48 protein-coding genes (1 of these 48 running past the window's edge) are annotated in these 57,671 nt (G+C 66.5%); 30 read left to right on the top strand and 18 right to left on the bottom strand.

What is annotated here, in order from left to right; all coding sequences use genetic code 11:
- Positions 1-715, bottom strand: the 5' portion of a protein-coding gene (locus ACFWU5_RS03700) for a helix-turn-helix transcriptional regulator (protein ID WP_379266049.1). It extends 155 nt beyond the left edge of the window; 715 of the gene's 870 nt are visible here — the first part of the coding sequence; it begins with the start codon at positions 713-715; the stop codon falls past the left edge of the window.
- Between the two features lie 100 nt (positions 716-815).
- Between ACFWU5_RS03700 and ACFWU5_RS03695 the strand changes: the two genes are divergently transcribed.
- Both ACFWU5_RS03695 and ACFWU5_RS03690 read left to right on the top strand, forming a co-directional pair.
- On the top strand, positions 816-1,352 hold the full coding sequence (locus ACFWU5_RS03695; RefSeq protein ID WP_379266048.1) for a YceI family protein: 537 nt from the start codon (positions 816-818) through the stop codon (positions 1,350-1,352).
- A 101-nt stretch (positions 1,353-1,453) separates the two neighbouring features.
- The gene (locus tag ACFWU5_RS03690; protein ID WP_357366222.1) at positions 1,454-1,681 is read left to right on the top strand and encodes a DUF3107 domain-containing protein; all 228 of its coding nucleotides are present in this window, start codon (positions 1,454-1,456) and stop codon (positions 1,679-1,681) included.
- Positions 1,682-1,751: 70 nt separating this feature from the next.
- Here the strand turns inward: ACFWU5_RS03690 and ACFWU5_RS03685 are convergent, their stop codons facing one another.
- Positions 1,752-2,432, bottom strand: a complete 681-nt coding sequence (locus ACFWU5_RS03685) for a TetR/AcrR family transcriptional regulator (protein WP_379240234.1) — start codon at positions 2,430-2,432, stop codon at positions 1,752-1,754.
- Between the two features lie 193 nt (positions 2,433-2,625).
- Between ACFWU5_RS03685 and ACFWU5_RS03680 the strand changes: the two genes are divergently transcribed.
- The 7 genes from ACFWU5_RS03680 to ACFWU5_RS03650 all read left to right on the top strand — a co-directional run bounded on the left by ACFWU5_RS03680 (position 2,626) and on the right by ACFWU5_RS03650 (position 10,556).
- Positions 2,626-3,711 (top strand): DUF3152 domain-containing protein, encoded by a 1,086-nt coding sequence (locus ACFWU5_RS03680; protein WP_379240235.1) that lies wholly within the window; start codon positions 2,626-2,628, stop codon positions 3,709-3,711.
- Positions 3,712-3,815: 104 nt separating this feature from the next.
- Positions 3,816-4,997, top strand: coding sequence for an adenylyltransferase/sulfurtransferase MoeZ (gene moeZ / locus ACFWU5_RS03675; protein ID WP_379240236.1), 1,182 nt, complete (start codon positions 3,816-3,818; stop codon positions 4,995-4,997).
- Positions 4,998-5,103: 106 nt separating this feature from the next.
- A complete protein-coding gene (locus ACFWU5_RS03670) occupies positions 5,104-5,955 on the top strand; it encodes a TIGR02569 family protein (RefSeq protein WP_379240237.1) in 852 nt (283 codons plus the stop codon).
- Positions 5,956-6,118: 163 nt separating this feature from the next.
- The gene (locus ACFWU5_RS03665; RefSeq protein ID WP_379266047.1) at positions 6,119-7,996 is read left to right on the top strand and encodes an SCO2524 family protein; all 1,878 of its coding nucleotides are present in this window, start codon (positions 6,119-6,121) and stop codon (positions 7,994-7,996) included.
- Between the two features lie 5 nt (positions 7,997-8,001).
- Positions 8,002-8,955: an SCO2523 family variant P-loop protein gene (locus ACFWU5_RS03660; protein WP_379240240.1), complete on the top strand. Its 954-nt coding sequence runs from the start codon at positions 8,002-8,004 to the stop codon at positions 8,953-8,955.
- A gap of 149 nt (positions 8,956-9,104) precedes the next feature.
- Positions 9,105-9,632 (top strand): GNAT family N-acetyltransferase, encoded by a 528-nt coding sequence (locus tag ACFWU5_RS03655; RefSeq protein WP_379240241.1) that lies wholly within the window; start codon positions 9,105-9,107, stop codon positions 9,630-9,632.
- A 72-nt stretch (positions 9,633-9,704) separates the two neighbouring features.
- Complete coding sequence (locus tag ACFWU5_RS03650; protein WP_379240242.1) at positions 9,705-10,556, top strand: hypothetical protein; 852 nt, start codon at positions 9,705-9,707, stop codon at positions 10,554-10,556.
- Here the strand turns inward: ACFWU5_RS03650 and ACFWU5_RS03645 are convergent, their stop codons facing one another.
- From ACFWU5_RS03645 to ACFWU5_RS03630, 4 genes are read right to left on the bottom strand one after another with little or no spacing between them, the layout of a single operon-like run.
- A complete protein-coding gene (locus ACFWU5_RS03645) occupies positions 10,557-11,576 on the bottom strand; it encodes an SCO2521 family protein (RefSeq protein WP_379266046.1) in 1,020 nt (339 codons plus the stop codon).
- 2 nt (positions 11,577-11,578) lie between these two features.
- Entirely contained in the window at positions 11,579-12,586 is a 1,008-nt protein-coding gene (locus ACFWU5_RS03640) for an SCO2522 family protein (RefSeq protein ID WP_379266044.1), read from the bottom strand.
- Positions 12,587-13,522, bottom strand: coding sequence for an SCO2523 family variant P-loop protein (locus ACFWU5_RS03635; protein ID WP_379240245.1), 936 nt, complete (start codon positions 13,520-13,522; stop codon positions 12,587-12,589). It lies immediately after the preceding gene.
- Complete coding sequence (locus ACFWU5_RS03630; protein WP_379240246.1) at positions 13,519-15,354, bottom strand: SCO2524 family protein; 1,836 nt, start codon at positions 15,352-15,354, stop codon at positions 13,519-13,521. The genes ACFWU5_RS03635 and ACFWU5_RS03630 overlap by 4 nt, the downstream gene beginning before the upstream one ends.
- Positions 15,355-15,550: 196 nt before the next feature.
- Here ACFWU5_RS03630 and ACFWU5_RS03625 point away from each other — a divergent pair, with 196 nt between their 5' ends.
- Together ACFWU5_RS03625 and ACFWU5_RS03620 are read left to right on the top strand one after the other, a co-directional pair.
- Positions 15,551-16,564: an SCO2522 family protein gene (locus ACFWU5_RS03625; RefSeq protein WP_379240247.1), complete on the top strand. Its 1,014-nt coding sequence runs from the start codon at positions 15,551-15,553 to the stop codon at positions 16,562-16,564.
- A 22-nt stretch (positions 16,565-16,586) separates the two neighbouring features.
- Entirely contained in the window at positions 16,587-17,558 is a 972-nt protein-coding gene (locus ACFWU5_RS03620) for an SCO2521 family protein (protein ID WP_379240248.1), read from the top strand.
- Here the strand turns inward: ACFWU5_RS03620 and ACFWU5_RS03615 are convergent, their stop codons facing one another.
- The 4 genes from ACFWU5_RS03615 to ACFWU5_RS03600 all read right to left on the bottom strand — a co-directional run bounded on the left by ACFWU5_RS03615 (position 17,559) and on the right by ACFWU5_RS03600 (position 21,411).
- Positions 17,559-18,383 carry a hypothetical protein gene (locus ACFWU5_RS03615; protein ID WP_379240249.1) on the bottom strand — a complete coding sequence of 275 codons (825 nt, stop codon included), beginning with the start codon at positions 18,381-18,383 and terminating at the stop codon, positions 17,559-17,561.
- Positions 18,384-18,407: 24 nt separating this feature from the next.
- Positions 18,408-18,935: a GNAT family N-acetyltransferase gene (locus tag ACFWU5_RS03610; RefSeq protein WP_379240250.1), complete on the bottom strand. Its 528-nt coding sequence runs from the start codon at positions 18,933-18,935 to the stop codon at positions 18,408-18,410.
- A 155-nt stretch (positions 18,936-19,090) separates the two neighbouring features.
- On the bottom strand, positions 19,091-20,572 hold the full coding sequence (locus tag ACFWU5_RS03605) for an MFS transporter (protein WP_379266043.1): 1,482 nt from the start codon (positions 20,570-20,572) through the stop codon (positions 19,091-19,093).
- Between the two features lie 167 nt (positions 20,573-20,739).
- A complete protein-coding gene (locus ACFWU5_RS03600; protein ID WP_379240252.1) occupies positions 20,740-21,411 on the bottom strand; it encodes a FadR/GntR family transcriptional regulator in 672 nt (223 codons plus the stop codon).
- A 340-nt stretch (positions 21,412-21,751) separates the two neighbouring features.
- Here ACFWU5_RS03600 and ACFWU5_RS03595 point away from each other — a divergent pair, with 340 nt between their 5' ends.
- The 10 genes from ACFWU5_RS03595 (at position 21,752) to ACFWU5_RS03550 (ending at position 36,592) form a co-directional block, all read left to right on the top strand.
- Complete coding sequence (locus tag ACFWU5_RS03595; protein ID WP_379266211.1) at positions 21,752-22,897, top strand: MFS transporter; 1,146 nt, start codon at positions 21,752-21,754, stop codon at positions 22,895-22,897.
- Positions 22,898-23,176: 279 nt separating this feature from the next.
- Positions 23,177-24,622: a nitrate/nitrite transporter gene (locus tag ACFWU5_RS03590; protein WP_379266210.1), complete on the top strand. Its 1,446-nt coding sequence runs from the start codon at positions 23,177-23,179 to the stop codon at positions 24,620-24,622.
- 30 nt (positions 24,623-24,652) lie between these two features.
- Entirely contained in the window at positions 24,653-27,202 is a 2,550-nt protein-coding gene (nirB, locus tag ACFWU5_RS03585) for a nitrite reductase large subunit NirB (protein ID WP_379266042.1), read from the top strand.
- Positions 27,203-27,265: 63 nt separating this feature from the next.
- Positions 27,266-27,646, top strand: a complete 381-nt coding sequence (gene nirD / locus ACFWU5_RS03580; protein WP_379240254.1) for a nitrite reductase small subunit NirD — start codon at positions 27,266-27,268, stop codon at positions 27,644-27,646.
- Positions 27,643-28,875 carry a uroporphyrinogen-III synthase gene (locus ACFWU5_RS03575; protein ID WP_379240255.1) on the top strand — a complete coding sequence of 411 codons (1,233 nt, stop codon included), beginning with the start codon at positions 27,643-27,645 and terminating at the stop codon, positions 28,873-28,875. Before nirD ends, ACFWU5_RS03575 begins: the two co-directional genes overlap by 4 nt.
- A complete protein-coding gene (locus ACFWU5_RS03570; RefSeq protein WP_379266041.1) occupies positions 28,869-29,612 on the top strand; it encodes a sirohydrochlorin chelatase in 744 nt (247 codons plus the stop codon). The genes ACFWU5_RS03575 and ACFWU5_RS03570 overlap by 7 nt, the downstream gene beginning before the upstream one ends.
- 79 nt (positions 29,613-29,691) lie before the next feature.
- Positions 29,692-30,456 carry a hypothetical protein gene (locus ACFWU5_RS03565; protein WP_379266040.1) on the top strand — a complete coding sequence of 255 codons (765 nt, stop codon included), beginning with the start codon at positions 29,692-29,694 and terminating at the stop codon, positions 30,454-30,456.
- Between the two features lie 141 nt (positions 30,457-30,597).
- Positions 30,598-34,902, top strand: a complete 4,305-nt coding sequence (locus tag ACFWU5_RS03560) for an amino acid adenylation domain-containing protein (RefSeq protein WP_379266039.1) — start codon at positions 30,598-30,600, stop codon at positions 34,900-34,902.
- Entirely contained in the window at positions 34,899-35,570 is a 672-nt protein-coding gene (locus tag ACFWU5_RS03555) for a DUF6875 domain-containing protein (protein ID WP_379266038.1), read from the top strand. The genes ACFWU5_RS03560 and ACFWU5_RS03555 overlap by 4 nt, the downstream gene beginning before the upstream one ends.
- A 56-nt stretch (positions 35,571-35,626) precedes the next feature.
- Positions 35,627-36,592, top strand: a complete 966-nt coding sequence (locus ACFWU5_RS03550; protein ID WP_379266037.1) for an alpha/beta hydrolase — start codon at positions 35,627-35,629, stop codon at positions 36,590-36,592.
- Positions 36,593-36,658: 66 nt separating this feature from the next.
- On the opposite strand, the gene ACFWU5_RS03545 is transcribed toward ACFWU5_RS03550, so the two are convergent.
- Positions 36,659-37,093 carry an Ig-like domain-containing protein gene (locus ACFWU5_RS03545; RefSeq protein ID WP_379240261.1) on the bottom strand — a complete coding sequence of 145 codons (435 nt, stop codon included), beginning with the start codon at positions 37,091-37,093 and terminating at the stop codon, positions 36,659-36,661.
- 176 nt (positions 37,094-37,269) lie between these two features.
- Here ACFWU5_RS03545 and ACFWU5_RS03540 point away from each other — a divergent pair, with 176 nt between their 5' ends.
- Positions 37,270-37,488, top strand: coding sequence for a hypothetical protein (locus ACFWU5_RS03540; RefSeq protein WP_379240262.1), 219 nt, complete (start codon positions 37,270-37,272; stop codon positions 37,486-37,488).
- Positions 37,489-37,629: 141 nt separating this feature from the next.
- On the top strand, positions 37,630-40,191 hold the full coding sequence (locus tag ACFWU5_RS03535) for a LuxR C-terminal-related transcriptional regulator (protein WP_379266036.1): 2,562 nt from the start codon (positions 37,630-37,632) through the stop codon (positions 40,189-40,191).
- 2 nt (positions 40,192-40,193) lie between these two features.
- Here the strand turns inward: ACFWU5_RS03535 and ACFWU5_RS03530 are convergent, their stop codons facing one another.
- Complete coding sequence (locus ACFWU5_RS03530) at positions 40,194-40,805, bottom strand: TetR/AcrR family transcriptional regulator (protein WP_379266035.1); 612 nt, start codon at positions 40,803-40,805, stop codon at positions 40,194-40,196.
- Between the two features lie 114 nt (positions 40,806-40,919).
- Between ACFWU5_RS03530 and ACFWU5_RS03525 the strand changes: the two genes are divergently transcribed.
- The 5 genes from ACFWU5_RS03525 to ACFWU5_RS03505 all read left to right on the top strand — a co-directional run bounded on the left by ACFWU5_RS03525 (position 40,920) and on the right by ACFWU5_RS03505 (position 47,277).
- Positions 40,920-42,293: a flavin-containing monooxygenase gene (locus ACFWU5_RS03525; RefSeq protein ID WP_379266034.1), complete on the top strand. Its 1,374-nt coding sequence runs from the start codon at positions 40,920-40,922 to the stop codon at positions 42,291-42,293.
- The gene (locus ACFWU5_RS03520) at positions 42,290-43,435 is read left to right on the top strand and encodes a serine hydrolase domain-containing protein (protein WP_379240266.1); all 1,146 of its coding nucleotides are present in this window, start codon (positions 42,290-42,292) and stop codon (positions 43,433-43,435) included. The genes ACFWU5_RS03525 and ACFWU5_RS03520 overlap by 4 nt, the downstream gene beginning before the upstream one ends.
- Positions 43,436-43,446: 11 nt before the next feature.
- The gene (locus ACFWU5_RS03515; RefSeq protein WP_379266033.1) at positions 43,447-45,093 is read left to right on the top strand and encodes a class I adenylate-forming enzyme family protein; all 1,647 of its coding nucleotides are present in this window, start codon (positions 43,447-43,449) and stop codon (positions 45,091-45,093) included.
- Between the two features lie 14 nt (positions 45,094-45,107).
- Entirely contained in the window at positions 45,108-46,847 is a 1,740-nt protein-coding gene (locus tag ACFWU5_RS03510; RefSeq protein ID WP_379266032.1) for an amidohydrolase family protein, read from the top strand.
- 88 nt (positions 46,848-46,935) lie between these two features.
- Complete coding sequence (locus ACFWU5_RS03505) at positions 46,936-47,277, top strand: hypothetical protein (RefSeq protein ID WP_379266031.1); 342 nt, start codon at positions 46,936-46,938, stop codon at positions 47,275-47,277.
- A 6-nt stretch (positions 47,278-47,283) separates the two neighbouring features.
- On the opposite strand, the gene ACFWU5_RS03500 is transcribed toward ACFWU5_RS03505, so the two are convergent.
- The 5 genes from ACFWU5_RS03500 to ACFWU5_RS03480 all read right to left on the bottom strand — a co-directional run bounded on the left by ACFWU5_RS03500 (position 47,284) and on the right by ACFWU5_RS03480 (position 54,880).
- Positions 47,284-47,943 (bottom strand): maleylpyruvate isomerase family mycothiol-dependent enzyme, encoded by a 660-nt coding sequence (locus tag ACFWU5_RS03500; protein WP_379266030.1) that lies wholly within the window; start codon positions 47,941-47,943, stop codon positions 47,284-47,286.
- Positions 47,944-48,052: 109 nt separating this feature from the next.
- Entirely contained in the window at positions 48,053-48,808 is a 756-nt protein-coding gene (gene narI, locus ACFWU5_RS03495) for a respiratory nitrate reductase subunit gamma (RefSeq protein WP_379266029.1), read from the bottom strand.
- Positions 48,805-49,485, bottom strand: a complete 681-nt coding sequence (narJ, locus tag ACFWU5_RS03490; RefSeq protein ID WP_379266028.1) for a nitrate reductase molybdenum cofactor assembly chaperone — start codon at positions 49,483-49,485, stop codon at positions 48,805-48,807. The genes narI and narJ overlap by 4 nt, the downstream gene beginning before the upstream one ends.
- Positions 49,482-51,161 carry a nitrate reductase subunit beta gene (gene narH / locus ACFWU5_RS03485; protein ID WP_379266027.1) on the bottom strand — a complete coding sequence of 560 codons (1,680 nt, stop codon included), beginning with the start codon at positions 51,159-51,161 and terminating at the stop codon, positions 49,482-49,484. The genes narJ and narH overlap by 4 nt, the downstream gene beginning before the upstream one ends.
- An 11-nt stretch (positions 51,162-51,172) precedes the next feature.
- Positions 51,173-54,880, bottom strand: a complete 3,708-nt coding sequence (locus tag ACFWU5_RS03480) for a nitrate reductase subunit alpha (RefSeq protein WP_379266026.1) — start codon at positions 54,878-54,880, stop codon at positions 51,173-51,175.
- A 646-nt stretch (positions 54,881-55,526) separates the two neighbouring features.
- Here ACFWU5_RS03480 and ACFWU5_RS03475 point away from each other — a divergent pair.
- Positions 55,527-56,252, top strand: a complete 726-nt coding sequence (locus ACFWU5_RS03475) for a helix-turn-helix transcriptional regulator (RefSeq protein WP_379266025.1) — start codon at positions 55,527-55,529, stop codon at positions 56,250-56,252.
- Here the strand turns inward: ACFWU5_RS03475 and ACFWU5_RS03470 are convergent.
- The gene (locus tag ACFWU5_RS03470) at positions 56,249-57,061 is read right to left on the bottom strand and encodes an alpha/beta fold hydrolase (protein WP_379266024.1); all 813 of its coding nucleotides are present in this window, start codon (positions 57,059-57,061) and stop codon (positions 56,249-56,251) included. The genes ACFWU5_RS03475 and ACFWU5_RS03470 overlap by 4 nt on opposite strands.
- A gap of 191 nt (positions 57,062-57,252) precedes the next feature.
- Between ACFWU5_RS03470 and ACFWU5_RS03465 the strand changes: the two genes are divergently transcribed.
- Entirely contained in the window at positions 57,253-57,654 is a 402-nt protein-coding gene (locus tag ACFWU5_RS03465) for a hypothetical protein (protein ID WP_379240277.1), read from the top strand.
- Positions 57,655-57,671: the final 17 nt, after the last annotated feature.

The raw sequence follows: 57,671 nt of genomic DNA, 5'->3' as shown, positions 1-57,671 counted from the left end.
GGGTGGGGAGGTCTTCGGCTAGGCGGTGGGGGTGCCAGCGGCGGGCGAAGTCGGGTTCTTCGGTGAGGGTGGCGATGATTTCGGCGATGCGTTCGTCGTCGGGGCGGCGCAGGCGCGTTCTGGACAGTTGGTCGGCGATGTTGTCGGCGAACTGGGGCCAGTCGGTGATCGTGGTGCGGGCCAGGGGGTGGTAGAAGGTCCACAGGGCCAGGTTGACCAGGTCGGGGTTGTCGAGCAGGCCCAGCGGGGTGACCAGGTCGGCCCAGGCGGTGTTCCAGGCGAGCACGTTGGCGCGGGGGCCCAGTGCGAAGGCGGGGGTGGGGGAGAGGGCGTCGAGGACGCTGCGAAGGGCTGCGGGCACCTGATCCAGAACCGGGTCGAAAGCTGTACTGGGGCACCGTGATTCGCTGCTGGTGGTCAAGGCGAGCCAGCCGAAGTGGGCGCGTTCGGTGTCGTTGAAACGCAAGGCGGTGGCGAGTGCGTCGACGATGGCCATCGACGGATTCGTGTCACGGCCCTGCTCGATGCGGGCCAGGTAATCGGCGCTGACCCCGGCCAACACCGCGACCTCTTCCCGGCGCAGACCGGGCGTGCGACGGCGACCCCCACCGGGCAGACCCACATCCTCGGGACGCAATTCGGCCCGGCGGGCGATGAGAAGTTCCGCGAACGCCGAACGAGCACCCGGATGATCCGCCATACCTGCGCCTACCATTTCTCGATGGTGCCTGGTCGTGGCCTTGTCAGCCACGCCCTGTCGGGACCAGGATAACCACGGTCTGGTTAACGGACCACGGTCCGGTCAGGGTGGAGTCATGACTTCCTCGACACAGACACAAGCGCTGAAGGCCGGCTCCTGGGCCCTCGACACCTCCCACGCCTCGGTCGGCTTCTCCATCCGCCACCTCGGAATCGCGAAGGTGCGCGGCGGCTTCACCCGCTTCACCACCGAGTTCGTCGTCGACGAAACCGGCGCCGCCACCCTGGCCGCCACCATCGACCTCGACTCGTTCGACACCGGCAACGCCGACCGCGACCACCACATCCGCCAGGCCGACTTCCTCGACGTCGCCAACCGCCCGACCCTGAGTTTCCGTGCGACACAACCGGTTCAGATCGCGGAGTCCTTCACGGTCACCGGTGAAGCTACCCTCGGCGCCATCACCCAGCCGCTGACCCTGGACGTGGAATGGGGCGGCATCGCCGACTTCCCCGACGGCACCCGCCACGCCGGCTTCTCCGCCACCGGCTCCATCAAGCGCACCGACTTCGGCGTCGGCGTCCCCATGCCGGGAATGCTGTCGGACACCGTGAAGATCGAACTCGAGATCGAACTCGTCGAACCGGCGTAACCCCCGTTCGCTCACAGCGCAGGCGGCTCCGACACCCGTGTCGGGCCCCTGCACTAACCTGGGGGCTGACAACACAGGACTCTTACGTTCGGAGGTTGGCCGTGGAGGTCAAGATCGGTATTTCGGATAGCCCGCGAGAGCTCGTCATCAACAGTGCGCAAAGCCCTGAAGAGATCGAGGCGCTGGTGTCCGATGCGCTGAGCGGCTCCGCAGGCGTGGTGTCACTCACCGACGAGAAGGGCCGGAAGTTCCTGATCCAGGCCGCGAAGGTCGCCTACGTGGAGATCGGTTCCCCGGCGACGGGCCGCGTCGGCTTCGCCACGGTCTAAAGACCACGGTGTAAAGACACAGAATTGCCCCGCTACCTTTCGAAAGGTGGCGGGGCAATTTTTGTTCGAACTACAAGTCTTGCGAAGCGCGCTGCGCGGCGGTGAGCGGCACGTGCTTCAGACCGCCCCACGCCAGCGACGCGGTGGTGTCCACGGCCTCGTCCTTGGGAACCGGGCGATCGGCCTCGAGCCAGTAGCGGGCTGAGAACTGGCTGGCGCCGACCAGACCCACGGCCAGTATCCGCGCCCGGTACGGGTCAAGGCCCGAGTCGTGGGCGACCAGGTCGAACACCGCGTCGACGCACGCCTCGGTGGCCTGTTCGACGCGACGCTGCACCTGCGGTTCGCTGGTGAGGTCGGATTCGAAGACGAGGCGGAAGCCCTGCATCTCGTTGTCGACGAAATCGAAGAACGCGGCGACCGCGGCCCGCACACGCTGCTTGTTGTCGGTGGTGGAGCGCAGTGCCTGCCGCACGCTGGACACCAGGATGTCCACGTAGTTCTGCAGCACCGCCAGGTACAGCTCGAGCTTGCTGGCGAAGTGTTGGTACAGCACCGGCTTGCTGACCCCGGCCACCTGGGAGATCTCGTCCATGCCCGCCGCGTGGTAACCACGCTGGACGAAAACCTCACTCGCGGCGAGCAGCAGCTGCTGGCGGCGCTCGTCACGGGGCAGACGGGTGCCGCGCTTGGCCGGGACCGTCTCCGGCACCGATCGGCGCGAGGGCATGCGGTCCACGAGGTCAGTCATCTCGGCTCTCTTAGTAGTTTTCGCCACGGCGCAGGTGCGGTCCGGGTATCCCAGAAACGATACCCGCAGGGTGTTGTCCCTGGGTTTCGCCCTGGAAATGTAGTACCAGTCCGCGAAGTTCGCCGGGCCGTAACCGGGCGAACTGCTGCGGCCGCCCGCATGGCGGATTTGCGCACTGTGAGAATCTGGTGGGGTGACCGACCCGGATGACCATGCCGACGGCGGGCGCGATGTCGCCGGCTCCGCGCAACCCGCCGAGTCCGGTGCTGTCATCTCGGCCTCGCCGGGCCAGGAATTACAGGTGTACGACCCGCTCGGGTTGTATCAGCCCGCGGACCGCTCCCGGCAGCCGCTGCGGGCCCGCTGGGATCCCACCGACCACGACAACGGCCGACCGCGCAGCCCGCAACGTGACGCGAAGAAACAGAGTGCGCTGGGCCGGTTCGTGTCCGCCTACGGCTGGCGGGCCTACGCGCTGCCGGTGTTGCTTGCCATCACCGCCCTGGTGGTCGTGGACGCGGTGCGCGCGGGCCCGATACCCGCGCTGACCGACCCCGGTTTCGGTGCGCTGAGCCCGAAGGTGGCCCAGTCCGGCATCATCGGCGCACCGCCGGGCGACGGGAAGTTCCCCGCGGACCTGCCGCTGGGCGCGCTGCCCGAGGGCGGCGAGTACGTCGAACGCGCGGCGGGCACCTGGCATATCGTGCCGGGCACCAGCGCCCAGGTCGGCGCGGGCACCGAGCGCGTGTTCCGGTACACCGTCGAGGTCGAGGACGGCATCGACACCACACCGTTCGGCGGCGACGCGGCCGTGGCGAAAATGGTGGAGACCACCCTGGCCAACCCGAAGAGCTGGTCCAACGACCCCAAGTTCGGCTTCCAACGCATCGACGCCGGCCCCGCCGACTTCCGACTGTCGCTGACCTCACGCGAAAGCACCCGCGCCGCTTGCGGTTTCGAGATCCCGATCGACTCCTCGTGCTACAACGCCGACCTGGACCGCGTGGTGCTGTCGGAGGTCCGTTGGGTGCGAGGCGCACTGGCCTTCGACGGCGACATCGGCTCCTACCGGCAGTACCAGATCAACCACGAGGTCGGCCACGCCATCGGCTACCACGGGCATCAACCCTGCGAAACCGACGGCGGGCTGGCCCCGATCATGATGCAGCAGACCTTCGGCACCAAGAACAACGACATCGCCCTGCTCGACCCGCACGGTGTGGTCCCCGCCGACGGCAAGACCTGCCGGTTCAACCCCTGGCCGTACCCGCGCGGTTAGTGGCCTGCCGCATGCGGGACCATATTCGGGAAGAACAGCGCGGCAGGTCTTGTTGAAGTCAGCAGAACGGCCACCAGCGCCACCTCGAACACAGGAGTTCTCACGTGTCTTTCACCGGGACGTTGCCGCCGCTCGTCGAGCCGGCCGCGGAGCTGACCAAGGACGAAATCGCCCGCTACAGCCGACACCTGATCATTCCTGATCTCGGTGTCGACGGGCAAAAACGTTTGAAGAACGCCAAGGTCCTGGTGATCGGCGCGGGCGGCCTCGGCTCACCCGCCCTGCTCTACCTCGCCGCGGCAGGTGTCGGAACCCTCGGCATCGTCGAGTTCGACGAGGTCGACGCCTCCAACCTGCAGCGCCAGATCATCCACGGCGAATCCGACATCGGCCGCCCCAAGGCCGACAGCGCCCGCGATTCCATCCTGGAGATCAACTCCGGAATCGACGTGCGGCTGCACAAGATTCGCCTGGAACCCGACAACGCCGTCGAACTGTTCGCCGAATACGACCTGATCGTCGACGGCACCGACAACTTCGCCACCCGCTACCTGGTCAACGACGCCGCCGTGCTGGCGGGCAAGCCGTACGTGTGGGGCTCGATCTACCGTTTCGAAGGCCAGGTCTCGGTCTTCTGGGAAGACGCCCCCGACGGCCGCGGCATCAACTACCGCGACCTGTACCCCGAAGCCCCGCCCGCGGGCATGGTCCCGTCCTGCGCCGAGGGCGGCGTGCTCGGTGTGCTGTGCGCGTCGATCGGTTCGGTGATGGTGACCGAGGCGATCAAGCTGATCACCGGCATCGGCGAGACGCTGCTGGGCCGTCTGATGGTCTACGACGCACTGGACATGAACTACCGCACCATCAAGCTGCGCCGCGACCCGCAACGCGAACCGATCACCGAACTGATCGACTACGACGCGTTCTGCGGTGTGGTGTCCGAGGAAGGCACCGCCGCCGCGGCCGGTTCGACCATCACCGCCGCCGAGCTCAAGGATCTCCTCGACGCCGACAAGATCGAACTGATCGACGTGCGCGAACCGGTGGAGTGGGACATCGTGCACATCGCCGGGGCGACCCTGATCCCCAAGGACCGCATCCTGTCCGGTGAGGCGCTGTCGGAACTGCCGCAGAACAAGCCGATCGTGCTGCACTGCAAGACCGGAATCCGTTCCGCCGAAGCGCTTGCCGCGTTGAAGCGGGCCGGTTTCGCCGACGCCACGCACCTGCAGGGCGGCGTGGTCGCCTGGGCCAAGCAGGTCGATCCGTCGCTGCCCGTCTACTGATAGCTGCCGGTTCGCGACCTCGCCGGTTGTTGCGGTGAGGTCGCGAAGTGGAGTATCACAGCGTGCCTTGGGACTTCCGTGCCGATCTCGGGGTTACGGTACGGCCGTGACCTCAGTCGAACCTCCCGAGCATGTGCGAGCCACATTCGGGCTTCGCGAAGTGACGCCGGTTTCCCTCGGAGACTGGGACGGTGGCTGGCGCATGGGTGACGTGGTGCTCAGCCCCGTGGCCGATCACGCGCGGGCCGCCTGGTCGGCGAAAGTGCGCGAACACCTCGCCGTCGACGGCCTGCGCGTAGCCCGTCCCGTCCGTGCCACCGACGGCCGCTATGTTGTCTCCGGTTGGCGCGCGGACACTTACGTCGACGGCGCCCCCGAACCCCGCCACGACGAAGTGGTTTCGGTCTCGCTGCGCCTGCACAAGGCCACCGCCGAACTGGAACGCCCCCGCTTCCTCGTCCAACCCCCCGTCGCCCCCTGGGTGGACGTGGACGTGTTCGTGGCCGCCGACCGCGCCGCCTGGGAATCGGTCCCGCTGCGCACCCTGCGCGCGGGCGGCGTCCCCATCGCCACCACCCCCGACGGCCAACGCTCCCTGGAACTGATCGGCCAACTGTCGACCCTGCGCAAACCGGTCCGCAGCCCCAGCCAACTCGTCCACGGCGACCTGTTCGGCACGGTGTTGTTCACCGGCGCCCACACCCCCGGCCTCACCGACATCACCCCCTACTGGCGTCCCGCGACATGGGCCGCCGGTGTGGTCGTAGTCGACGCGCTCGCGTGGGGAGGCGGCGACGACGGACTGCTCGACCGCTGGTCGACCCTTCCCGAATGGCCACAAATGTTGTTGCGCGCCTTGATGTTCCGCTTAGCGGTCCATGCATTACACCCACGTTCGACCCCCGAAGCGTTCCCCGGGTTGGCGAGGACCGCTGACATGGTGCGTTTGGCACTGTGATGCGAAGACCCCTCCGGTCCTGACCGATCGGTCGATCTTGGCCTGAAAACTGTTGACGCCCAACGTTTCTGATTCCTTCGTGCTACCGTCGTCGAGCATCGCTGTCGTGTGTCCTGCGTCGGGGGCTCACCGCAGCATTCACGAGCGGTGAGGATTGCTGCAGGTGAGAATCCAGCCCAGACAACAGATTCTGGACATTTGGAGTGCCCTCGTCTCGGCGTGTTACCGAGACGGGAAATGGGACTGGGAGGGCGGCGTCCTCGGCGCCAACTCGGTCAGTGACTCCGAACTGTTGCTGTGCCTGCTGTACCCGGCGACCGAGATCGAAAGCTTCGCGCTCGACCGGCCCGACACCATGGCCGACGACGTCCGCGAAACTCTTTACGAACTCGGCGGATCGTTCATGATCGGTCTCACGGTCTTCGAGTTGCTCGAGGAATTCCTGCAGCGCAATTCATCCGACGGCCTTCCTCGATTCGACGCGGGTAGCTACCTCCAATCAACCACCGATGACGAGCCGACAGCCTCGCAGTTGTCGATCGCTGTGGTCGACAGCTACTCGATGTCGGTCACGCTGTGTGTCGCCGGAATGGGGTTCGCCCAGGTCTTCTGCCAGGATCACAATTTCCAGGGTCAGCCGGACGCCGAAGAACGCAGCAAGAATCTCATGGCCGGGCTGAGTACCCGACTGACAGCGGCATTGACTGCATTGGTCCGCAGCTTCGTGGTCAACACAGCCGCGCCTCGCTCGCCAGCGGGTCGGGCGATGTTGTCGATGTTCAACCAGGGTGACCAACCCGAGCGGGTCATCCTCGAATCGATCCATCGAAGTCTCGAACGGGTTCGAACTCGGCTGCGAACCGACGTCGCCCTCGGCCACGCCGACGAGAACAACGATCTGCACGATGACACGTTGCTGTTCGAGTGCGGCTGGAGTTGGGGCATCCACGAGAACGCGGCCGAAGTCGACTTCGTGAGCGAGGAAGTCGAGCAACCGGTAGGCGTTGCCGATCCGCGCCCGTATCTGTACTTCACCATCGTCGCCCTCGACGGCATCAACGACGTGCTCTCGCAACGAACACGAGAGTTGAACCTGCTCAACGACGAGCAATACCGGCTCGTCGAAGCGCTACGTCTGCGCTGGGATCTCACCCAACGGTATTGGGCGACCGTCGCGCGGTTCGGATCCAGTCGCTGGCCGCTGGAAGACCTTCCCTGGAAGACCTCTGATGGCGAAGAGTCCGACTACTTCAGTTTGATCGTGTCCGCCGTGCTGATTCAGGAACTTGTCTCGCGCACTGCCTCCGATGACGACCTGACCCGTGCGGTGGGCATTTTCGACGAGTTGGCGCGGCGTGGCCGGATCACGCGCAGACCGACTCGTGACGACCCCGCTGTCGCCTTGCACACACCCGGTGTCCGAATGATGCTGCGCGGTACCGAGAAGATCAACGGTGATGGCCCGCAGTTGTCCTGGATCGTGTCGGACTTCGCACCGGTTCTGCTCAAACGAATCCTGCAGGCCGCGCGACTGTCGAACAATATCGGCGCCCGCGACCAGTTGATGGAATTGGCCAAGGAAGTGATGGACCATCTCGACCAGCGGGTCATCGCGGAGGGCGATGCCGCCCGGCTCTGGGACAATCCGGGAGCATTGTTCGGTGGCGCGCAGCAATCGCAGCCGTCTTGGTATCTGACCAAGCGGGTGCTCGAGTGCTTGGTCGCCGCGGAGCGCACCTATCGAGAGGCGCCGCTTCACTCGCCTGCCATGGTCAACCGTGCTGTCGAGTTACTCAATGAGGCTGAGCACCTGCTCAATCAGGAGATGCTCAACACCAGCACGGTCACGGAATCGGCGGCCCGCCGAAAGTCGGCCAGGATGCCCGACCGGCAGGTCTTGAGCAAAGTCGAACAACAGTTGGTCCGGGCACGAGAACTGGTGAACGTTCAACCGGGCACGTCGTTCGCGTTGGCCTCGGCCGCGCTGACCGAACTCGACACCCTCGCCGTTGCCCGCACCCTCGCGGTGGAAGGGATGTGACGCCGATGATCGTGTTCGCGACATCCGACAAAGGTGGCACCGGCCGATCGGTCACCAGTTGCAATATGGCCTACCGCCTTGCCATGGGACGCAATATGAAGGTCGCCTACCTCGATTTCGACTTCGGCTCGCCAACCGCGGGGGCGCTGTTCGAGGTCAGTTCGGTGGAGGACGGCACCGGTTCGGGGGCAGGGCTGCATTCGTACCTGGAAGGCAGAACGTCGGTACCGGAACGGGTCAACGTCCGAACCTCGACCGATCGCGAAGCACTGCGTTCGCAGCGCTCGCGTGGCGGGCTGACGCTGTTTCCAGGCGACAGGGGCGGCGGTGAAACGGTAACTGCCACCCCGGCTGTAGTCGTGCGCTGTGTCGATCTTTTGAAAGAGCTCGACACGCAGTTTCCGGTCGTGATCGTCGACCTCAGTTCGGGCCGGTCCGCGGCGATGAAGATCGCACTGGAAGCGACCAGCCCCGCGAACATGATCCAGAACAAGGTGCGCTGGCTGGTCTTTCACCGGTGGACACGCCAACACGTCATGGCGGCGCACAGCTTGGTTTGGGGCGCCGACGGAATCGTGCAGTCCGGTGTGGCCGCGATTACCAAGGGTCGTCCGTGGTACACCGAAACGGAGCTGGAATCGCGAATCCGCTACGTGCGGACCGCCGTACCAAGTTTGGCGGATGCCGCTACCGCTAGCGGTGGTCCGCAGGCCGCATGGGTGCAGAGACAAGACGACGCCTTGCGATCGCTCGCCGCGCGCAAACGGCTCGGCGCGGGCAGAGTGCTCGGCGAAACCCCGGTCGATCCGCTCCTGCAATGGCGCGAACAGATCATCCTCGACGCCGATGTCAACGCGGGTATCGCGAACCCTCCAACGGCGGAAGCGTTCGAGGATCTGGCCAGAGCTCTCATCGACGAGGACACGTGGGTACCCGTGGAGAATCGGCGTCGTGTGTAGGCACTTCTCGATGGACGAACTCGCCAACCGACCGGATCGGATGCAGTCGTGTAAATGCTGAGTACACTGCCCCTGGTTTCGATGTTCGGGATCGGCGCGGCGTCTAGGCTTGACTACATAGGTTCTTGTGCGCGAACGCAAGGGAGCAGATGACTACCATCGCGGAAACCGTGCGATATCGGGAGCCGACGCGGGCCGACCTGCCCGATATTCAGGTGATCGACGGCGCGGCCTTTCGTGACCGCTATCCCTTCTTCGTCCTGCGGCAGTTGCTGGAGGCGGACGGTTCCCGCTCCGTCGTCGCTGTCGAACCCGGCGACAGCGAGGACAAGGTGGTCGGATATGCGATGACCATCAAGGGCGAAGGCACGAGGGCATGGCTGATCAGCCTGGCAGTCTCGCCCGATCGACGCGGGTACGGCTACGGCCACGGTCTGCTGCGGCGCAGCATCAAGGTGTGCCTGAAAAAGGGTGACGTGGACGAGGTCTGGTTGACCGTCGACCCGCAGAACGTCGCCGCCTACAAGCTGTTCACGGATTTCGGTTTCGTGCTGCGCGAACATGACGAACGGTATTTCGGCGATGACGAACCTCGCGATGTGCTGGTCTACAAGCTGCACCGCCTGCCGACAGACCTCACGGCTGACACCGGCGAAAACGGTTACACTGGAACTTGATTCGGGGGTATTCGCCTGCGGCCAGGCGCAGGCTGGGCACGACACGGGGGTGATCGGATGGTGGGGGCCAGGGTGCAGCCATCGCAGCACGATCCGGTCGTCAAAGATATCGGTGACCGGGCGCTGCGCTACACCCAGAAACTCGATTCGCTCGGGGTCGCCGAAACCGACGTCCTCGATGACCTGGACGTCCAAGTCGAAGCCCTGCTCGACCGCCCCGAACTGCTCAAACGAGGGCCGCAAAGCAACAAGCTGCGGTTCGGCACCGTGTACGCGGAGGTGTCGAACGCGGTGCCCAGCGATGACGAGGTCTGGCGCAAACCTCTGATCGCCGGGCTGATCGCCGCCGAAGTCGAATTCCGTGGACCGCTGCGGCTGAGCCCGACCCAGAACACCTTGCTCGCCGCGCAATTCGAGACGTTGGCTACCGCGTTGACCCGCCGCTGGTCGCCCACGGACGCGACGGATGCGCATCGCGCGCACGCGATGCGCGAGTTGCCCGCGCACGCGGTGCGTGCTTGGAGCGCCGCCGTGGAATTGCACCGCCGCGCCAAGGACGCCGGGGCGCAGGATCGGTGCGCGCTGGCGCTGGCGCGAGTGCGCCGCCGCACCGTCGCACCGGGCTGGCGGCGCGGGGTCAGCATGGTGGCAGATCTTTTGTGCGGCTACGGGTATCGGCCGTTCTGGCTGCTTGGTTGGGTTGTCGTGCTGATCGTCGTGTGCACCGGCCTGAGCCTGGTGTGGGCCGGGAACACGTCGTGGATCGACATCGTCTATCTGGGTGTCCTCAATCCGCTGGATCCGAAAGATGACAACGACTTGGCCGCACCGGTGCGCGTCCTGCTCGGGGTCGAGGCGTGGTTGGGCGCGGTTTCGATGTCGGTGTTCTTCGCGCTGTTGGTCCGTCGCTGGTTCCGGCTGTGATCACCAGCCACCAGGCGGGTCTTCGCCGCGCGCGGCGTAGTACGTAGCCACCTCGATCCGGCGCTGCACCTGTTCGACGCGGGCTGTCCACTGTTTGGAGAAGTTGGCCGCTGCTTGCAGGTCTCGCCACGGTGCCCGCATCGCGGCCGGGACCTGCGCACCCGGCATCCACAGGTGCGCGAGATGTTCGAACACCGGGGCGAGCACAGCGACCTGCTGGCCGTCGCTGAATGCCTCGGCCGCAAGCACTTTCGCGTCGATGACCGTCAGTAGCCAGTCGTGGACGGCGACATCCTGACAGAACCGTAGGGCGTCGGGGAGATCCGTCGCCTCCCGTACCGTCACTCGTAAGGTCCTGGACAGGTCGTCCTCGACACGCATCGACACCGCCGGCCCGGCGGCGCCACCGATGATGGCGGTCCATCGCAGCCGCGTGGTCGGTGCCCGCAGCGGCGGGCGTTGGTCCAGTACCGGCGAGGACCTCAGTTCGTCGAGGTGCCGGGCGCAGATCGAGGCGAGATCCAGCGTGTTCGGGCCGGGTGGGGCGAAATAGCCTGCGGCCAATTCCTTGTCGGCGATCGCGTGGTCGGGCAGGTCACCGATCACCTCAGTCACTCCGACTTGGCTGATGTAATGCGACCATGGCCTGCGCTTCTTCTGCGGCGGCCGCACTACCGTGGTGTGCGCGGACAGTTGCGACAACCGGCCACCGACCAGGACCGCGGTCGACTCCACGGTCCCTACCGCGCGTGCGGTCGTGGTCGTGCCCCAGCCGAGGTGGCAGTCGACGCCGGTCGCGCGACGCGGCGAAAAGGCAAGCGCCCCAGGGCGTTCACGCCGGCGAACGGTCGCGCCGGCAACCGTGGACAGCAGTTCGTCGGTGGCCTGGCTGTCCATGGTCAACGAATGCGGAAGCAGGCAGGTGCGGATCTCGCCGAGCACCACCAGCGGCGTCGGCGGTCCTGACGTGGCGCGGCGCGCTGGTGGTGGCGTGCGGGTCGAATGGTTCACGTCGGTCACGATCAGGTCCCATCTAGCAACAGATGTCCCACGCGTTCAACGACTTTGGCCGGAACCAGCACGCCCTCGGCACTACCGAGGGCCGCGACCTGCGCGGCGACATCGTCATCGGGCGCGAGGTGGTCGAGGATGACCCGCACCGCCGACTCGATCAACAGATAGCGTTTGGGCAGCATCGACAATGTCCGGTACGCCGTGAACGGTGCCGCGTCCGGATTGAGCCGCATCACCGGCGGCAGGTCCGTCCAGCGGTCCGGCCAAGCCCGGTCGGCAGTCCACAGCTGCGGATCTACCACGGGCGCACCGTGATAGCGCAGCATGCCGAGGCGCAACAGCTGCCACACCGCGGCCAGGAACGGGCACGACCAGCGTCGCTCCTGGTCCTGGTCCTGGTCCTGGTCGTGCCAGAGCTCCACGTCGAGGAAGATAGAATGCTCGCCGCGGCCGTACTCCTGCGGCGGCCGGTATGGCTGCGGATGCATCGCCGGGCGCGACGAGGCGTTCTGCTCCCGACGCCCATTACACAGCCACCCGGACTCGGCGGTGGGTGGTCGACGGCCGTTGGCGACTTCTTCGTCCTCGGGCTGGGCGATGAGCCGAGCCGCCACCATCTCCGCGACTGGGACATTTTCTCCGACGGCGACCCCGCCCGCAAATACTGGCGCTTGGTGGCAGGCCGATTCCCTGGCCAGATAGTCGATGGTCAATCCGGCGTCGGCGGCGGCGCCGAGCAGGCCGTCGAGCACGTCGGCCGGTTCGAATCGGGGTTGGAAGTAGTCATCGGTGAGGTAGCAGGTACTCACCTGGGTGTCCGGCCCGAATTCGATTCGCGCCGACTCGATGAAAGCGGCGACCAGCGGGACCGCGCGTCGGAACTGCGCGCGGACGAGGTCGGTGTCGTAGAGGATTTCCTCGTGTCGGAAATGGCAGACCTCGATCGACAGGTGAGCCATGGGTAGCGGTGTGATGACCGATTCCTCGGACGCCTCGCGATAGGTTGGTGAATTCATCTACTCGATATCCCAGGTCGCCGAATCGGTAAGTCGCCGAGCCAGATCCGTGTATGCCTCGACAGTCGCCAGGTTGGCTAGCCGGGCGTTCACGTCGGCATCGAGGATGAGCTGTTCGCGCCACTGCAGCATCGGCTCGATCGGTGTCTGCCCCAACACCATGGCCGCGCCGATGCCCTCGGCCATGGCCAGTTCGCGCAGCGCCTTGGACTGCTCGTTCAGCCAAGCCGCCTGCGGCGGGTCCACCGATCGGGCACCTTCTGACGCGGCGACTGCCGTGCGCACGCAACGGGTGGACGCCAGCAGATCCCGGCGGTCGTGACGCAAGAGTGCGCCGGTCTCGATCAGCCCATGCGAGCCGTGCACCAGGCCACCAGCGGCCAGCACATGCTGGCGTGTCCACCGATGGAACACGAGCCAGCGGTGCGCGCGATGCGCCAGCATGCTCGAGGCGGTGGCCCGTAACGCGATCTCGAGGGCGATCGAGCGGCCGGCGCTGAGATCGACTATCACCACGGCGAATTCGCTCAGTAGCTTGGCGAGCAATGTGACGGCACGTGCCACCATGGCGTCGTCACAACCGAATTCGGCGCCGCCCTCGTCACCGGGCAGCAGCACCAGTTGGCCGGCTCCGGGCGCCGGTCGACGCAGCTGGGGGCGGTCGGTTTCGCGGCCGACGACCAGCCGCCGCGGTTCGCCGGTCTCCCCGAGGAGATACGAATGCATCCCGCGACCCTCGGTGACGCCGCGTCCGGCGTGGCCGATCTCGAACAGCGCGCCGGCGGTCGGAGACCCGAAATCGAAGTCGACGTAGGCGACGTCGAGGCCGCGCAGACACAGCCGGTAGGCAACGTTGCAGCTGGTGACCGAGCGTCCGGTGCCGCCTTTGTCGGAGGTCGCGAAGACCAGCATCGAGTCAGTGCCTGGGGCGCTCATCGGGTGGCGTCCTCCCGGGCATAGGCGAGCGCGTCGAGCCGCTCCAGTGCTTTGCCTGCCAGCGAGTCCGCTGAGTGCGGCCGCTTGGTCAGGATGTCCGCGGCACGGTCGAGTAGCTGTTGGATCGCCGCCAGCTCCTGGAAGCGCGGCGAGTACTCGGCATCGGTGACCTGCAGCAATTCCTGATTGAGCAGATGCTCGGCCTCGCCGATCCTGCCGATCGCGGCGTTCACCACCTCGTCGGTGGCCAGCGGCGGTCGAGTGTAGGTGTTGTGCGCGACGACCAGGCACTCCATCATGCGTTCGGTCAGGAACCACGATGGGGCACCATCACCGTTCGAGCCGAGGTTGTCCCACAGGCCCGCCGAACGGCCCCCGACGATAGACCGGTCCTGCATGTGCTCCAGGGACGCTGCGGCGAGGTCGAGCAGTTGCTCGCGGGTATCCACGTCGCGCGCCAGCCGCGCGGCCTGCAGACTGCGCTTGAGCAACAGTGTGGTGAAGTCGTTGACGTGGTAGCCCAGGATCGGGCCGGCGTCGATGGACTCAGATCCCTTGAGCGTCAAGGTGACTCCGGGATAGTGCAGCAGGGCAGCGGGATCGTCCGGGATCTCGCGGTGGATGATCTTGCCCCGGCGGGCCAGCTGGCGCAGCACTGCGGCGGTGCGCGCGAGGTCGGTGGTGGACTCCCGTTCCAGCAGTTCCTGGATGAGGAAGGCTGTCACGGCCAGGCTGTAGTAGTCCGACTGCTTGCCGTCGGAAGTCCGCCACGGCAGGTCTTCGAGCGGCCAGCGGCCGGTGCCGAAGCGCGAGATCGTGGACCAGTAGCGCTGGGTCAGTTCCGCGCGGCGCTTGAGCGACTCGACCAGCAGGATCTGATGCGGCTCGAACAGGTCGGATTCCTGGGTACGTTGGGAGTACAGGTCCTTGATCCCGTCGAGCGCGACGAGGGTGAAGTAGAGGTAGGGCTCGGTGACCGCGACGCCGGGTTGGCTGGCGATCCGGCCGCTGAATTCGGAGAGGTTACCGGCGTTCGTGTCGATTCCCCACGACCAGCCGCATTCGAAGGCCCGATTGGCGTCGTTGAGGTCGATGTCGGCGGAATGGCCGCTGCGCACATCGAGTTTGGCCTGCACCCGGATCTGTTCGAGCGCGTCGGTGAAGTCGGCGATGACGTCTTTCACCGGGGCACCGGTCTGGTTCACCAGCTGCAGGATCTCCTGCCCAGCGGGGGACGAGAATTTCGGGGTGTGGATGACGAAACTCCGGATCAGACCACCCATCGCGGAGGTCAGTCGGGCGCTCACTCGGGGGATCAGCGCCTCGATGCGCTCGCTCAGCCGCCGGGCCTCGCGGCGCACCTCGTGCACCAGGTACCGCTGCATTCCACGCAGGAAGCGTAGCGACGCGATGCACAGACTCAGCGACATCGAATACGAGTCGACCACCTCGAGCTCGCACTGCGCAGCTGTCGGCTCGCCGAATCCCACATCGCGAAAGTAGCTGCCGCCTGCAAACAGCGGCTCCCCGTCGGCGTCGGTGTAGGCGTCTATGAACTCCTCGATCTTCGTCACCAGCGCGGCGCTGACTCGGATGTCGTCGCCCAGCACCGCCATCACCGAGGCGATATCGTCGGCGGTAGCGATGCTGTCCGGGTCGAGGGCGAAACTCGCCAGCTCGGTCGCCGGATACAGCAGGCACATGAGCTGCTCGGCGTCACTGATCGAATTGCGTCCGTCACGTCCGCCCCAGACCCAATTGCCATCGCGGAACGAGGTGCGCAGGTGCGCGCGCCAGAGATCCAGAAGTTGTTGCCGCGGTCGAACTCTCATCGATACCCCCTACGTACCACTGCCCCTTCAGTGTGGACGCTCGACCACGTTCTTGTCATCGGTTGTGCTGGAATACCTTTCGATGTTCATCGGCGATGCCTCTTGTCACTTCTCACTGGGTGCGTCATCGTTCCGGTCAGCAGCGGGCCCGCGTCGAGTGTCGGCATCGCATCCAGCCGGATAGGCTCTTGGACTTGTGAGTTCACTGTTTCACGAGGCGACAGCCGGGGTTCGGATCGCGGCAGTGCCGATGTCGCATGTCTCGATCGAGATCGGGCGATTCTCGATGGACGAACTCGCCCACTGCCCCGACAAGATCGGCGCCGATCTGACTAGAGTCGCACCGCTGGTGCACTCCTTCGCCGAGCGGGCCCGCGACGAGTTCGCTGACCGAGCTGGCGGCCGTTCAAGAGTTCGGGTCAGCACCTGTTTCCTGATTGACGACTACTTCCGTGGCGATACCGACCCACGTGAAATCTTGCCGCGGTTCCTGCGACTGGTCGGTGAATCCAGTATCGAACTCGACTATCTAGGCCGCGAATCCGCTTGTGCGTTCGCGCCGCGACCAGACAGTGATTCGATGCCGATTCGCCTTGCTCGTGTGGTCGCAGACATGGTCGTGGCTGAGCCACCCCCGGGATATGACGGGCGTCGTCCACCGACCTCTGAGCTCGGTTGGTTGGCTAACGGTGAGCGTTCCAGTGACCACGATAAGTCGCGCGCGAGCAACTTGGGCGCCTACTTTCCTCCAGGGGAGCTGGGGTCACGCAACCACTCGGTGCACTTAGACGTCGAGATGTGGCGCGGAACTCCCGAGCATGAAACCGAACCGAACTATTGGTCGTACCCATTCCTGGCATCGGTCTGGCAGTTGTTGCGGCTCGGAATGCTTCGCTACGAAGGCGGCCATGTCGCGCAGCCGCAGGATTTCACGGATTGGCATCCAGACACCCTGCCTGCCCGATGGAGCATGTTGCCTGCTGTCATGCAGTTGCGCGAGCGGCCCAAACCGTTTGCGGCGTACCGTTCGGTGTCCATCATGCACAAGCGATACCTCGGTGTCGAACACTCGGTACAGCAGATTCTCGACCATGTCAGTATCGAACCGGGGGTGCGTGCAGCATTCGCTGAGTGTGCAGCGCGGGATCGAATGCCACTATCCGACAGTCAAAGTGACCGTCTCCAGTACGTCTTCCTCAGCGCGTGCTGAGGCCGAGACGTAATCTACTCTGATGCAGCTCGGCGGGTCGACACTTGCGGTTCTGGGTGAGGTGCGGACGACGTTATTGCCGGAATCAGCTGCACTGAGTAGGGATTCAGCTGCTGAGCTTGTCGCCGTGGCCCACGGCGTGCCCGTTCGCTCGCGTGATCGGCCGGTGAGTTGGGCGCAATCGCCAGTGGTCGCAGAAGGAGTGGATTGTCGACTCACCGTTCCGTCGTCTCGTCGCGTCCGAGCGGTCGGCGCGGTCGCAGTCCAGGCGACGGTAACAGGGGGCCGCATCGTGCAGACCGCGGCATGCTGCGCGCTGGTCGGCGCGCAATCAGGCCGCCGTCAGCCGTGGGTGCACTACATGGGTCAGGTCGGGGTGCTCGATGTACTGACGCCCATCACGCCAGGGATCGACCGTGAGATCGCCCAGGGGTTTGTCGCGATGACCGAGCCGGCCAACGCCAGTTTCGACCCGGGTGCGATCGCGGCGCGGATGGCGACCAGACTGCGGCGTTCACCCCTGCTCAACCAGCGGCCGCCCATGTATTCGGACTCGACTCGCCTGAGGTGGTCGGCGCGCGCGGTGCCCGGTATCGAACCTTCGTTGACGGTGACCATGCACGACCGCGAACTGCGCACAGTGGAGATTGTGGTCGGCGACGTCGAGCAGTTGGCGGACGTGCAGGCGTTCTGTCACGACTTGGCAATGCACGACTGGCTGCTCACGGCGCTGATCGAGGCCGCCGACGAAGCGGCGGAGCCGTTCGAGCCATCGGACTTGTCCGTCGAACGAGCGCTCAGCCCGATGCTGGAGCACCTCGTTCACCTGTGGATGCCCGGCGCCGCGACGCCACTGTCGATGCGGGGAATGTGGACCCGTCTCGAGACCGATCCGGGATTCAGTCGCCAATGGCATGCGCGGGTCGGGCAGATGCGTGACGGGCTCGCTGTCGCCACGCTGACCGCCTTGAACCGAGCGAGGTCGGACTGGTAGTCAGAGCCGGAACAGGCGCCGCGCCAGGAGCGCGAAGAACACCGATGTCGACACCAAGCCGATGGCGGCCTCGGCGGTGAGGACCAGGAGTATGGCACTGCTGTCACCGTTGAGGTCGTCGTAGCCCGGTGGGCTGAGGATGCCGACCGTGGCCAGGTAGGTCATCCTTGCGGTGTTCTCGGGTGGGGTGAGGAGAACAACCGTCGTCGTGAACAGCGCGATCTCTGCGGAGATCCAGGCAAGCAGGCGAAAAGGTCGATACCCGTACCCGCACAAGAGATCTGAGATGTAGCCGCCGACGCGCCGCATGCGCGATCGCCCCGCCTTGGTTCTGGCACGGGCGTGCGCGAGACTGCAACGGTCCTGTTCACGCGGGTTCTCGTTGACGGTGTGCAGGTGTGCGGCCTGACGGAACGCTAGGGCCGCGTGCATCGGAAGTCTGTCGGCGAGTAGTTGGGTGCCAACTCCCTCATAGACTTCGGCGAGCAGCGAATTCTGGGTGCGACTCAGTCGCAGGGGCCCTCGAAACTCGACTTCGGCGGCGAAGAATGCGGCGAAAGTCGCGTTCACGTTGCGAGTGTTCGAGTCGGCGAACCGGTATGTCTTCGCGAAAATCAGGCTGTCGCCGACTCTTCGGCTGCTTGGCGGGGTATAGCGCAGCAGAATCTGTTCGACACCGTGATTGAAATCCTCGATCAGCGATCTTTCATTGCGAGGATGATCTGATTCCGCGATCTCGTCGACGAATGCGTCGGCATGACGTTGGACGAGAACGGTCTTGGATGTGATGAAGTCGCTGAGGTGTCGCTGTTCGCTGAGACTCATGGAATTCCTCCCGATCGCCACCGGCTAATCGCCCGGCAGTAGATATTCGGTCTTCTGCCACCGCGGACTGGCCTGCAGAACTGGCAGCGGTGCCAACCGGCGCACCAGGAGTTCGCGCGGCTCATCGACCCCGAAGTACTTCTCCTCGTCGCCGACCTCGCGGAAACCGGAGGTCTTGTAGAGGTTGGTCGCAGAGGCATTCGACGGCCGAACAGTGAGGAGAGTGTTGAGGTCGGCCGCACGGCACCTCGTGACAGCCCGCTCGATCAAGGACCTGCCGAGCCCGCGGCCCTGATGGCTCGACGACACCGCAAGGCCGATCAGCCAGGCATCCTGCACCTGACCGGCCGCGACGAGCACGTATCCACCCACAGCGCCTGCAAGATCGGCCACCACCCACAGGGCTCCGTGACTGTAGAACAGTTGGCGCAGGACGAAATAGGGGTAGGCGAGTGGTGAGAACTCACGTGATTCCAGCTCGGCGATCGCGGGCAGGTCATCGAAGACGGCCGACCTGAACAACGGTTCGGTCAACCCGTTCGAGATGTCCAATACCGTTCACCTTTGTTGCGCCGGTGCAAGTCTCGCGCTCCAGAGTAGGCGCAGGCTCCGTGTGCAGGCCAGAAGGAGCTATGAAAAGTACAGAACAGCCGAAAGCCACGTTCGGGAGGGGCTCCGAACGTGGCTTTCGGCTGGGAGGGGGTGGGTCAGACGTTGGCGTAAGCCAGGGACGGAACCTTGTCGGTGGCGAAGGAGGTGCGCAGGTAGCACCACCACGTGACACCGGCCATCAGCAGGAAGGCGACCGCGTAAGCCCAGAAGGCGGGTGCCATGGTGCCGAAGTTGATGTTGGACAAGCGAAGTGCCTGTTGGAGGATGAACCCACCGAAGGCGCCGACCGCGCCGATCACACCGATCGCCGCACCGGCCTGGCGGCGGGCCGAGGCCTGGGCTTCGGTGATCTCCATGCCGTGTTCGGCGGCGTACTTCTTGGCGGTGGCACCGAAGATCGAGGGGATCATCCGGTAGGTGGAGCCGTTGCCGACGCCGGTGAGCACGAACAGCAGCAGGAACGCGGCCAGGTACAGCGGGAAGCTCTTCAGCGACAGCGCGGTCATGATCAGCGCGACCGCTACGGCCATGCCGGTGAACACGATCACGGTGATGCGGGCGCCGCCGACCTTGTCGGAGATCCAGCCACCCACCGGGCGGCTGAACGAGCCGACCAAGGCGCCGAGGAAGGCGAGGTTACCGACCATGCTGATCCAGCCGATCTGGGTCAGGTGCGGGAAGTTGGCCTTGATCAGGGTCGGGAAGGCGAACGAGAAGCCGATGAACGAACCGAACGTGCCGATGTACAGGAACGACATGATCCAGGTGTGCGGGTTGGTCAGCGCCAGCTTGTAGGACTTGCCGTCGGCCTTGGCGGACACGATCGAGTCCATGTAGCGCAGGGCGCCGAACGCGGCGACCAGGATGAACGGCACCCAGACCAGGATCGCCAGGGTGATGCCGAACCGGTAGCCCGCGGCGTCCTTGGCCAGCAGATGCGTGCCGAGGGTGATCAGCAGCGGCGCGACCAGCTGCGTCTGCGCCACACCGAGGTTGCCACCGGCGGCGTTGATGCCGAGGGCCGCACCCTTTTTGCCTTCGGGGAAGAAGAACGAGATGTTGGCCATCGAGGAGGAGAAGTTGCCACCACCCACGCCGGCCAGCGCCGCCAACAGCAGGAATACCCACATCGGGGTGCCGGGCTGGTTGATGAAGTACGCCAACCCCAGGGTCGGGATCAGCAGCATTCCCGCGCTGAAGACGGTGAAGGCTCGCCCGCCGAACTTCGGCACCGCGAAGGTGTAGGGGATGCGCAGGGTGGCGCCGACCAGGGTGGGGACCGAGGTCAGCAGCAGCGCGTTGGCCACGGCGGTGGGGTTACCTTTGCCCAGACCTTCCAGGAAGGTGAAGCCCGCGGCGCCCATGGCGGTGACGATGGAGCCGAACAGCACCCACACGCTGAAGCCCAGGTTCTCGGCGAACACGGAGAACCACAGGTTCTTCTTGGCGGTCTTCTCGCCGCCCGACTCCCAGAATTTCGCATTGTCGGGTTCCCACTGGGTGAGCCAGCGTCCCTTCGTCTGATATTCGAACGACGGAGATTCCGTCGCCTGGCCGGTGGCGGCGATTGCGGTCATCGGCTTCCTCTCGATCGAGCGCTTGTGCGGTGTCGAGATAAAGGTAGGAGTCAGTTGTTGCGTGACAATGGCCTCAGGTGACATTCCCGGCAACTACGGCTCACCGTGCGAATTCGCTGGTGGTGACGCCCCGGTTACTTGGATTCAGTAATTGCGATCGTCGCTGCTCAGCGGTCCGGATATTCTGCGAGCAGCGATCCGAGGAAGCAGTTGGCCGCGCGCACAGCCCGTTCGGAGTCTCCGTCGATGATGGCCTGGACGAGCTCTTCGTGCTCGGTGTCGTACGCGTCGTCGGACTTCTCGGTGCGCGCGTGGATCACCTGCTCGATGATCGGCAGCAGCGAATCGTAGAACTCCAGGTATACCGCGTTGTGGCTGGCGACCACGATCGCGCGGTGCAATTCGACGTCGGCGGCGATGGCCACCGGGTCGGCCTGGGCCCAATCGCGGTTGCTGCGTTGGGCGAGCAGGCGGCGCAGGGTGGCGATGTCGGTGTCGTCGCGGCGCCGCGCGGCCAAGCTCGCGGCCTGGGTGTCCAGGGCTTGGCGCAGTTCGAGGATGTCGCGTTCCTGCGCGTCGGCGAAGTACTTGCCCAGCGTGCCGCCGACCTCGGAGGTGGCGATCACATAGGTGCCCGAGCCTTGCCTGCGTTCGAGCATTCCCGCGTGCACCAGCGCCTGGACGCCTTCGCGCACGGTATTTCGACCGGTCCCGGTGAGCTCGGTGAGCTCGGGTTCGGTGGGGATTCGTTGACCGACGGGCCAACGGCCGGAAAGGATCTCGGCCCGAAGCTGTTCAGTCACCTGAGCTATGAGGCTGGTTCGCCGGACGGGTTGCACAAGGGTAAGGGTAGCTGTCCCGCCTCTCCGTGTATCCAGGCCAGATTCGTGTGCGGGGTTGACCTGGGTCGGCGGCAACCGGGATGTCGGTTGCGCGTCAGCCCGTTCCCGGTGAGTTACCCATGTCCTCGCGTACGGAGATTGGTCACATTGGCTTGGCGTAGTCATCGGGTCATCCTATGATTCTGACATGCCACCCTTGTACCAAACTCAGCCTGACTCGAGCTATGAATCGACCATCGCGGTCGACCAGCACGATGTCGCGAGCTTGGTCACCCCTCCCGAGGTCAGTCGGCGTTCACTGATCGAAGGCCGCCTGCTCGTGCTGGCGGCCATTGTGATGTCGGCGCTGACCCTGCGCGCCGCGGTCACCGCGTTCAGCCCGCTTGCGGAGAAGATCGGTGCCGAGATCGGCTACGGGACCGGGATCGTCGGGGTGTTCGGCATGCTGCCGACCGCCATGTTCGGTCTCGCGGGCCTGGTCACGCCGGTGATCGTGCGTCGGTTCGGGCTCGAGCGGACCGTGTTCGTGGCGATGCTGCTGGCCGGTACCGGGTCGCTGGTGCGGGTGTTCTCGACCGGGACCGCGGAGTTGCTGGCGTTCTCCGGGGTCGCGCTGCTGGGCATGGGTATCGGCAATGTGGTGATCCCGCCGCTGGTGAAGCGGTATTTCGGCGACTACCTGGCCGTGATCAGCTCGCTCTACATCGTGATGGTGCAGCTCAGCACCGTCATCCCCGCGTTCATCGCGGTGCCCGTAGCGGAGGCGCACGGCTGGCGGATCTCGATGGGTGTGTGGGCGCTGATCGGTTTCGCGGCCGCGGTCCCGTGGTTCGTCGTGCTGCGCGGTCGACGTGGTCGCGACGTCGTCGACACCACCGCGCTGCCCGAGCCTGCGCCCGAGACCGGCAAGGCCTGGCGTTCGCCGGTGGCGTGGGGAATGGCCGGCATGTTCGGTATGACCTCGCTGACCACCTACGCCATGTTCGCGTGGCTGCCCAAGATCCTGTCCGACGCGGGCGCCAGTGCGGGTTACGGCGGCACGATGGTGGGCCTGTTCGCCCTGATCGGGCTGGTCGGCGCGTTCGGCGCACCCGTGGTGGTCTCCCGGATGCGCAATCCGTTCCCCGTGGTGGTCGGCTGCATGGTGCTGTTCACGACCGCGTTCGTCGGGTTGCTGGTGGCACCGATGCATCTGACGCTGCTGTGGATCGTGTTTCTGGGTCTTGGCCCGTCGACCTTCCCGATGGCGCTGACGCTGATCAACCTGCGCACCCGCACGCCCCAGGGCTCGGCGGCGCTGTCGGGCTTCACCCAGGGCGTGGGTTACGCGGTCGCCTGCACCGGTCCGCTGCTGTTCGGCATGCTGCACACCTGGACCGGCGGCTGGCTGGCCCCGTTCTGCCTACTGTTCGTTGCGATCGGCGTACTTCTCGCGGGCGCGTGGCAGGCGTGCAAACCGCGCATGCTCGAAGACACTTGGTGAATTCCTCACCGCTGATTATCCGCCGAAGTGCGGTTCGCGTGACTCTGTCCTAAAATCGCACGGACGAGGCGTAGCTCACACCCTCACCGGTGATTACCTCGGTTTCTCGCTGCTTCCTTACGCGCGGAAATCGTTGTGTCACATGCCCGAAACAAAAGGGCCGATCTCACGTCTGTGACCGAGCGCAGGTGAGAAACCGTTGATTCAGGCGCAATTTCCCGCAGCATTTCGGCAATACCCATTTCCTACCGTTGGGCCATCGCACTTTTGGGAGGCCCAATCTTGAGCACGCTGAAGCGAAACCACGACATCGACCACTGGGATGCCGAGGATGTCGCGGCCTGGGAAGCCGGCGGCAAGGACGTGGCCAAGCGCAATCTGATCTGGTCGGTGATCGCCGAGCACATCGGTTTCTCGGTGTGGTCGATCTGGTCGGTGATGGTGCTGTTCATGCCCACCGACAAGTACGGCATCGACGCGGCGGGCAAGTTCTTCCTGGTCGCCATGCCCACGCTGGTCGGCGCGTTCCTTCGCATTCCCTACACCGTGGCCACCGCCCGCTTCGGCGGCCGCAACTGGACGATCTTCTCCGCGTTCCTGCTGCTCATCCCGCTGATGCTGACGCTGTACTTCATCAACCAGCCGGGCACTTCCTACACGACTTTCCTGATCGTGGCCGCGTTCGCCGGCTTCGGTGGCGGCAACTTCGCCTCCTCGATGACCAACATCAACGCCTTCTACCCGCAGCGCCTCAAGGGCTGGGCGTTGGGCATGAACGCCGGTGGCGGCAACATCGGTGTCCCGGTGATTCAGCTGCTCGGCCTGCTGGTGCTGGTCACCCTCGGTGCCGATTACGCCTCGGTGATCTGCGCGGTCTACCTGGTGCTGGTCGGTCTCACCGCCGTGGGTGCCGCGTTCTACATGGACAACCTGACCAACCAGAAGGCCGACCTGTCGTACATGGTCAAGGCCCTGCGCGTGCCGCAGTCGTGGGCGATCGCGTTCCTGTACATCGGCACGTTCGGTTCGTTCATCGGCTACAGCTTCGCGTTCGCTCAGATCCTGCAGATCAGCTTCAAGGCCGGTGGCGACACCGCCACCCAGGCCGCCATCCACGCCGCGTCGATCGCCTTCATCGGCCCGCTGCTGGGTTCGCTGGCTCGCCCCTACGGCGGCAAGATGGCCGACCGGATCGGCGGCAGCAAGGTCACCATCGCCACCTTCGGCGCCATGATGGTCGCCGCGCTGATCGTGATCACCGCGTCGACGATGGCCGACAGTAACAAGGGCATCGCCACCGGTTCCACCATGACCCTGCTGGTCGCGGGCTTCATCTCCCTGTTCGTGCTGTCGGGTTTCGGCAACGGCGCCGTCACCAAGATCATCCCGTCGGTGTTCGAAGCCAAGTCCAAGAGCCTGCCGGTCTCGCGCACCGAACAGGCGGCCTGGTCGCAGAACACCGCGGGCGCCCTGATCGGCTTCGTCGGCGCGATCGGCGCGCTGGGCGGGGTCGGCATCAACATGGTGCTGCGCAGCTCCTACGCCAGCACCGCCTCGGCCACCACCGCGTTCTGGGTCTTCCTGGCCTTCTACGTGATCTGCGCCGCCGTGACCTGGACGGTGTTCCTGCGCCGTCCGCGCATCACCACCGACTCCGACGTCGTGGTCGAAGCCGAATCCCTGGTCCTCGAGGCCGAAGCATCCACCCCGTCGGCTCGCGGCTGACGCCCGACCACTACCAAGGAGGTCACTCTCATGAACAGCACTCGCAAGACAGTGGTCGTGGTCGGCCACGGCATGGTCGGACACCGATTCGTGGAAGCTCTGCGCTCGCGCGACACCGCAGGCGTGTGGCAGGTCGTCATCCTGTCGGAGGAGAAGCTGCCCGCGTACGACCGCGTCGGCCTGTCCTACTACGTCGGCAACTGGAACGCCGATGACCTGGCGCTGCCGGGCAACCTGTACGACGGCGACGCCCTGGTCGATCTGCGACTGGGCCAGCGCGGCGAGTCCATCGACCTCGAAGCCAAGACCGTGACGTCCACCAGCGGCGACGTCATCGCCTACGACGCCCTGGTCATGGCCACCGGTTCCTACCCGTTCGTGCCGCCGGTTCCCGGCCACGACCTGCCCGAATGCTTCGTCTACCGCACCATCGACGACCTCGACGGCATCCGCGCCGCCGCCGAAGCCGCCGGTCCCGGCGCGCACGGTGTGGTCGTCGGCGGCGGTCTGCTCGGCTTGGAAGCGGCCAACGCGCTGCGTCTGATGGGCATGACCCCGCACGTCATCGAGTACAACGGGCGCCTGATGCCCGCGCAGGTCGACGCCGGTGGTGGCGCGATCCTGGAGAAGCTCGTCACCGATATCGGCCTGAACGTGCACACCGGGGTGGGCACCGCCAAGATCGTGTCGATCGAGGAAGAAGGCGCCGACAACGTCACCGTGCACCTGTCCGACGAGGCCGAGATCAAGGCCTCGCTGGTGGTGTTCTCCGCCGGTGTCCGTCCGCAGGACGCCCTCGCGAAGGCGTCGGGGCTCGAAATCGGTACGCGCGGTGGCATTCTCACCGACCTCACCCTGCAGACCTCGGACCCCAGTGTCTACGCGATCGGTGAATGCGCCGCGATCGAAGGTGTCTGCTATGGCCTGGTCGCCCCCGGTTACACCACCGCCGAGATCGTCGCCGACCGCCTGCTGGGCGGCGCGGGCGAGTTCCCCGGCGCCGATATGTCCACCAAGCTGAAGCTGATGGGTGTGGACGTGGCCTCCTTCGGCGACGCGCACGCTGTCACCGAGGGCGCGCTCGAGGTCGTGCTGCACGACGCGGCCAAGGGCACCTACGCCAAGCTCGTGGTCTCCGACGACGCCAAGACCCTGCTCGGCGGCATCCTGGTCGGTGACGCCAGCCAGTACGCGGCCCTTCGCCCGCTGGTCGGTCGCCCGCTGCCCGCCGACGCGGCCGCGCTCATCTCGCCCGCCGGTGCCGAACTGGGCGCGGACTCGCTGCCCGACGACGCGCAGATCTGCTCCTGCAACAACGTCAGCAAGGGTGCCATCTGCGGCGCGATCGCCGAGGGTGCCTGCGACATCCCGGCCGTGAAGGGCTGCACCAACGCGGGTACTTCCTGCGGTGGCTGTGTGCCGATGATCAAGAAGCTGCTGGAGCAGTCCGGCGTCGCGGTCTCGAAGTCGTTGTGCGAGCACTTCTCTCAGTCACGCGCGGAACTGTACGACGTGGTCGCGGTCACCGGCATCCGCACCTTCTCCGAACTGATCGCCAAGCACGGCAAGGGTTCGGGCTGCGATATCTGCAAGCCGACCGTCGCCTCGATCCTGGCCTCCACCTCGAGCGAGCACATCCTCGACGGCGAACAGGCCGCCCTGCAGGACACCAACGACCACTTCCTGGCCAACCTGCAGAAGAACGGTACCTACTCGGTCGTGCCGCGCATGCCCGGTGGTGAAGTCACCGCCGACCAGCTGATCACCATCGGCGAGGTCGCCAAGGAATTCGACCTCTACGTCAAGGTCACCGGCGGTCAGCGCATCGACCTGTTCGGCGCGCGCGTGGAACAGCTGCCGCTGATCTGGAAGCGCCTGGTCGACGTCGGCATGGAATCCGGCCACGCCTACGGCAAGTCGCTGCGTACCGTGAAGAGCTGCGTGGGTTCCACCTGGTGCCGCTACGGCCAGCAGGACTCGGTCGGCATGGCCGTGCTGCTGGAGAAGCGCTACCGCGGCCTGCGCTCGCCGCACAAGATCAAGCTGGCCGTGTCGGGTTGCGCGCGCGAATGCGCCGAAGCCCGCGGCAAGGACGTCGGCGTGATCGCCACCGAGAACGGCTGGAACCTGTACGTCGGCGGCAACGGCGGCCTGACCCCCAAGCACGCGGTGCTGCTGGCCGGCGAGCTCGACGACGCGACCCTGATCAGCTACATCGACCGCTACCTGATGTTCTACGTGCGCACCGCCGACCGCCTGCAGCGCACCGCGCCCTGGCAGGAGGGCCTCGAAGGCGGCTTCGACTACCTCAAGGCCGTGGTCATCGAGGACAGCCTCGGCATCGCCGGTGACCTCGAGGCGGCTATGGCCAAGCACGTCGAGGGCTACAAGGACGAGTGGGCCGCGGTCCTCGAGGACGAGAACAAGCTCTCGCGCTTCGTCTCCTTCGTCAATGCCCCTGACCAGGCCGACCCGACGATCTCGTTCGACGACAGCGGAGAACGCAAGGTACCAGTGCTTCTGGGTCTGCCGGGCATGCCCGTCGGTGTTGCGTCGAACACAGCACCGACCGGGACATAAGCACTTAACGCTGCGGAAACAGGGCGCCTGTACCAATAGGTAAGGCGTTCGGAGGAGGAACCGATGACCGTTATCGACACACCCACCATCACCACTGAGACCGCGACCTGGACCCAGGCCTGCCGACTCGACTTTCTGATCCCGGGGCGCGGCGTTGCTGTCCTGCTGAAGGGCGGCCGTCAGGCGGCTCTGTTCCTACTCTCCGATGGCACGCTCGCCGCCGTGGGCAACATCGATCCGTTCGGCCGGGCCGCGGTGATGTCGCGCGGCATCGTCGGTGACCGTGGCGGCATTCCGGTCGTCGCGTCGCCGCTGCTCAAGCAGGCTTTCTCGCTGATCGACGGCCGTTGTCTGGACGACGAGTCCAAGTCCCTGCCGGTGTACGCGGTCCAACTCGACGGCGGCGTCGTCGCGGTCTCGAACGAACCGGTGCCCACTCCATGACATCTCCGACCGACACCGGCCCCTGCCTTGCCGGCTTCACCATCGGCGTCACCGCGGCTCGCCGCGCAGAGGAATTCAGCACCCTGCTCACCCGAAGGGGCGCGACCGTGGTGTCCGCGCCCGCCATCCGCATCATCCCGCTGGCCGATGACACCGAGCTCGAACGGGTCACCGAACAGCTGATCGCCGATCCGCCGCAGATCACCGTCGCCACCACCGGCATCGGTTTCCGCGGCTGGATGGAAGCCGCCGAAGGCTGGGGGCTGGCCGAGATCCTGCGCGACACCCTCGCCTCCACTCGCATGCTGGCCCGCGGCCCCAAGGCCAAGGGCGCGATCCGGGCCGCCGAACTGCGCGAAGAGTGGTCGCCGGCCTCGGAGTCCTCGGCCGAGGTGCTCGATCACCTGCTCGCCGAAGGCGTGGAAGGCGTGCGTATCGCGGTGCAGTTGCACGGCGCCACCACCGAATGGGAGCCGGTTCCCGACTTCTGCGAGGTGCTGCGCTGCGCGGGCGCCGACGTGGTTCCGGTGCCGGTGTACCGGTGGGAACCGCCTGCCGACCGTGGGCCGATGGACAACATGATCGAGGCGATCATCTCCGGCAGTCTGGACTGCGTCACGTTCACCAGTGCGCCCGCCGTGGCGTCATTGTTGATGCGCGCCAAGGAAACCGGTCTTCTCGAATCCGTGTTGCACGCGTTCCGTGGGCGGGTGCTGGCCGCCTGCGTCGGGCCGATCACCGCGGCTCCGCTGGAAGAACTCGGTGTGCCGACCACGATGCCCGGTCGTGCGCGTCTGGGTGCGTTGGCTCGCCATGTGGCAGAAGAACTTCCGCGTCGGGCCAGTCGGATCTACGCGGCCGGTCACCTGATCAGCGTGCGTGGTGGCTGTGTCGTCGTCGACAACGAGGTGCGTCAGTTGGCACCCGCGCCGATGGCGTTGATGCGGTCGCTGGCTCGTCAGCCGGGTCGGGTCGTTTCGCGCGAAGATCTGTTGTCCGCGTTGCCCGGTGGCGGTGACGACACCCACGCGGTGGAGACCGCGATCGCGCGACTGCGTGCGGGTTTGGGGACTCCCAAGGCTATTCAGACCGTGGTCAAACGTGGATACCGGCTGGCGCTGGACGCGGCCGACTGCTCCGATACCCCTGCGGTGCGTCCGGCACACGCCTCGGGAATCGGCACGCCCGCTCGGTCGCCTCGGCCCGCGCAAACGATCGGGGTGTGGTGAGTGCCGGGCTGCCGGGTGATCCGGCGCTGGTTCTGGTCGCGCACGGAACGCGTAGTGCGCGCGGGGTAGAGATGATCGCGGCGCTGGCCGACGCGGTGGGTGTCGAGCTGGGTGTGCCGGTGTCTTCGTCGCCGAATGCGTTGCTGCGCACTGCTTTCGTCGATGTGCTCGGGCCTTCGCCCTCGGAGGTTCTGCGGGATCTCGACGGGCCCGCTGTGGTTGTTCCGGCCTTTCTCGCATCGGGATATCACGTCTATCAGGATGTTCCGCGCGAGATCGCCGAGAGTGGGCATGGCGCCGTCGCGGTGACACCTGCGATGGGGCCCGATCCGGCCTTGGCCAGGATCATGGCGGTGCGCTTGCGTTCGGCGGGGTGGCAGCCCGGAGATTCGGTGGTGTTCGCCGCCGCTGGTTCCTCGGATTCGCGTGCGCGGCAGGATGTTCGGCGGGCGGCGGGGATGCTCGCGGAGCAGATCGGCGCGCCGGTGCGGATCGCCTACGTGGCAACCGGGGCGCCTCGGGTTCCCGAAGTTGTTGCCTCGCTGCGTGAGTCGGGATCTGAGCGCGTGTTCATCGCGTCGTATCTGTTGGCGCACGGGCTTTTTCATCAGCGGTTGCACGATGCCGGTGCTGATGGGGTGGCCGAGCCGATCGGGGTGCACCCTGCGGTCGTTCGGTTGATCGCCGACCGGTATCGCACCGCCGCACGTGCGCTGGCCGACGTTCGCGTTCGCTGAGCCGACCGCGCACAACCAGCCGGTGTCGGCGGCGGCGACTAGAGTTGGCCCGACTTCACAACAAGGGGGCAGCAGCTCGATGTCAGATCCGTCCGCAGGCCAGGGTTATCCGTCGCAGGATGACGGGCTCACCTCGTACCCGGAGAATCCCGCGCCGGCCGCGCGGATTCCGCAGCCGCCCAGCCTGCCGCCTTACCCGCAGCAGCCGTATGGGCAGCCTTATGGGCAACCACAGCCGTATGGGTCGGTGCCGGGGGCGGTGGGTGCGCAGGCACCGTACGGACCGCAGTCGCAGAGTCCGTATCCGGGACCTGGTGTGCAGCCTGCACCGGAATCCGGGCCGCGGGTTGTTCCGCAGAGTGTGCAGATCGCGTTCTACGTGATGCTGGCGGGAGCGTTGGTCACCCTGCTCAGCGCCGCGTATTCGCTGACCACCCTCGACGAGGCACGCAGTAGCGCACTGGATGCGTCCGGCGGAGTGTTCCGCGGAGACGAGCTCGACTTCCTCGTCTACGCCACCGTCGGCAGCGCCATCGGCGGCGCGTTGATATCGGCCGGACTGTGGGTGTGGATGGCGTTCGTCTGCCGCGCGGGCAAGAACTGGGGTCGGATCACGGGCACGGTGTTCTTCGGGATCAACGTGGTGATGTACCTGTTCGGGGTACTGGGAATGGCGCTCACCTCCACGGCCAACATCAGCCTGGTGTTCAGCACCGTCAATCTCGCGATCGGCCTGGCGGCGGTGATCCTGCTGTGGAACGGCAAGTCCAAGCCTTACTTCGCCCCACCGAGGCCACCCGGCTACCAGCCGTACCCGGGCTACCCGCCCACCTCGCCGTACTGACGTTGTCAGTGTCCACGTATCCGGCTGCTACCCGGTGGTGAAGCCGACCTGCCGGGTGGCGAACAGTGCCTGACGCGGGGCCGATGCCGTAGGTTTGCCGGGGAACCAGTCAAACGTGTGCTCGGAATCCCGGGAGGCCCGGTGCGGCAAGGTGAGGGTGGTATCGGTGCGGAACAGGCCGTGCGGGCCGATGCTGTGCCGATTCCCTTGTCTCCCGGGCAATTACGGTGGTGGGTAGCCCATCAGCTCGCACCCGGAGTGCCCGCCACGATCGCCCTGTATGTGGATTTGCACGGCCCGCTCGATGTCGCGCGGCTGGGTGCGGCGATGCGGTGGGCGGCGGCGCGGATGCACTCACCGCACGTGCGATTGCGGCTGATCGATGGTCGGCCACACCAGTATCTGGACCCGCAGGTCTTCGGCGAGCTCATCGATATCGATCTGACGGACTATGCCGCGCAGCATCCCGAACTGGTTGATGGGCTGACGGTTGGAGCCGCCGATGAGTGTGGCCCGGTGGCGGAGGCGTTGGCGCGGATGGAGGCCGATCGGCTCGCGCCGCTGGATCTGTGCGAGGACGCGATCACCGTCGCGGTGCTGTATCGGGTCGGCCCGCAACGCTGTCTGCTGTATTTGCGCAGCCACCACCTGGTTCTCGACGGGGTCGGGGCCGCGGCGTTGTTGCGACTGGCGGCCGAAACCTATTCGCAGGGCGCCACTGAAGGCGGTCAACAGGTGGTCGACGTGACCGTTGGCGTGCGCCGCGATCTGAATGCGGGCGAACCGCTGTCGATCGGCGAACTGGTCGAGGAGGATCGACGCTATCGGCACTCTCCGCGTGCGGTAGCGGACCAGGAGTTCTGGGCGAAAGAGGTTGCCGGACTGGGCGATCCGGTGGGTCTGGCCGGTACAGCGGCGCCCGCGTCGGCCCGCCCGCATCGCGTCTCCGCCGTTCTCGATCCGAAGACCGCGGAACTGCTCACCGACGCTCGAAACCGTTATGCCGCAAGCTTTCCTGAGCTGACCGCGGCCGCGTTCGCCGCTTTCCTCGCGCGCATGTCGGGTGCCGACCAGATCGTGTTGTCGCTGCCCGTCGCCGCCCGACCCTCCGCTGCCCTGCGTCGATCGGCGGGTTCGGTCTCCAACGTTGTCCCCTTGCGCCTGCGCGACCTCGCCACCACCACGGTCGAAGACCTGATCGCCCAGGTTCGTCTGCGGGTCATCGGCGCGCTGCGTCATCAGCGCTACCGCTACGAGGACATCCAACGCGACCGTGGCGAAACCCAGCTGCTGCGAGGCGGTTTCGGCCCCGTGCTCAACCTGCTGGGTTTCACCGCCCCGCTGACCCTGGGCTCCGCGACCGGCCGCGCACACCTGCTGAGCCTGGGGCCCGTCGAAGACCTCCTCGTCAACGGCTATCAACTCGGCCCCGACAACAGCACCGCGACCATCGACTTCCAAGCCAACCCGTCCCGCTACGACGCCGCCACCCTGGCCTGGTACCACCGCCTGTTCCTGGACTGGTTCGCCGCCTTCCTCGCGGCCGATCCGGCCCTGCCGATCGGTGAGCTGGACCCCGAATCAACTGCCCGAAACCGTCATTCACAGCGATACGCAGATGCCGGCACCGCTGATGGCGCGCACGGCATCGCTGGTGAATCCGCGACAGGGACGGACTCCGGCCGGGGCCGAGGCGGCCGTGCCGTGACCGGGTGCGGCAGTAGCCCGGCCGCTGGGGCACTGCGCGCCGACGCTGCACTCTCACCGACCCTGGGCGAACTCTTCAGCCGGTTCGATCGCTCGGACGCCGTCGCGGTCGTCGACGGCGCTCGATCGATGACGTATCGGGAGCTCGCCGAATCGGCGGCGCGGTGGGCCAGGGTGCTGCTCGCGCACGGCGTTACTCCGGGAACTCCGGTGCTGACCGCGATTCCGAGATCGCTCGAATCCGTGCTGGCCGTGCGTGCCATCGCGGCGGCCGGTGCCTGCCTGACGCCGATCGACGTGGCGGACCCGGGGGAGCGGGTCGCCCGGATCATCGCCGGATCCGGTGCGGCGGTGGGGTTCACGACGCGGGCCGCCGCCGCACCATCAGGTGACCCTGCACCATCGGGTGGCGGTGAACCGGAGGGGAACGGGGTCACCTGGCTGGTCCTCGACGACGCGGAAACCCTCGCGCAGGCCGCCGACCAATCCTGCGACCCGGTGACCGATGCCGACCGCCACGCACGGCTGACGCCGACGCACCCCGCCTATCTGATCCACACCTCCGGCACGACCGGTGCGCCCAAAGGTGTCGCGGTCACCCATCACGGCCTCGGCCCACTGACCGACCACCTACTCGATCGATACGGCACAACGCCGAATTCGATAGTGCTGCACGCGCATTCACCAGCTTTCGACGCCCACCTGCTCGAACTCCTCGCGGCCTTCGCCGCTGGTGCCCGCCTGGTCGTCGAACCGCCCGCAGTGGTCGCGGGCACGGAACTGACCGAACTGATCACCGAGCACCGGGTCACCCACCTGCTCACCACCCCGGCCGTGCTGGCCACGCTGCGCCCCGACGACGTGCCGAGCCTGACCACCGTGGTCGTCGGCGGCGAAGCCTGCCCGCCGGAACTGGTCGCCACCTGGGCAACCCGCGTCCGCCTACACAACGGCTACGGCCCGACCGAAGCCACGGTCATGGCTACGCAGTCGGCCCCGCTGGTGGCGGGGGAGCCGGTGACCATCGGCCAACCACTGCCGGAAGTCACTGCACTGCTGCTGGATTCGCAGCTGCGGCCGGTTCCCGAAGGTGCTCGCGCCGAGTTGTACCTGGGCGGACCGTGCGTGGCGCAGGGCTACATCGGTGACCCCGCAGGCACCGCAACACGTTTCGTAGCCGACCCGAGCGGCACCGGCCAACGCACCTACCGCACAGGCGATCTCGTCGGCCCCCGCGCCGACGGCGGCTACGAATTCCTCGGCCGCATCGACACCCAACTAGCCGTACGCGGCCGCCGCATCGAACCAGCCGAGGTCGAAGCGGCCCTACTCACCGACCCCACCATCGCCCACGCCGCCGTCGACCTCACCGCCCCCGGCACCCCGGCCGCTCGCCTCATCGGCTACGTCGTCCCCTCAACGCCCACCACAACCGCGCCGCCCGCGCCGACCTCGAACGTTGCTGCGACCTCGAACGTTGCTGCGGCCGCGAACGATGCGACTGCGGCGACCATCCCCACCCCCAACGGCATTTTCGACAGCGCCGCCGCATTGGCCCGCCTACGCACCATCCTCCCCGCGGCACTCATCCCCGCCATCCTCATCACCCTCGACCACCTCCCTCTAACCCCCAACGGAAAACTGGACCGCGCAGCACTCCCCACCCCGCCGGTCACCCCCTACCGCCCCCCACGAACCCCCCTCGAACACCTCGTCGCCTCCGCCTTCGCCACCGCCTGCGACCTCGAAACAGTCGGCGCCGACGACGACTTCTTCACCATCGGCGGCAATTCCCTGACAGGCGTAGCGGTTTCAGCAGAACTGTCCCAATCCACGAATACCCCGATCACAGTCCGCTGGCTCTACACCGCCCCAACGGTCACCGCCCTCGCCCACCGCATCCAGACCTACCGCCCCGACACCGACCCCGGCGTAGACGCCCTCGCCACCGTGCTCCCCTTGCGCACCGGCGGCACCCGCCCACCCCTGTTCTGCGTGCACTCCGCGGTCCCACTCGCCTGGTGCTACACCGGCCTCGCCCACCACATCACCGACCGCCCCGTCTTCGGCCTCCAGGCACCCACCCTGTCCGAAGCGCAGTCGACCCCGCTGACCGTCGAATTCCTCGCCCACACCTACGCCACCGAAATCACCCGCCTGCAACCCGACGGCCCGCTCCACCTGCTGGGCTGGTCCCTCGGCGGCCAGCTCGCCCACGCCACCGCGGTCCACCTGCGCGCCGAAGGCCGCGATGTCACCACCCTCGCCATGCTCGACAGCGTCGTCATCCCCGACGAAGCCGACCCACCCCCACGCCCCCGCATGCGCGACCTGCTCACCCACCTCCTCGGCGACGAACCAGACGACGCAGACTCCCTCCACGACCTGTCGGCAGAGCAAGCAGCAGCCGAATTGGCAACGGCGGGAGCAACTCTCGGCCAGGGCCTCACCGCCGAACAGCTGACAAACCTGCACGAGGCCTACGCCGACGGAGTCCGCCTCTCCCACGGCTTCCGCCCCGACCTCTTCGACGGCGACCTGCTCTACTTCTGCGCCACCCAGGGCATGACCGCCTTCCTCGACGCCCAGATGTGGCGTCCCTTCGTCACCGGCCGCCTCATCGAACACCCCGTCGACACCACCCACGCCCAACTCACCAACGCCGACATCGTCGCCCACCTCGGCCCGATCCTGGACCGGCACCTGCGCGAAGTCGAAACCGCGGCGGCACGCCCATGAACCTGCGCACCGCACAGGGCCCCCGCACCGCAGGCACCTGGTGCAACGTCTACGACGACCCCGCCCGCTGGTCGGCCGAACACCCGAGAACGGCACCCCTGCTGGACTGGTTCGCCGACAACCTGATGCGCCACGACCCCGCCCAAGGTCGCCAAGGCCCGGTCTGCCCCTTCGTCAAACCCGCTGCCGCACAACACACCCTGTGGATCGCGGAACTCGACGACACCGACATCACCGACGCCATCGACGACGCCTTCGCCCTCTACCGCACCCTCGACAACACCCCGGCGGTCCTCACAGTCTTCCCTGACCTCGACGACACCACCCGCATCGACACCGCCCACGCCGCCCGCAAGAGCGACATCGTCGACGCGGGCGCCATGCTCGGCCAGTTCTACCCCGGCTGCCCGGTCGCGGGCCTGTGGAATCGCGACTACCGCCCCCTGCACGCCCCACTGCCCATGCTGGTGATCCGCCCGATGATGAACACCGACTTCCCGTTCCTGGTAGGCAAACCCGAATGGCTCGCCGCCTACCTCGCCCGCCACGCACCGGGTCTGCCGCGCAAGCTGCGCGCCTCGATTGCCGATCGGATGCACGTGCCCGACGCGGGACCCGCCTCGATCACCGACCTGCGCGCGCATTTTCCGGATGAACTCGCACAATAAGGACACGAACCGCGGAATGCCGGACATTAGCGGGGTCGTGCGGCACACTACGTCGCATGCGTCGGCTTGTGTGCTGCCTGCTCGTCCTGCTCGGCTGTGGATTCGTCGTCTCGCCCGTGGCGTCGGCGCAATCCGCGATCCTCGATGTCCGCCCGTTGGGTGGCCGACAATTCGAGGTGGTCGTGCATTCCGCGGCGATGAACCGCCCGATCACCCTGTGGATGTCGCATCCCGGCGCCGGTGCGCCCGCGCTGTATCTGCTGAACGCGGTCGACGGCGGGGAGAGCGGCGGCCCGTGGATGCGCCGCACCGATGTGGTGGACTTCTTCGCCGACAAGCCGGTGAACGTGATCGTCCCGATCGGCGGTCGCGCCAGCATGTACACCGACTGGCAGCGCGACGACGGCGCGCTGGGCCGCAACAAGTGGACCACCTTCCTGACCAACGAACTGCCCCCGTTGCTCGATGACCGTTTCGGCATGACCGGTGCCAATGGCATTGCGGGACTGTCGATGTCGGCCACCTCGGCGTTGAATCTGGCGATCGCCGCACCGGGTCTGTACCGCGCGGTCGGCGCGTTCAGCGGGTGCACCCAGACCAGCAACCCGCTGGCCGAAACCCTGGTCCGCTCGCAGCTGGCCACCTTCGGCGCCGACGCCACCAACATGTGGGGCGGCCCCGGCGACCCGGCCTGGGCGGCCAACGATCCGACCCTGCACGCCGAGCGACTGCGCGGCACCGCGGTCTACCTGTCGTCGGGCAACGGCGCCCCCGGCCCGCACGAGGCCTTCAACGACCCGAGCATCGCGGGCAACGTGGGCGTGCTGGTCGACCGGGTGCTGGTCGGCGGCACCATGGAAGCGATCGTCGGCAGCTGCTCGAGCCCGCTGGCGGGTCGCCTGGCCCAACTCGGCATCCCCGCCGACGTGCGCTTCCGCCCCGCGGGCACCCACGCCTGGCCGTACTGGCAGGACGACATCCACGACTCCTGGCCGATGTTCGCCGCCGCACTGGGCGCCTGAAAGTCGGAACACAGCAGAACGGCCGCCGCGGGGAGAGTTCGCGGCGGCCGTTCTGCGTGCGGGGGACTAGCCGGCCGAACCGGTCAGCAGCCCACCCAGATCGGCGGAACCCGAGCCCGCGCCGTCACCCGGCGCGGGATTGGTCGGCTTCGGAACCACGGTGATGGTGACGGTCTTCGAGCTGACCAGCTCCTGCACCGCCTTGATCTCGTGCGCGCCGGTGGTCTTCGGCGTCCAGGTGATGGTGGCCTTGCCGTCGGCCACCGAGACCGGCTCGCCGATCTGCGTGCCGTTGTCGGTGAAGGTCACCTTGAACAGGAACGAGGTGGCCGTGACATCGGCGGTGACGGTGTAGGAGGTGTCCACGTAGTGGGTGCTGCCGCTGACCGCGATCCCCTGGACCAGCGCCGATGCCTGCGGTGCGGCCAGCACGGCCGCCGCTGCCACCGCGGTGAATGCGGTGAGCCCGAAACCGGCCCGGCGCGCCTGGTAGATCTTCATGGTGTTCTCCTGTTCGAGCTGATGATGAGCGCGACATTAGCGACCGGGAACCGGCGCTGTCCCGGAAACTGAAAAAGCGATGTTTAAAAGTGTGGAACCTGTTCCAGTGCAGGTCGCGGGCGAATTCACCCGCGGCGGATGAGGCACCCCCGGCGGCCGACCGCGACACTGGTTGCATGTCCACGGGTCCGGTGCGCTATCAGTTCGTCATCGAGGGCGAACTGTCTGCGCGTGTGCTCGCGGCCTTCCCGGAGTTGCGTCCCAGCGCGCATTCGCCGACCGGGACCACCACCCTCTACGGCCTCGTCGACGACAGCACCGCCATGCGCGGCATCATGGCCCGCATCGACACACTGGGTCTGACCCTGCTGAGCATGTCGCAGCTGCCCGACTGAGGCCGCGCGGACAACGTCGATCTGATAACGAGCTAGCTGACCGCACCCCACCAGCAACCGCGCAGCCGCCGGGTCGCCTACCGTCGAAACTCGGCGCAGGTGTGTCGACCCGCGGTGAGCAGCGAGTTCAGGAGGGTGAAGATGGTGATGTCGTCGCGCTCGATGTTAGCTGCGCCCGCTGTCTACACGGGCATTCCGGAACTGTCGTTCGCGCCCGTTCGCTGCGGGCCGGCCTACGCCCGCTTGGATCGCGCCCAGGCCGCCGCCGGTCAGACGGTGCTGCTGTGTGGTCCGGTGGGCACCGGGAAGACTGTCGTGCTGGTCGACTGGGTTCGCCGCAGGCGTTCGACGCGGGTCGTGTGGTTGACCGTGCCCGAGGGAACCGGTTCGGGTCTGCTGCGCGAGATCGCCCGAACCCTGGTTCCGACAACGGCATTCGCGTCGCCCGGCACTGTGTGCACGCCGATGGATCGCGCGGCCGACCTCGTCGCGGCCTTGGCCGACGTCAGCCCGACGGTGCTGGTGCTCGACGACGCCCACCTGCTCACCGACCCGATGGAACTCGCCGGCCTGGAATACCTGCTCGCGCACCTGCCCGCCCAGGTCACCGCCCTGATCGCGGGCCGTTTCGACCCGCCGCTGCGCTGGCACACCCTCGATCTGGCGGGCAGGCTGACGCGCATCGGCGCGCCCGAGCTGGCCCTGTCGCCCGACCGGGTCGCGCAGCTGCTGGCCCAGCACGACTGCCTGCTCGACGACGCCGAACTGGCGGTCGTGCAGAACCTCACCCGAGGCTGGGCCGCGCTGGTTCGCATCGCGGCAATCTGCCTGTCGGCCAGGGAATCCGACCGCACCACCGCCCTCGCCGCGCTGGCTCGCCCCGCGCACGCGGTCGCGGACTTCCTGGTCGCCGAGCTGCTGACGACACTGTCGGAGTCCACCCTCGAATTCCTGCTCGCCACAGCGGTTCCCACGCGCTTCTGCCTCCCGATGGCCGAGGATCTGGTCGGCGACGATGCCGCCCGCATCCTCGACGAACTGCTGCGCGCCAACTTCCCCCTGCACACCGTCGCCGACGCGGGCGAACTCTGGCACACCTACCACCCGCTGCTGCGCGCGTACCTGCTCGCCGAGGCCGCGCACACCCGACCGGATCGCCTGTCGGACTGCCATCGTCGCGTCGCGGCCTGGTTCACCGCGGCCGCGATGCCCGCGCCCGCGCTCGACCATGTCCTGGTCGAACCCGGCGCGCCCGGTCTGGAGCCCTTCATCCGGGACTGGGGGCTACGCATGGTGCTGGAAGGAACCGGTCAGACGCTGCTGTCCGCGGTCGAAAACCATTGTGAGTACGACACTTTCGTTCGGTTGTTGCGCGCGGCTGTCGCAGTCGAGTCGGGTGACATCGCCGCCGCCGAGGTCTACCTCGAAGCCGCCCACGTCGGTCCCGATTCGGCCACTCCGCTGGCGCCTGCGGCTCGGATCGTCGCGCTCGACCGGGCCGTGAGCGCGGGAGTCGCTGTGCTGGTGGGTGATTCGTCCTCGATGCGCTGGCCGCTGCCGCCCGCCACCGGCCACCCCGACCTCGACTGCTACGCCGCCCTGCAGTGCGGCACCGCCGACATCTATGCCGGTGAAATCGACAGCGGCACAACAGCGGTACGGCACGCGATCGTGCACGCCGAGCAGGCCGGACTCGGTCGCGTCGCGGTCCGCGCCCGCACGGCCGCGGCGGTGGCGGCGGGCATGGCGGGCCGCATCGGCGAGCTGCGCGCACTGGCGGACGCGGCCATCGACTGCGCGCGACGCTACGAGCCCGCCGGTTCGACCGACGCCGCCCAGGCCAGGGTGCTCGCGGCCTTCGGCGCCTACCAGCAGGGTGTGGACATCGACGCGCCCGTGCTGCCGGTGGACGACGAGACGATGGTGCCCGCGCCGGTGCGCCGAGCGGGGGTCATGGCCGCGCTGCTCACGCACACCGACCCCGCCGATCGCATCGCCGCCGTCCTCGCGGTGAGCAAGCCGCTGCACCGACTGCTCGACGAATCGCCCACCCTGCACGGCACCGGCGAACTGGTCACCGACGTGCTGTGGTTGCTGCTGCGCCTACAGGCCAGAGCCGACGCGCAACACCTGGTCGACCACGCGACCAGAGTCCTCGGGCCCACCCCCGACCTGACCGTCGCCGAAGCCGGGCTCGCCCTGCACGCGCACCGCCCCGCCGCGGTGCTGTCCGTGCTCGAACCGCTGCTGACCACCCCGAACCTGGCGCCGCGAACCCTGGTCACGGCCTGGCTGCTGGTCGCGGTCGCCGCCGACCACCTCGACCGCCCCCGCAAGGTCGACCACGCCTGCGAGCAGGCTCTCGCGAGCGCCGCCCCCGAACAGCTGATCCGCCCGTTCCTCGACGTCCCGCAAGCCGCCGAACTGCTCGATCGCCTCGGTCCCCGCTTCGCCCGCCACGCCACCCTCGTGGATCGCATCCGCGCCCACCGCGGCACCACCGCGAACGCCCCACAGCTCACCGACACCGAACTCGTTGTGCTGCGCCAACTTCCGTCGGGCATGACCGCGGCCAACATCGCCGCCGAGCTGGGTGTCTCGGTGAACACCGTCAAGACCCACCTGCGCGGCATCTACCACAAGCTGTCGGTGAACGCCCGCGGCGAAGCCATCGCCCAGGCGCGGACGCTGGGCCTGCTCTGAGCTCAGGCCGGCGCCTGTAGGGCCGGGAACCAGACATCGGTGAGTACCGCGGCCGCCTGCTCCGCCGACACTTCGATGGTGCCCTGCATGGCCCACCGAGTGAAGAACCGCTCGAGCTGGGCCACCAGCAGTTCGATGCGCAGCCGGGCCTCGTCGCGGCGATGTTCGGGCCAGCGGGCGAGGTAGTCCGGCATGGTGTCGGCCAGGGCCATGATGCCTTCGCGGGCCACGGCGCGGAACTCCGGTTCCAGCGCGGTGGCCTCGTCCCAGGCGGGCAGCATGTTCTTGTTCGCGAAGAACCAGTCGATCGCGCGAGTCATCCAGTCCGCGAACGACTCTCGTGAACCCAGCGCGAGCACTCGGTCCAGGTCGGCGTAGAAGTCGAGCACGCTGGCCAGGGTGCCGTCCAGGGCGATGGCCCGCAGCACCTCGCCTTTGCTGGTGAAGTGCAGGTAGAACGTCGCCCGGCTGCAACCCACGGCGGCGGCGATGTCGTCGACGCGCACGTCGGAGTAGCCCTGTGTCTCGAACAGGGTGCGGGCGGTCTCGACGATCCGGGCCTTGGTCAGACGCTTCTGTTCCTCACGGAGTGAGCCGCGGCGGGGGGTCGTCATGCGGTCATCATACGACTTGATCATTCACTAGACGCCGTGTCCAGTGAGCCGCTATCCTGTGGTCCACGTCACTCGGCGAGGTCATCGACGACCGCAGCCGTTCAGGAGTTGTGCATGGATACACGCGAATTGCCCAGGGTGTGCGTCATCGGCGCCGGACCTTCGGGTATCGCCGTCGCCAAAAGGCTTGCCGAGAACGGGATTCCGTTCGACTGCTACGAGGCATCCGACGAAGTCGGCGGCAACTGGTACTTCAAGAACCCCAACGGCATGTCGGCCTGCTATCAGAGCCTGCACATCGATACGTCCAAGTACCGCCTGCAATTCGAGGATTTCCCGGCACCCGCGGACTGGCCGGATTTTCCGCACCACTCCCAGCTGCTGCAGTACTTCAAGGATTACGTCGACCACTTCGACCTGCGCGACCGCATCACGTTCGACACGGTGGTCACCGCCGCCGAACACGACGACGACGGGCTGTGGCGGGTCACCACCGACAGCGGCGACACCGAGATCTACGACGCGCTGATCGTATGCAACGGCCACCACTGGGACCCCCGATTCCCTGACTACCCAGGCGAATTCGACGGTGTGCTGATGCACAGCCACGCCTACCGCGACCCGTTCGACCCCGTCGATCTGCGCGGCAAGCGCGTCGTGGTGGTCGGCATGGGCAACTCGGGTCTGGACATCGCCTCGGAGCTGTCGCAGCGTTTCCTGGCGGAGAAGCTGTTCGTTTCGGCGCGCCGTGGGGTGTGGGTGCTGCCCAAATACGTGAACGGCCGAGTGGGCGACCGACAGTCGGTACCGGCGTGGATCCCGGACCGGGTGGCGCTGAAGTTGAAGCAGCGGTTCGTGCGCAAGAATCGCGGCGAGATGCAGAACTACGGTCTGCCCGCACCCGATCACGAACCGTTCGAGGCGCATCCCTCGGCCAGCGAGGAATTCCTGCATCGCGCCGGCTGCGGCGACATCACGTTCAAGCCCGCCATCACGCGATTGGACGGCGACACAGTGCATTTCGCCGACGGCAGCAGCGAGCGCGTCGACGTGGTGTTGTGCGCCACCGGCTATCACATCAGCTTCCCGTTCTTCGCCGACGCGCGGTTGGTGCCCGATGCGGCCAACCACTTCCCGCTGTTCCAGATGATGCACAAGCCCGGTGTGGACAATCTGTTCTATCTCGGTCTGGCGCAACCGATGCCGACGCTGGTCAACTTCGCCGAGCAGCAGAGCAAACTGGTCGCCGCCTACCTCACCGGCCGCTACCACCTGCCCCCGCGCGAGCAGATCGATCGAGTACTCGATGCGCAGGAGGCCAAACGTGCCGGGCGGTATTACGATTCGCCGCGCCACACGATTCAGATCGAATTCGAACCGTATGTGCGCTCGATGAACAAGGAACTCGAGCAGGGCGCGAAACGTGCGGCCGCGGCGGGCAACAGCCTGCCGGTACCCGCGCGCGCGGTGACAGGAGTGTCGCGATGAGTTCTGGTTTCTGTCGCGATGAATTCGCCGGTGTCCGTGCGGCTTTCGACGAGAACTTGGCCTCCGGTGCCGAACTGGGTGCGTCGCTGTGCGTCACCGTCGACGGTGACCCGGTCGTCGACCTGTGGGGCGGTCACGCCGACGCGGCGCAGACCACACCGTGGGGTGCCGACACCTTGGTCAACGTCTTCTCGGTCACCAAGACGATGACGGCGCTGTGCGCGCTGCTGCTGGTGGACAGCGGCGACCTCGACGTCGACCAGCGCGTGGCCCACTACTGGCCCGAGTTCGCGGCCAATGGCAAGGCCGACATCGAAGTCCGCCACCTGCTCTCGCACACCTCGGGCGTCTCGGGCTGGGACAAGCCGATCGCACTGTCCGACATCTACGACACCGACGCCGCCGCGGCCCGGCTGGCCACGCAGGCCCCCTGGTGGGAGCCGGGCACTGCCTCGGGCTACCACGCCATCAACTACGGCCATCTCATCGGCGAGCTGGTGCGCCGCCTCACCGGCCGTTCGCTGGGCCGGTTCTTCGCCGACGAACTGGCCGGACCACTGGGCGCGGATTTCCATATCGGCACCGGCCCGCAGCACGCCGACCGGATCGCCGAACTGATCCCGCCGCAGCTGCCCGACTTCGACCTGTCGACGCTGGACCAGGACAGCGTGCTGATCAAAACGCTCACCAGTCCCTGGCTGGAGGTCTCCGAGACCGCGACCCAGGGTTGGCGTGAGGCCGAGATCGGCGGCACCAACGGACACGGCAACGCCCGCTCGGTGGCCCGCATCCAATCGCTGATCGCCAACGGCGGCGAACTCAGCGGCAGACGCTACCTCGCACCCGCCACGATCGACCTGATCTTCCGCGAACAGGCCGACGGCATCGACCTCGCCCTGCTCACCCCCTTGCGCTTCGGCATCGGCTACGGCCTGCCCCGCCCACAGACCTTCCCGCACATCCCCGACGGCCGCGTCTGCTGGTGGGCGGGCTACGGCGGCTCGATGGTCGTCAACGACCTGGACCGACGAATCACCTTCGCCTACACCATGAATCGGATGGCGACCGGGCTGATCGGTTCCGACCGCTGCGACAGCTACCTGAAGGCCACCTTCGACGCGGCCGCGGACCTCATTCCCTGATGGAGAAGAACATGACCGAAGCTGTAGACCCGCAGGAATTCGTCGCCAAGGTCGCCGCGGGGCTGACCGCGCCGGGTGCGCCGTTCGAGATGACCGTGGAACCCGTTCTCGGCGTGCCGATTCCGGTGATGGCCCATCGTCGCGCCAACTTGCGCGAAGTGTTCGAGCACTCGCGCGAGTGGGGCGAGCGCGACTATCTCGTCACCGAGGATCGCCGGATCTCCTTCGCCGAGCACGCCTCCGCAGTGGGCGCGCTGGCCACCGCGCTGGCCGCCCGATACGGAGTCGGCAAGGGGGACCGAGTCGGCATCCTGGCTGCCAACGGCCCGGACTGGGTGATCGCGTTCTGGGCGGCGCAGTGTCTGGGTGCGATTCCGGTCGGATACAACGCGTGGTGGGCACCCCCGGAGGTCGCTTACGGAATCAGCCACACCACACCGAAAGTCGTGATCGCCGACGCGAAAAGGGCTGCGCTGCTGGTCGAGTCGGGTGCGGCGGTGTTGTCTATCGAGGACGATCTGCCCGCCCTGCTCGCCGAGTTCGCCGGTGCCGATATCCCGAATACCCCGTTGGGTGAAGACGATCCGGCCGTCATCCTCTACACCAGCGGCACCAGCGGCCGCCCTAAAGGCGTCGTGCACTCGCAGCGAAACTTGGTGGCGATCAGCGACTATCACCGCTTCACCGACGCGATGATGGCCGTGTTCATGGGCCAGTCACCCACCGCGGGACCCAGCGACCGGCGCTACCTGGTCACCGCGCCGCTGTTCCACATCGCCAGCCTGCACAACCTGGTGATTCCGCGCCTGGCCACCGGTGCGGCGGTGGTGTTCCCCGACGGTGCGTTCGATGTCGACCGGGTGTTGCGGCTGGTCGAACGTGAGCGGGTCACCAACTGGGCCGCGGTGCCGACCATGGCCAGCAGAATGCTCGACCACGACGTGTCGCGGTACGACCTGTCCTCGCTGTCCGCGCTGTCGCTGAACTCCGCTCCGACCTCGCCCGACCTGCTCGAACAGCTGCGCGGTCACCTCGCCGGGGCAGGTCTGGCGCTCACCACCAGCTACGGACTCACCGAGAGCGGCACCGCGGCCACGGTCGCGACCCCGCTGGATCTCGCGGTCGACCTGGCCTCGGTCGGCAGGCCCATCATCGGTGTCGCGGTGCAGATCCGCGACGAGCACGGTGCGGTGGTCGCCGACGGCACCGAAGGTGAGATCTGTATCCGCAGCCCATATGTGATGCTCGGCTATTGGAACGACGAGACTGCCACCGCCGCCGCGATCGACGACGAACGATGGTTGCGCTCAGGGGATTTCGGCACAATCTCGGGTGGCCGCTTGACTGTCGCGGGCAGGCGCACCGATCTGATCCTGCGCGGCGGCGAGAACGTGTACCCCACCGAGATCGAGAACGTGCTCAGCACGCATCCCGCGGTCGACGATTGCGCGGTGTTCGGCGTCGCCCACGCCGATCTGGGTCAGGAGGTGGCGGCGGTGGTCGTCGCCGACCCGGGCACCGTGGACGCCGAGGAGCTGCGCGCGTTCGTCGCCGCCCGCCTGGCCTATTTCAAAGTTCCCAGCCGCTGGCGGATTTCCGCCGACGAGCTGCCACGCAACGCAACCGGTAAGGTCACTCGTCGCGAGCTCGCGATGTAAGAGGAGTCACTGACATGTTCGACAGCATCATCAAAGGCGGCCGGTGGTTCGACGGCACCGGCGCCCCGTCCGCGGTCCGTCACCTCGGCATCCGCGACGGCAAGGTTGCCGAAATCTCGGAGACCCCTCTCGACGAAACCGGTTGTGCCCGTGTCGTAGACGCCACCGACAAGTGGGTCATGCCCGGCATGATCGACATCCACACCCACTACGACATCGAGGTCCTGCTCGACCCGTCGCTGTCGGAATCGGTGCGGCACGGCGTGACCACCGTGCTGCTGGGTTCGTGCTCGCTGTCCACCGTGCACGTCGACGGTGAGACCGCCGGTGACCTGTTCGGCCGGGTCGAGGCCATCCCGCGCGAGTTCGTGGTCGGCGCGATGAACGACGGCCAGACCTGGAGTACCGCAGGCGAATACATCGATGCGCTCGAGCAGTTGCCGCTGGGCCCGAACCTGGCCGGCTTCATCGGCCACTCCGACATCCGGGCCGCGGTGATGGGTCTGGACCGCGCCACCCGCGACGAGGTGAAGCCGTCCAAGGACGAACTCGCCGAGATCGAGCGGATGCTCGTCGACGCCCTCGATGCCGGCTTCGTCGGAATGTCCTCGCAGCAACTGATGTTCGACAAGCTCGACGGTGTGACCTGCCGTTCGCGCACCCTGCCGTCCACCTATGCCAAGAGCAAGGAACGGCACAAGCTCAACACGATCCTGCGCAAGCGCAACCGCGCACTGCAGGGCGGCCCCGACATCGCCAACCCCAAAAGCCTTGTCTCGATGGCGGTCTCGAGCATCGGCATCGGGCGCAAGCCGCTGAAGGTGAGCCTGCTGTCGGCCGCCGACGTGAAGGCGGTGCCCGGCGCGTCCAAGATGTTCCCCGCCGTCGGCAAGATCATCAACGGCCTCAACGGCAACTTCCGCTGGCAGCATCTGCCCGTCCCGTTCGAGGTGTACTCCGACGGCATCTCGCTGCCGGTGTTCGAGGAATTCGGTTCCGGCGCAGCGGCATTGCACCTGTCCGACCACATCGACGAGCAGCGCCACCTCATGCAGGACGAGGAATACCGTCGCGCGTTCCGCAAGGACTACGACAACAAGTACGGCCCCCGCGCCTGGCACCGCGACTTCTTCGACGCCGACATCGTCGCCTGCCCCGACGAAACCGTCATCGGCAAGACCTTCGGCCAGGTCGGTGTCGACCGTGGCGGCGTGCACCCCGTCGACGCGTTCCTCGACCTGGTCGTCGAACACGGCGACAAATTGCGCTGGCGCACAACGATTTCCAACCACCGCCCCGAGGTAGCCGACATTCTCGCCGCCGACCCGTCGGTCCAACTCGGCTTCTCCGACGCGGGCGCCCACCTGCGCAACATGGCCTTCTACAACTTCGGCCTGCGCCTGCTGCGCCGCGTGAACGACGCCGCGAACACCGAAAAGCCGTTCATGACAGTCGAACACGCGATCCACCGCCTCACCGGCGAACTCGCCGACTGGTACGGCCTGGACACCGGCCACCTGCGCGTGGGCGACCGCGCCGACGCCGTGGTCATCGACCCCGCCCACCTCGACGAAACCCTCGACGCGTACGCCGAGGATCCGATCAAGGTGTTCGGCAACCTGTCCCGCATGGTCAACCGCAACGACGAGACGGTCACCGCGGTCTTCGTCAACGGACGCTTTGTCTTCGGCGAGGGCGAAGCCGATCCGGCCCTGGGCACCGAACGAGTGGGCGCCTTCCTGCGCTCGCAGTAGGAACCGGTCCGTACTCTCACCTGATGACCGGTTGGCGGCCGATCTGAACTGGTCGGCCGCCGCCCGCCCATCAGCGAAGGGACTCGACATGTCGGACGCCAAGAAGATCGCCTGGGGCAAGCCACGCCACCCCACCGACGCCGACCGTGACGCCCTGCGCGAAGACCTGCTCACCAGGGCTCGCGCCGTCCGCGCCGACGGCTGGGCCGACTACCGCACCGAATGGCCCGCCGGCCAGGTCGCCGTGGTCGCCTACATCCTCGGTGACGCCGAAGTACTCGCGGAGTTCGAAGAGAACGAGGGCACAGTCCTGAGCCGCTACGCCGCCGACCTGTTCGGATTCATCAAGGGCCGCAAGGACATCGAGGCAGGCCTGGTCGGCACCCAAGCCTGGTTCGAGACAGTGCGTAAGGCGCTGGGCAAGTCGTAGGGGCAGTCAGGACGCGAGGATGCGGTCGCGCAGGGTAGATACGCCCGGTCCGACAAGGTCGGCGCAGTAAGCCTCCCGCCCCGCCATCGCCATGGTCAGCGCCAGCGTCGTACCGCTGACCAGCGGACCCGCGCCCGTGGCGAACGGCCCATCGGTCGCCTCGACCCGCAAGCCCTTGATCAGGGTTCGGCTGGGAACAGTGAAGTCGCGACTGGCGTAGAACTCGGCGACCGCGGTCGTAGCGTCGATCGACGGCACGCGGGTCAACCCGAGCGGACGACGGATGTCCTGACCATGCACGATGACCTCACCCAGCCACGCCGCCGTATGCCCCGACGCAGCGACCTTGCTGGGAATGATCGCCGTGAACATCGCGAGCGTCTGCGCCGGCGTCGCCCCGAGATACTGAGCCTTCCGCCGCTCATTGTGCTTGTCGAAGTCGAACCGAGCGGCCAACACACTGGCGATCCACCGCACCCGACCCACACTCGCCGCCGCCGTGAGATGCGCAACCACATCCTCCACCGTCCACGCCCCACACAGCGACGCCCGCCCCCACTGCTCGTCGTCGAGACCACCGAGGTCATCGGCCAACGCCGCACGCTCGGCACGCGCCAACTCCCACAGCGCATCGCGGGGCAGTTCACGGGCAGACTGTTCAGGCACGACGACCTCCGATTCGGGCACCGGCAGCTCCCGGAACGCGACGGTGCCACCTCGACGCTCCGTAATGAAGACGGATCGGCCCCCACAAACTCATCGGTGCCGGCGCCAACTACCACTTGTCGGGAGTCACCGGTGCGTCCCAAGCCTTGGCGAAACGGGTCTTGTCCTTGGTGTCGACTTCCTTGCGCCGGTAGACGATGTACGGGCGGGTCAGGTAGCCGATGGGGGCGCTGAACATGTGGACCAGGCGGGTGTAGGGCCAGGCGAAGACCAGGGCGAGCACGACCAGGCCGTGGAGTTGGAAGGTCCACGGGACGCCGACCATCAGGCCCGGTTCGGGGTTGATGGAGAACAGGCTGCGGAACCAGGGGGAGACCGTGGTGCGGTAGTTGTAGGTGCCCCACAGCAGGTTGGAGCCCCAGGTGTTGAGCAGGCCGGTGACCAGCGCGAGGGTGAGCAGCGTGTACATCATGATGTCGTTGCGGCTGGTGTTCTTGCGTACGGCGGGGATGGCGATGCGGCGGTAGCACAGGATCGCCACGCCCGCGACGACCATCAGGCCCGCGATCGAGCCCGCGCCCACGGCGACGAGGTGGTAGGCGTGTTCGGAGATTCCTATTGCGGCAGTCCAGGATTCGGGGATCAGCAGCCCCATCACGTGCCCGCCGAACACGCCGAGCATGCCGAAGTGGAACAGCGGGCTACCCAGCTGCAGCAGCTTGGACTCGTAGATCTGCGAGGAGCGGGTGGTCCAGCCGAACTGGTCGAAGCGGTACCGCCAGACATGGCCCAGCACAAAGGAAGTCGCCGCGATGTAGGGCAGGATCAGCCAAAGGCCTTCGGGCAGGGGGATTGTGGCGTTCATCGGCGGCCTTCCGCGGCGTCGAAGAGAGCAGGGTCCATGGCGTAGGGCTCGAGGCCGACTTCTTCCTCGGGTGGTCCCTGCGCGGCGAGTTCGGCGATGCGGCGACGGTCGGCGGTGGTGACCGGGGGCAGCGTGGACAGCACCGCGCCGAGCACGCCGCTGTAGGGAGAGTTGTTGTCGCCCAGCGACAGTCGCAGCAGTTCCATCACCGGCACGTGTTCGCCGAGCAGGCGTTCGCCGCCTACGGGATCGATGGTGGCGGCGAATTCCAGCAGGACGGGGAGGTGGTCGGGCAATTCCTCGTCGCCCAGTTCCACCCCGGCCTGGCGGTAGGCGTGCTTGAAGCGCAGCAGCGCCATGCCGCGTTTGCGGGTGTCACCGAACGCGTAGAACGTCAGGTGCAGGCTGGCGCGGCGGCGCATGTCGAAGGTTTCGACGTAGCTCTGCGCCGCTTCGATCGCCGGGGTGTCGCGCAGGTAGGTGAGGATCTCAGCGAAGTGCGCCTGCACCTCTTCGGGCAATTGTGCTGCGGCACCGGACAACTGGTCCAGCATCGCCAGGGTCTTCTCGCCGGGGTAGTCGAGCAGGAACGCGGCCAGTCGCCACACGACGAGTCGGTCGTGCTCGGCCATGGCCGTCACCGGTTGGGGCCGTTTGCGAATCGACAGCAGGCTCATGGCGCGACACCGCTCACGGGCGAGTCGGTAACGGCAGCGCCGTTGCTGCCGTTGCCGTTACCGGCGCCGTTGCCGGTCTCCTCGGTGCCGTTCGTGGTCGGCACGAGTCCGCTGGTGCTGCGCCCGTCCCAGTTGAGCAGGTTGATCCGGCCCGACTTCTCCTCGGGCGCGGCCTGATTCACGTCCGACAGCGAGAACTTCTCGACCACCTGGTCGAACGCGGTCATGCCGGGTCCGCCGTCGGTGTCGAGACTGCACCCGGTGGCCAGCGAATCCAGTTCGTGCGCTTTGGATGTCGCGCCCATCGGGATCACGTACCGGTGCTCGTACTTGGCGATGGCCAGCAGCCGGTACATCGCCTCGATCTCCTCGGGTTCCAGCCCGATCGACGGTGCGATGTGCGGCTCGGGCTCCTCGCCGAGGTTGACCGAACGCATGAACGCCCGCATCCCGGCCAACCGTTGCAGCGACGAGCGCACCGGCCCTATCTCGCCGGCGGTGAACAGTTCGGCCAGATATTCCAAGGGAATACGCAGCGCGTCGATGGCGCCGAACAGATTGCGCACGTCTTCGCCGTCGTGGCCGGTCTCGCTGAGCACGTCCACCACCGGCGACAGCGGCGGCACGTACCAAACCATCGGCATCGTCCGGTATTCCGGGTGCAGCGGCAGCGCCAACTGGTAGTCCACGATCAGCTTGTAGACCGGCGAATCCTGGGCGGCCTGAATCCAATCCGACGAGATGCCCGCCTTCTCGGCTTCGGCGATCACGCGCGGGTCATGCGGGTTGAGGAACACCCCCAGCTGCGAGGTGTACAGGTCCTGCGGGTCGGTGACCTGGGCCGCGTCGAGCACCGCGTCGGCGTCGTAGAGCATCACGCCGATGTAGCGCAGCCGTCCGACGCAGGTTTCCGAGCACACGGTCGGAATGCCGACCTCCACGCGCGGGTAGCAGAAAGTGCATTTCTCCGCCTTGCCCGTCTTGTGGTTGAAGTAGATCTTCTTGTACGGGCAGCCGGTGATGCACTGCCGCCAACCGCGACATTTGTCCTGGTCGACGAGCACGATGCCGTCTTCCTCGCGCTTGTAGATCGCGCCGGAGGGGCACGCCGCGGCGCAGGAGGGGTTCAGGCAGTGCTCGCAGATGCGCGGCAGGTAGAACATGAAGGTCTCTTCGAACTCCAGTTTCACCTTGGTCTCGAGCTTGCCGAGAATGGGGTCCTTGCCGACCTGCTCGGGACCCGAGCCGAGGTCGTCGTCCCAGTTCGCACCCCAGGTGACCTTGGTGTCCTCGCCGGTGATCAGCGACTTGGGCCGCGCCACCGGGGTGGTGTCCATGGGCGGCGACGACAGCAGATTGTCGTAGTCGTAGCTCCACGGCTCGTAGTAGTCCGCGACCGTGGGCAGATCAGGGTTGGCGAAGATGTTCATCAGGCGCTTGAACCGCGACCCGGACTTGAGGGTCAGCTTGCCGCGCTTGTTGAGCGTCCAGCCACCCTTCCACTTCTCCTGGTCCTCGTACTGACGCGGATAGCCCTGTCCCGGACGGGTTTCCACATTGTTGAACCAAACGTATTCCGTGCCACCACGATTGGTCCATGCCTGCTTGCAGGTGACGCTGCAGGTGTGGCAGCCGATGCACTTGTCGAGGTTCATGACCATCGCAAGTTGAGCCATTACGCGCATGGTTAGTACTCCACGTTCTGGTTGCGGCGACGGATCGTGGTTACTTCGTCACGCTGATTTCCGGTGGGGCCGTGGTAGTTCAGGGCGAAGGACTGCTGGGCGTAGCCGCCGATCAGGTGCGAGGGCTTGATCAGCACGCGGGTGAGCGCGTTGTGGATACCGCCGCGCTTGCCCTTGGCCTCGGGGGTGGTGTCCTCGGCGCCTTCGATGCGCGGCACGTCGACCGCGCGGTCCTGGGCGTGGTACATGAAGACCGTGCCCTCGGGCATGCGGTGCGACACGATCGCGCGAGCCACGACGACACCGTTGCGGTTGATCGCTTCGATCCAATCGTTGTCCGCCACACCGATTTTCTTCGCGTCGACGTCGGACATCCAGATCGTCTGACCGCCGCGCGAGAGCGTGAGCATGTGCAGGTTGTCCTGGTAGGCCGAGTGGATCGACCACTTCGAGTGCGGGGTCAGGTACCGCACGGTCAGCCCGTTGCCGCTCACATTGCCGATGCTGGGCTCCGTGAACAACGCCGACATATCAAGGGGCGGACGGAAAATCGGCAACTGCTCGCCGAGTTCGATCATCCAGTCGTGGTCGAGGTAGAAGTGCTGGCGACCGGTGAGGGTGTGCCAGGGCTTGAGCCGCTCGACATTGATGGTGAACGGCGAGTACCGGCGACCACCGGCTTCCGAGCCGGACCATTCCGCCGAGGTGATCACCGGGACCGGGCGAGCCTGGGTATCGGCGAACGTAATCCGTTTGCCCTCAGCCTCTTTCGCGAGGTCGACCAGCTCGGTGCCGGTGCGACGTTCCAGCGCCTCGAACCCTTCGACCGCCAGACGGCCGTTGGTCGTTCCCGACAGCGACAGAATCGCCTCGGCGGCGTGGGTGTCCTTGGCCAGCGACGGTCGTCCCGCCGCGATGCCGGACACGATCGTGCCGTTCTGCCCGGCCAGGTACGCCACTTCCTCCTCGGGGAAGGTGGTCACACCCTTGGTCGTGAGACCCAGCTTCTCCACCAGCGGCCCGAGCGCGGCCAACTTCTCCGCGATCTTAGTGTAGTCGCGTTCGATCTCCACGATCTTGGGCATGGTCTTGCCCGGAATCGGTTCGCACTCACCGGCTTTCCAGTCCAGCACCTTTCCGCCGGCCTGTGCGAGGGCGTCAGGCGAGTCGTGCTGCAACGGCACCGCGACGATGTCTTTGCGTGTGCCCAAATGCTTTTCGGCCAACCAGGAGAACCCGCGCGCGATCCGGTGGAACGCCTCGAAGTCGGTCTTGGCTTCCCACGGCGGGGAGATGGCGGGGGAGAACGCGTGCACGAACGGGTGCATGTCGGTCGAGGACAGGTCGTGCTTCTCGTACCAGGTCGCGGCGGGCAGCACGATGTCGGCGAACAGGGTGGTGCTGGTCATCCGGAAGTCCAGTGCGAGAAGCAGATCCAGCTTGCCCTCGGCCCCTTCTTCGCGCCATTCCAGTTCCTGCGGACGCACGCCGGTGGCGTCGGTGGTCTGCAGGTTGGAGCCGCAGCCCAGCAGGTGCTTCTGGAAGTACTCGTTGCCCTTGCCCGAGGAACCGAGCAGGTTCGCGCGCCACACCGTCAGCACGCGCGGGAAGTTCTCCGGCGCGTCGGGGTCTTCGCAGGCGAACCGCAGCTCACCGGACTTCAACCCGTCGACAACATGCTCGGCCGGGGTCTTTCCGGCTTCGGCGGCCTCGTCGGCGAGGTCGAGAGGGTTGCGGTTGAACGTCGGGTAGCTCGGCATCCAGCCCAGACGGCTGGCGAGGGCGATGTTGTCGGCGGCGGTGCGACCGGCGAACTTGCCCTTACCGAGGGGCGACGCGAACGAGTCCGAGGTGAACGGGTCGTAGCGCCACTGGTCATTGGTCAGGTACCAGAACACGGTGCCCTGCATCTGACGCGGCGGCCGCTGCCAATCCGAAGCGGAAGCCAAAGTGGCCCAACCGGTTACGGGACGACACTTCTCCTGGCCGACGTAATGGGCCCAGCCGCCACCGTTCTTGCCCTGACAACCGGTGAGTAGCGTCAGCGTGAAGAAGGCACGGTAGATCTGATCGGAGTGGAACCAGTGGTTGGTGCCCGCGCCCATCAGAATCATCGAGCGGCCGCCGGAACGCTCTGCGTTGTCAGCGAATTCGCGTCCGATGCGCGCGGCTTGCGCGGCCGGAACGCCGGTGATGCGCTCCTGCCACGCCGGGGTGTACGGGGAGTCCGCGTCGTCGTAACCCTTGGCCCACTCACCCGGCAGCCCATCACGGCCGAGGCCGTACTGTGCCAGCAGCAAGTCGAATACGGTCGTGACACGTTTGCCCGCAACAGTTTTCGTCGGCACACCACGCAGGATGGACCCGGCGACATCGGTGTCGAAGCGGGGCAGCGCGATGGTGGCGGGTGCCTCGTCGGTGTGGCCGAGCAGGGTCAGCAGCGGATCGATGCCCTCGAGGTCGAGGTTCCACTTGCCCGCGTCGGCCTCGTTGAACCGGTGCCCCAGAGAACCGTTGGGCACCACCGGGTTTCCGTCTTGATCCAGCAGAACCGGCTTGTGCTCGGCGTTCTCGTCGGTGTGGCCCAGATCGGCCGCGGTGAGGAACTTGCCCGGCAGCGCGCCTTCTTGATCCGCCGACTCGTCGAGACAGATCAGGTACGGCAGGTCGGTGTAGGACTTGATGTAGTCGGTGAACATCGGAGTCTGCTTCTCGAGGAAGAACTCCTTGAGCACCACGTGCCCCATCGACATCGCCAGTGCCGCATCGGTTCCCGGATTCGCCGCCACCCACTCGTCGGCGAACTTGGTGTTGTCGGCGTAATCGGGGGAGACCACCACCACCTTCTGACCGCGGTAGCGCGCCTCGGTCATGTAGTGCGCGTCGGGGGTCCGGGTCACCGGGACATTGGAGCCCCACATGATCAGGTAACCCGCGTCGAACCAGTCCGCGGACTCGGGCACGTCGGTCTGGTCGCCGAACACCTGCGGCGAGGCCACCGGCAGGTCGGCGTACCAGTCGTAGAACGACAGCATGTAACCGCCGATCAGCGACACGAAACGCGCGCCGGTGGCATGGCTGACCATCGACATCGCGGGGATCGGCGAGAAGCCGGCCACCCGGTCGGGTCCGTACTGCTTGATCGTGTAAACGTGTGCGGCAGCGGCGATCTCGGCGGCTTCCCACCATTCGGCGCGCACGAACCCGCCCTTGCCGCGCGCGGTCTTGTAGGCCTTGGCCTTGACCGGATCCTCGACGATCGACTCCCACGCCAGCACCGGATCCTTGAACTCGGCCTTGGCCTTGCGGTACAGATCCAGCAGCGTCCCGCGCACATACGGGTAGCGCACCCGGGCGGGGGAGTAGGTGTACCAGGAGAACGAGGCGCCACGGGGGCAACCGCGCGGCTCGTACTCGGGCTTGTCCGAACCCACCGACGGGTAGTCGGTCTGCTGCGACTCCCAGGTGATCACGCCGTCCTTGACGTAGATCTTCCACGAGCACGAACCCGTGCAGTTCACCCCGTGCGTGGAGCGCACCACCTTGTCGTGCGACCAGCGATCCCGGTAGAACTCGTCGGCATCGCGACCACCGACCTTGTGGATCGACCGGTTGTCCGCGGACACCTCGCCGCGCTGGAAGTACTTACCGAGGTTCAGCAGTGTGTCGCCGAAATCGGGCGACGGACCTTGCGTGCGCGTATTAACCACGACGCCCCCTTCGAGCTGTGAAATCGGGCTGTTGGGGAAACAGTAAGGAGGCCGAGGTCGTGGGCAAAACGAACTTTTCACATCCGGATTCGGGCCCGTGTGAGCTGTGAGGTGGGCGAAATGTACTGGTCACGGGGGAGGTGACCGGCGTCATCGGCGATCGGAGCCCCACCAGCGTGAACGAGCCTGCGACAGCGCGAACGGCCACGCCGCGGGTCGGCACGGCGGGTCGACGGTGATGCTTCGGAAACGACGGGTTCTCCCGCGGTTTACATTTGTTTACACGCCTGGTGTGCCCACTGAACAGCGCGGATGTGACGCCGCGCACAAGTATGGTGGGTGCGGCCGGGTCGTGTCGGCGGTCGGCGATGCGCAGTGTCGTCGAGGCGAAAACAATAGAATTCGAGATCGATCTATATCGTTCTGTGTCAATATGATTGGTGACCGTCGGCACAGTTGCTTGCCGTTAGCTACCCAATGTTCACGATCGGCAATATAAAGAAACGGCATCTTTTCCGTTTTGCTATTGGATCGTGGTTGAAGCGTCATCCAGGATGAAGTCATGCAGACAGGGAGGGTAGGGGTGCTACCGAAAACTTCGTCCGAGGGACCCGACGGTCCACCGCGACCGCCGACACTGGGTGGATTGCTGCGGCGACTGCGCGACGACCGACGCATTTCCCGGGAGAAGTTGGCATTCGCCGCGGGAGTGAGTTCCAGCTACATCACACACCTGGAAAGCGGCGACCGTGAGCGGCCCACGCGCGCGGTGATCGACGCACTGGTGCGCTACCTGGATCGCATTTCGCCGGTCAGCGATATCGAACGCAGACACCTGCTCGATTTGGCCGGCCTTGCCCCCATCGACAACCCCTCGGTGCAGGATTTGCGTGCGGAAATCACCGATGACATGCGTCGCACCCTGACACTGCAGGAACCCAATCTGGCGGCTTACGTCGACACTCGCTGGAATGTGCTGACAGGCAACGAAACCTACGCTCGCGCGTTTCCCGGCCTGATCGACGATGTGAATATTCTGCGGTGGTTCTTCGGTAACCCGCTGTCGCGCGAGGTGATGGTCGAGTGGGAGAAGGAATCCACGCTCACCGTGAACTGGCTGCGCGGGCTGATCGGTCAGCAGGCGGGCGGCGACTGGGCCGCGGAACTGCTCGAGGAGTTGGCGCAGTACCGCGACTTCCGCCGCATCTGGGACTCGGGCGACACCGCTTACGGCCGCGAACACACGGCCATGCGCCTGCGTGACCAGCACACCGGCGAGCACTACACCGTCGACGTCCAGATGTTCCGCCTGGACTCCGTGGCCTACCCCGGCCGCATCCAGTACTACCTGGGCGTGCGCGGCCCCGCCTAGGCCGCTGCCCGCTCCGCACACCGGGCCACCAGGCCTTTCACTGCCGCGCCCACCTGCTCGGGGTGGGTCAGCGCGCATCCGTGACCGCCGCCGGTCACCGTGACCACGGCACCCGCATCGCGCAGTCCCGCCGCCAGGTGCGCGCACTTGTCGGCGGTGCTGTTGTGGTCGTGTTCGCCGCGCAGAACCAGTGCGGGAGCGGTGATTTCGCCCAGTCGTCCCAGGACGCAGTCGCGGCCGATCAGACAGTCGGCGGCCGGGCGGATCGTCCTCCGGTCGCCGGCGACCCAGCGGTCGATCCACGGCTGCCAGGCGCGCGGATCGCCGCCGCCGATCAATTGCGGTGCGAGAGTTTCCGCCAGCGACGCCAATTCGCCCGTGCCGCACCAGGTGTCGAAGAAATCCTCGTAGTAGGTTTCGTCGGCCCTGGTGCACGCACCGGCTTCGGTATCCAGCAGCGCCAATCCGGTGACTCGCTGCGGCGCGAGCAACGCCATGCGCAAGGCGACGTATCCGCCCTGGCTCATGCCGCCGACGATCGCGGACTCGATGCCCAGTGAATCCAACACCCGCAGACCGTCTTCGGCGAGATCCCAGTAATCGAACCGAGGGTCGGCGCCGTATCCCGTGCGCCCGTGTCCGCGGGCATCCCACGTCACAATGTTGATGTCGGTGTGCGCCAAGACACTTCGCAGTGGATCGAACATGGATTCGTCCAGGAGGAAACCGTGCGCGAGCAGCAGGGTGGGTCCACCGACGTCGCCGGTGCGGAAATGGATATCGACCGAATCAGAGTGCGCGAAGGGCATTGTCGAAACATACGAACTGCGCCGAGAAAAATCGACAGTCCGACGAAAATGCGATACCGCCGGTTCGGTGGATTCACTGGCGAGTGGGGGTACCTCACAGGGGTTTGCTGAAATGCGTTCAGCTATGGACAAATACATTCATCGGCGATGAGATCGGAGACGTACCGAAATTCGGGCAGGAAAGGTCGGCCATGCACACCGTTACCCTGGACCACTGGACCGAACTCCGCGCGGCACTGGAGGGTTTGTTGCTGCACGACGCGATCGGCATGGACGCGAAGATGCGGCACGCCGTCGCCGCGGTTGTTCACCTGACCGTCGACACCCCGCACGGCCCACCCGAGGACGCCGAGGAATTCCTCGGCAGGTTCGACGCGTCGTGGCTGGTGGCGTCGTGGTTGGGACACGACACCGAGTTGTCGCTGATCGCGACCCTGTGCGCGGGCGAGATCCCGGCGCTGTCGTGGTGCGAGCTGATGTTCACCACCACCCTGGCGCCGTGGTCCACAGCTCCGGTCGCGGTGCACGCGCGGCGAGTGTTCGCCCCGATGCAGCGGGGCAGGTTGGGCGCGGTCGCCGCCCACGTGGGTTGAATCCTGGGTGATCAATA

Source organism: Nocardia sp. NPDC058640 (assembly GCF_042716995.1).
GTDB lineage: Bacteria > Actinomycetota > Actinomycetes > Mycobacteriales > Mycobacteriaceae > Nocardia.
The sequence above is the reverse complement of the archived record's forward strand: the minus strand, read 5'-3'. Positions and strand labels throughout refer to the sequence as shown.

What these genes read in the sequence shown, in the direction of transcription:
- ACFWU5_RS03695 (WP_379266048.1), top strand. Translation starts at nt 816, where the DNA reads ATGACTTCCTCGACACAGACACAAGCGCTGAAGGCCGGCTCCTGGGCC.
- ACFWU5_RS03685 (WP_379240234.1), bottom strand. Translation starts at nt 2,432, where the DNA reads ATGACTGACCTCGTGGACCGCATGCCCTCGCGCCGATCGGTGCCGGAG.
- ACFWU5_RS03660 (WP_379240240.1), top strand. Translation starts at nt 8,002, where the DNA reads ATGATCGTGTTCGCGACATCCGACAAAGGTGGCACCGGCCGATCGGTC.
- ACFWU5_RS03655 (WP_379240241.1), top strand. Translation starts at nt 9,105, where the DNA reads ATGACTACCATCGCGGAAACCGTGCGATATCGGGAGCCGACGCGGGCC.
- ACFWU5_RS03640 (WP_379266044.1), bottom strand. Translation starts at nt 12,586, where the DNA reads ATGAATTCACCAACCTATCGCGAGGCGTCCGAGGAATCGGTCATCACA.
- ACFWU5_RS03635 (WP_379240245.1), bottom strand. Translation starts at nt 13,522, where the DNA reads ATGAGCGCCCCAGGCACTGACTCGATGCTGGTCTTCGCGACCTCCGAC.
- ACFWU5_RS03630 (WP_379240246.1), bottom strand. Translation starts at nt 15,354, where the DNA reads ATGAGAGTTCGACCGCGGCAACAACTTCTGGATCTCTGGCGCGCGCAC.
- ACFWU5_RS03620 (WP_379240248.1), top strand. Translation starts at nt 16,587, where the DNA reads ATGCAGCTCGGCGGGTCGACACTTGCGGTTCTGGGTGAGGTGCGGACG.
- ACFWU5_RS03615 (WP_379240249.1), bottom strand. Translation starts at nt 18,383, where the DNA reads ATGAGTCTCAGCGAACAGCGACACCTCAGCGACTTCATCACATCCAAG.
- ACFWU5_RS03605 (WP_379266043.1), bottom strand. Translation starts at nt 20,572, where the DNA reads ATGACCGCAATCGCCGCCACCGGCCAGGCGACGGAATCTCCGTCGTTC.
- ACFWU5_RS03595 (WP_379266211.1), top strand. Translation starts at nt 21,752, where the DNA reads ATGTCGGCGCTGACCCTGCGCGCCGCGGTCACCGCGTTCAGCCCGCTT.
- nirB (WP_379266042.1), top strand. Translation starts at nt 24,653, where the DNA reads ATGAACAGCACTCGCAAGACAGTGGTCGTGGTCGGCCACGGCATGGTC.
- nirD (WP_379240254.1), top strand. Translation starts at nt 27,266, where the DNA reads ATGACCGTTATCGACACACCCACCATCACCACTGAGACCGCGACCTGG.
- ACFWU5_RS03575 (WP_379240255.1), top strand. Translation starts at nt 27,643, where the DNA reads ATGACATCTCCGACCGACACCGGCCCCTGCCTTGCCGGCTTCACCATC.
- ACFWU5_RS03565 (WP_379266040.1), top strand. Translation starts at nt 29,692, where the DNA reads ATGTCAGATCCGTCCGCAGGCCAGGGTTATCCGTCGCAGGATGACGGG.
- ACFWU5_RS03555 (WP_379266038.1), top strand. Translation starts at nt 34,899, where the DNA reads ATGAACCTGCGCACCGCACAGGGCCCCCGCACCGCAGGCACCTGGTGC.
- ACFWU5_RS03550 (WP_379266037.1), top strand. Translation starts at nt 35,627, where the DNA reads ATGCGTCGGCTTGTGTGCTGCCTGCTCGTCCTGCTCGGCTGTGGATTC.
- ACFWU5_RS03545 (WP_379240261.1), bottom strand. Translation starts at nt 37,093, where the DNA reads ATGAAGATCTACCAGGCGCGCCGGGCCGGTTTCGGGCTCACCGCATTC.
- ACFWU5_RS03540 (WP_379240262.1), top strand. Translation starts at nt 37,270, where the DNA reads ATGTCCACGGGTCCGGTGCGCTATCAGTTCGTCATCGAGGGCGAACTG.
- ACFWU5_RS03535 (WP_379266036.1), top strand. Translation starts at nt 37,630, where the DNA reads ATGGTGATGTCGTCGCGCTCGATGTTAGCTGCGCCCGCTGTCTACACG.
- ACFWU5_RS03530 (WP_379266035.1), bottom strand. Translation starts at nt 40,805, where the DNA reads ATGACGACCCCCCGCCGCGGCTCACTCCGTGAGGAACAGAAGCGTCTG.
- ACFWU5_RS03525 (WP_379266034.1), top strand. Translation starts at nt 40,920, where the DNA reads ATGGATACACGCGAATTGCCCAGGGTGTGCGTCATCGGCGCCGGACCT.
- ACFWU5_RS03520 (WP_379240266.1), top strand. Translation starts at nt 42,290, where the DNA reads ATGAGTTCTGGTTTCTGTCGCGATGAATTCGCCGGTGTCCGTGCGGCT.
- ACFWU5_RS03515 (WP_379266033.1), top strand. Translation starts at nt 43,447, where the DNA reads ATGACCGAAGCTGTAGACCCGCAGGAATTCGTCGCCAAGGTCGCCGCG.
- ACFWU5_RS03510 (WP_379266032.1), top strand. Translation starts at nt 45,108, where the DNA reads ATGTTCGACAGCATCATCAAAGGCGGCCGGTGGTTCGACGGCACCGGC.
- ACFWU5_RS03505 (WP_379266031.1), top strand. Translation starts at nt 46,936, where the DNA reads ATGTCGGACGCCAAGAAGATCGCCTGGGGCAAGCCACGCCACCCCACC.
- narI (WP_379266029.1), bottom strand. Translation starts at nt 48,808, where the DNA reads ATGAACGCCACAATCCCCCTGCCCGAAGGCCTTTGGCTGATCCTGCCC.
- narJ (WP_379266028.1), bottom strand. Translation starts at nt 49,485, where the DNA reads ATGAGCCTGCTGTCGATTCGCAAACGGCCCCAACCGGTGACGGCCATG.
- narH (WP_379266027.1), bottom strand. Translation starts at nt 51,161, where the DNA reads ATGGCTCAACTTGCGATGGTCATGAACCTCGACAAGTGCATCGGCTGC.
- ACFWU5_RS03470 (WP_379266024.1), bottom strand. Translation starts at nt 57,061, where the DNA reads ATGCCCTTCGCGCACTCTGATTCGGTCGATATCCATTTCCGCACCGGC.
- ACFWU5_RS03465 (WP_379240277.1), top strand. Translation starts at nt 57,253, where the DNA reads ATGCACACCGTTACCCTGGACCACTGGACCGAACTCCGCGCGGCACTG.